The 57,160-nt window shown below is 71.4% G+C and carries 53 protein-coding genes, 1 tRNA gene and 1 pseudogene (2 of these 55 only partly in view); 21 read left to right on the forward strand and 34 right to left on the reverse strand.

Going from position 1 to position 57,160, the window contains the following annotated elements; genetic code table 11:
• Positions 1-1,583 carry the 3' portion of an acetyl/propionyl/methylcrotonyl-CoA carboxylase subunit alpha gene (locus ITJ68_RS14060; protein WP_194662044.1) on the forward strand. Its footprint begins 193 nt before the window's first position, so the window shows 1,583 of its 1,776 coding nt (coding positions 194-1,776); the start codon falls outside the window, past its left edge; the stop codon is at positions 1,581-1,583.
• A 78-nt stretch (positions 1,584-1,661) separates the two neighbouring features.
• Here ITJ68_RS14060 and ITJ68_RS14065 read toward each other — a convergent pair whose 3' ends face one another.
• The 13 genes from ITJ68_RS14065 to ITJ68_RS14125 all read right to left on the reverse strand — a co-directional run bounded on the left by ITJ68_RS14065 (position 1,662) and on the right by ITJ68_RS14125 (position 15,997).
• The gene (locus ITJ68_RS14065; RefSeq protein WP_194662045.1) at positions 1,662-2,627 is read right to left on the reverse strand and encodes a hypothetical protein; all 966 of its coding nucleotides are present in this window, start codon (positions 2,625-2,627) and stop codon (positions 1,662-1,664) included.
• A gap of 260 nt (positions 2,628-2,887) precedes the next feature.
• Positions 2,888-4,570 (reverse strand): phospho-sugar mutase, encoded by a 1,683-nt coding sequence (locus tag ITJ68_RS14070; RefSeq protein ID WP_194662047.1) that lies wholly within the window; start codon positions 4,568-4,570, stop codon positions 2,888-2,890.
• Positions 4,567-5,394, reverse strand: coding sequence for a purine-nucleoside phosphorylase (locus tag ITJ68_RS14075; protein WP_194662049.1), 828 nt, complete (start codon positions 5,392-5,394; stop codon positions 4,567-4,569). Before ITJ68_RS14075 ends, ITJ68_RS14070 begins: the two co-directional genes overlap by 4 nt.
• Positions 5,395-5,403: 9 nt before the next feature.
• On the reverse strand, positions 5,404-5,691 hold the full coding sequence (locus ITJ68_RS14080) for a PTS sugar transporter subunit IIB (RefSeq protein WP_194662051.1): 288 nt from the start codon (positions 5,689-5,691) through the stop codon (positions 5,404-5,406).
• A complete protein-coding gene (locus ITJ68_RS14085; protein ID WP_194662053.1) occupies positions 5,688-6,134 on the reverse strand; it encodes a PTS sugar transporter subunit IIA in 447 nt (148 codons plus the stop codon). Before ITJ68_RS14085 ends, ITJ68_RS14080 begins: the two co-directional genes overlap by 4 nt.
• 5 nt (positions 6,135-6,139) lie before the next feature.
• On the reverse strand, positions 6,140-7,255 hold the full coding sequence (locus tag ITJ68_RS14090) for an adenosine deaminase (RefSeq protein ID WP_194662055.1): 1,116 nt from the start codon (positions 7,253-7,255) through the stop codon (positions 6,140-6,142).
• Between the two features lie 80 nt (positions 7,256-7,335).
• A complete protein-coding gene (locus ITJ68_RS14095) occupies positions 7,336-8,625 on the reverse strand; it encodes a thymidine phosphorylase (protein WP_194662057.1) in 1,290 nt (429 codons plus the stop codon).
• 2 nt (positions 8,626-8,627) lie between these two features.
• Positions 8,628-9,155 (reverse strand): cytidine deaminase, encoded by a 528-nt coding sequence (locus ITJ68_RS14100; RefSeq protein WP_194662058.1) that lies wholly within the window; start codon positions 9,153-9,155, stop codon positions 8,628-8,630.
• A 160-nt stretch (positions 9,156-9,315) separates the two neighbouring features.
• The gene (locus ITJ68_RS14105) at positions 9,316-10,605 is read right to left on the reverse strand and encodes an ABC transporter permease (RefSeq protein ID WP_194662060.1); all 1,290 of its coding nucleotides are present in this window, start codon (positions 10,603-10,605) and stop codon (positions 9,316-9,318) included.
• Positions 10,602-12,011: an ABC transporter permease gene (locus tag ITJ68_RS14110; RefSeq protein WP_416354652.1), complete on the reverse strand. Its 1,410-nt coding sequence runs from the start codon at positions 12,009-12,011 to the stop codon at positions 10,602-10,604. The genes ITJ68_RS14105 and ITJ68_RS14110 overlap by 4 nt, the downstream gene beginning before the upstream one ends.
• Positions 12,008-13,528 (reverse strand): ABC transporter ATP-binding protein, encoded by a 1,521-nt coding sequence (locus tag ITJ68_RS14115; RefSeq protein WP_194662062.1) that lies wholly within the window; start codon positions 13,526-13,528, stop codon positions 12,008-12,010. Before ITJ68_RS14115 ends, ITJ68_RS14110 begins: the two co-directional genes overlap by 4 nt.
• An 85-nt stretch (positions 13,529-13,613) precedes the next feature.
• Entirely contained in the window at positions 13,614-14,687 is a 1,074-nt protein-coding gene (locus tag ITJ68_RS14120; RefSeq protein WP_194662063.1) for a BMP family lipoprotein, read from the reverse strand.
• A 197-nt stretch (positions 14,688-14,884) separates the two neighbouring features.
• Positions 14,885-15,997: a mannose-1-phosphate guanylyltransferase gene (locus ITJ68_RS14125; protein ID WP_194662065.1), complete on the reverse strand. Its 1,113-nt coding sequence runs from the start codon at positions 15,995-15,997 to the stop codon at positions 14,885-14,887.
• A gap of 139 nt (positions 15,998-16,136) precedes the next feature.
• On the opposite strand from ITJ68_RS14125, the gene ITJ68_RS14130 reads away from it, so the two are divergent.
• The 6 genes from ITJ68_RS14130 to ITJ68_RS14155 all read left to right on the forward strand — a co-directional run bounded on the left by ITJ68_RS14130 (position 16,137) and on the right by ITJ68_RS14155 (position 21,667).
• Positions 16,137-17,375, forward strand: a complete 1,239-nt coding sequence (locus ITJ68_RS14130; RefSeq protein WP_228505641.1) for a glycosyltransferase family 4 protein — start codon at positions 16,137-16,139, stop codon at positions 17,373-17,375.
• Positions 17,376-17,451: 76 nt separating this feature from the next.
• Positions 17,452-17,898, forward strand: coding sequence for a succinate dehydrogenase, cytochrome b556 subunit (gene sdhC, locus ITJ68_RS14135; protein ID WP_194630015.1), 447 nt, complete (start codon positions 17,452-17,454; stop codon positions 17,896-17,898).
• Between the two features lie 13 nt (positions 17,899-17,911).
• Positions 17,912-18,358 (forward strand): succinate dehydrogenase, hydrophobic membrane anchor protein, encoded by a 447-nt coding sequence (sdhD, locus tag ITJ68_RS14140; RefSeq protein WP_194662067.1) that lies wholly within the window; start codon positions 17,912-17,914, stop codon positions 18,356-18,358.
• A 50-nt stretch (positions 18,359-18,408) separates the two neighbouring features.
• The gene (gene sdhA / locus ITJ68_RS14145) at positions 18,409-20,202 is read left to right on the forward strand and encodes a succinate dehydrogenase flavoprotein subunit (protein ID WP_194662069.1); all 1,794 of its coding nucleotides are present in this window, start codon (positions 18,409-18,411) and stop codon (positions 20,200-20,202) included.
• Positions 20,202-20,972: a succinate dehydrogenase iron-sulfur subunit gene (locus ITJ68_RS14150; RefSeq protein WP_194662071.1), complete on the forward strand. Its 771-nt coding sequence runs from the start codon at positions 20,202-20,204 to the stop codon at positions 20,970-20,972. The genes sdhA and ITJ68_RS14150 overlap by 1 nt, the downstream gene beginning before the upstream one ends.
• Before the next feature lie 50 nt (positions 20,973-21,022).
• Entirely contained in the window at positions 21,023-21,667 is a 645-nt protein-coding gene (locus ITJ68_RS14155; RefSeq protein ID WP_194662072.1) for a TNT domain-containing protein, read from the forward strand.
• Positions 21,668-21,801: 134 nt separating this feature from the next.
• Here the strand turns inward: ITJ68_RS14155 and ITJ68_RS14160 are convergent, their stop codons facing one another.
• The 4 genes from ITJ68_RS14160 to ITJ68_RS14175 all read right to left on the reverse strand — a co-directional run bounded on the left by ITJ68_RS14160 (position 21,802) and on the right by ITJ68_RS14175 (position 25,394).
• Positions 21,802-22,434 (reverse strand): DUF805 domain-containing protein, encoded by a 633-nt coding sequence (locus ITJ68_RS14160; RefSeq protein ID WP_194662073.1) that lies wholly within the window; start codon positions 22,432-22,434, stop codon positions 21,802-21,804.
• Positions 22,431-22,994, reverse strand: coding sequence for a DUF805 domain-containing protein (locus tag ITJ68_RS14165; RefSeq protein WP_194662074.1), 564 nt, complete (start codon positions 22,992-22,994; stop codon positions 22,431-22,433). Before ITJ68_RS14165 ends, ITJ68_RS14160 begins: the two co-directional genes overlap by 4 nt.
• Before the next feature lie 70 nt (positions 22,995-23,064).
• Positions 23,065-23,997 (reverse strand): NADP-dependent oxidoreductase, encoded by a 933-nt coding sequence (locus ITJ68_RS14170; protein ID WP_194662075.1) that lies wholly within the window; start codon positions 23,995-23,997, stop codon positions 23,065-23,067.
• A gap of 86 nt (positions 23,998-24,083) precedes the next feature.
• Positions 24,084-25,394, reverse strand: a complete 1,311-nt coding sequence (locus ITJ68_RS14175; protein ID WP_194662076.1) for an ice-binding family protein — start codon at positions 25,392-25,394, stop codon at positions 24,084-24,086.
• 225 nt (positions 25,395-25,619) lie between these two features.
• On the opposite strand from ITJ68_RS14175, the gene ITJ68_RS14180 reads away from it, so the two are divergent.
• Positions 25,620-26,600 (forward strand): diacylglycerol/lipid kinase family protein, encoded by a 981-nt coding sequence (locus ITJ68_RS14180; RefSeq protein ID WP_194662077.1) that lies wholly within the window; start codon positions 25,620-25,622, stop codon positions 26,598-26,600.
• A 104-nt stretch (positions 26,601-26,704) separates the two neighbouring features.
• Here ITJ68_RS14180 and ITJ68_RS14185 read toward each other — a convergent pair whose 3' ends face one another.
• The 4 genes from ITJ68_RS14185 to ptsP all read right to left on the reverse strand — a co-directional run bounded on the left by ITJ68_RS14185 (position 26,705) and on the right by ptsP (position 31,749).
• Complete coding sequence (locus tag ITJ68_RS14185) at positions 26,705-27,856, reverse strand: mannitol-1-phosphate 5-dehydrogenase (RefSeq protein ID WP_194662078.1); 1,152 nt, start codon at positions 27,854-27,856, stop codon at positions 26,705-26,707.
• Positions 27,853-28,290, reverse strand: coding sequence for a PTS sugar transporter subunit IIA (locus ITJ68_RS14190; RefSeq protein WP_194662079.1), 438 nt, complete (start codon positions 28,288-28,290; stop codon positions 27,853-27,855). The genes ITJ68_RS14185 and ITJ68_RS14190 overlap by 4 nt, the downstream gene beginning before the upstream one ends.
• Before the next feature lie 155 nt (positions 28,291-28,445).
• Positions 28,446-30,002 (reverse strand): PTS mannitol transporter subunit IICB, encoded by a 1,557-nt coding sequence (locus ITJ68_RS14195; RefSeq protein WP_194629992.1) that lies wholly within the window; start codon positions 30,000-30,002, stop codon positions 28,446-28,448.
• Between the two features lie 91 nt (positions 30,003-30,093).
• On the reverse strand, positions 30,094-31,749 hold the full coding sequence (ptsP, locus tag ITJ68_RS14200) for a phosphoenolpyruvate--protein phosphotransferase (RefSeq protein ID WP_194662081.1): 1,656 nt from the start codon (positions 31,747-31,749) through the stop codon (positions 30,094-30,096).
• Between the two features lie 293 nt (positions 31,750-32,042).
• On the opposite strand from ptsP, the gene ITJ68_RS14205 reads away from it, so the two are divergent.
• From ITJ68_RS14205 to ITJ68_RS14250, 10 genes and pseudogenes are all read left to right on the forward strand, one after another.
• Positions 32,043-32,813: a DeoR/GlpR family DNA-binding transcription regulator gene (locus ITJ68_RS14205; protein ID WP_194662083.1), complete on the forward strand. Its 771-nt coding sequence runs from the start codon at positions 32,043-32,045 to the stop codon at positions 32,811-32,813.
• Positions 32,814-32,879: 66 nt separating this feature from the next.
• Positions 32,880-33,152 (forward strand): HPr family phosphocarrier protein, encoded by a 273-nt coding sequence (locus tag ITJ68_RS14210; protein ID WP_071270420.1) that lies wholly within the window; start codon positions 32,880-32,882, stop codon positions 33,150-33,152.
• A gap of 127 nt (positions 33,153-33,279) precedes the next feature.
• Positions 33,280-34,122, forward strand: coding sequence for an exodeoxyribonuclease III (locus ITJ68_RS14215; protein WP_194662086.1), 843 nt, complete (start codon positions 33,280-33,282; stop codon positions 34,120-34,122).
• A gap of 38 nt (positions 34,123-34,160) precedes the next feature.
• Positions 34,161-35,171 (forward strand): tryptophan--tRNA ligase, encoded by a 1,011-nt coding sequence (trpS, locus tag ITJ68_RS14220; RefSeq protein ID WP_194662088.1) that lies wholly within the window; start codon positions 34,161-34,163, stop codon positions 35,169-35,171.
• A complete protein-coding gene (locus ITJ68_RS14225) occupies positions 35,128-35,772 on the forward strand; it encodes a GNAT family N-acetyltransferase (RefSeq protein WP_194662091.1) in 645 nt (214 codons plus the stop codon). The genes trpS and ITJ68_RS14225 overlap by 44 nt, the downstream gene beginning before the upstream one ends.
• 72 nt (positions 35,773-35,844) lie before the next feature.
• Positions 35,845-36,900, forward strand: coding sequence for a bifunctional diaminohydroxyphosphoribosylaminopyrimidine deaminase/5-amino-6-(5-phosphoribosylamino)uracil reductase RibD (ribD, locus tag ITJ68_RS14230; RefSeq protein WP_194662485.1), 1,056 nt, complete (start codon positions 35,845-35,847; stop codon positions 36,898-36,900).
• Positions 36,901-36,929: 29 nt separating this feature from the next.
• A pseudogene (ribA, locus tag ITJ68_RS14235) lies at positions 36,930-37,553 on the forward strand (GTP cyclohydrolase II); the annotation flags it as partial.
• A gap of 184 nt (positions 37,554-37,737) precedes the next feature.
• The gene (locus tag ITJ68_RS14240; RefSeq protein WP_194662097.1) at positions 37,738-39,147 is read left to right on the forward strand and encodes an MFS transporter; all 1,410 of its coding nucleotides are present in this window, start codon (positions 37,738-37,740) and stop codon (positions 39,145-39,147) included.
• A gap of 155 nt (positions 39,148-39,302) precedes the next feature.
• Positions 39,303-39,518: a hypothetical protein gene (locus tag ITJ68_RS14245; RefSeq protein WP_194662099.1), complete on the forward strand. Its 216-nt coding sequence runs from the start codon at positions 39,303-39,305 to the stop codon at positions 39,516-39,518.
• A gap of 6 nt (positions 39,519-39,524) precedes the next feature.
• Entirely contained in the window at positions 39,525-41,381 is a 1,857-nt protein-coding gene (locus ITJ68_RS14250) for an ABC transporter ATP-binding protein (RefSeq protein WP_194662101.1), read from the forward strand.
• Positions 41,382-41,409: 28 nt separating this feature from the next.
• On the opposite strand, the gene ITJ68_RS14255 is transcribed toward ITJ68_RS14250, so the two are convergent.
• The 4 genes from ITJ68_RS14255 to ITJ68_RS14270 all read right to left on the reverse strand — a co-directional run bounded on the left by ITJ68_RS14255 (position 41,410) and on the right by ITJ68_RS14270 (position 46,121).
• On the reverse strand, positions 41,410-42,912 hold the full coding sequence (locus ITJ68_RS14255; RefSeq protein WP_194662104.1) for an NAD-dependent succinate-semialdehyde dehydrogenase: 1,503 nt from the start codon (positions 42,910-42,912) through the stop codon (positions 41,410-41,412).
• Positions 42,909-43,529 carry an isochorismatase family protein gene (locus ITJ68_RS14260; protein ID WP_194662106.1) on the reverse strand — a complete coding sequence of 207 codons (621 nt, stop codon included), beginning with the start codon at positions 43,527-43,529 and terminating at the stop codon, positions 42,909-42,911. Before ITJ68_RS14260 ends, ITJ68_RS14255 begins: the two co-directional genes overlap by 4 nt.
• A gap of 23 nt (positions 43,530-43,552) precedes the next feature.
• Positions 43,553-45,049, reverse strand: coding sequence for a D-alanyl-D-alanine carboxypeptidase/D-alanyl-D-alanine-endopeptidase (locus ITJ68_RS14265; protein ID WP_194662107.1), 1,497 nt, complete (start codon positions 45,047-45,049; stop codon positions 43,553-43,555).
• 73 nt (positions 45,050-45,122) lie between these two features.
• Positions 45,123-46,121 carry a Gfo/Idh/MocA family protein gene (locus ITJ68_RS14270; protein ID WP_194662109.1) on the reverse strand — a complete coding sequence of 333 codons (999 nt, stop codon included), beginning with the start codon at positions 46,119-46,121 and terminating at the stop codon, positions 45,123-45,125.
• Positions 46,122-46,272: 151 nt separating this feature from the next.
• Between ITJ68_RS14270 and ITJ68_RS14275 the strand changes: the two genes are divergently transcribed.
• Both ITJ68_RS14275 and ITJ68_RS14280 read left to right on the forward strand, forming a co-directional pair.
• Entirely contained in the window at positions 46,273-47,958 is a 1,686-nt protein-coding gene (locus ITJ68_RS14275; protein ID WP_194662111.1) for an HAD family acid phosphatase, read from the forward strand.
• Between the two features lie 212 nt (positions 47,959-48,170).
• Entirely contained in the window at positions 48,171-49,085 is a 915-nt protein-coding gene (locus ITJ68_RS14280; RefSeq protein WP_194662113.1) for a glycoside hydrolase family 16 protein, read from the forward strand.
• A gap of 186 nt (positions 49,086-49,271) precedes the next feature.
• Here ITJ68_RS14280 and ITJ68_RS14285 read toward each other — a convergent pair.
• The 9 genes from ITJ68_RS14285 to ITJ68_RS14325 all read right to left on the reverse strand — a co-directional run bounded on the left by ITJ68_RS14285 (position 49,272) and on the right by ITJ68_RS14325 (position 56,780).
• A tRNA-Thr gene (locus ITJ68_RS14285) sits at positions 49,272-49,344 on the reverse strand.
• A 122-nt stretch (positions 49,345-49,466) separates the two neighbouring features.
• Positions 49,467-50,609, reverse strand: coding sequence for a DNA polymerase III subunit delta' (locus ITJ68_RS14290; RefSeq protein WP_194662115.1), 1,143 nt, complete (start codon positions 50,607-50,609; stop codon positions 49,467-49,469).
• A gap of 67 nt (positions 50,610-50,676) precedes the next feature.
• Positions 50,677-51,309 carry a dTMP kinase gene (tmk, locus tag ITJ68_RS14295; RefSeq protein ID WP_194662117.1) on the reverse strand — a complete coding sequence of 211 codons (633 nt, stop codon included), beginning with the start codon at positions 51,307-51,309 and terminating at the stop codon, positions 50,677-50,679.
• Complete coding sequence (gene topA / locus ITJ68_RS14300) at positions 51,306-54,125, reverse strand: type I DNA topoisomerase (RefSeq protein ID WP_194662119.1); 2,820 nt, start codon at positions 54,123-54,125, stop codon at positions 51,306-51,308. Before topA ends, tmk begins: the two co-directional genes overlap by 4 nt.
• Before the next feature lie 143 nt (positions 54,126-54,268).
• Positions 54,269-54,634, reverse strand: a complete 366-nt coding sequence (locus ITJ68_RS19130; protein ID WP_268097684.1) for an Rv3654c family TadE-like protein — start codon at positions 54,632-54,634, stop codon at positions 54,269-54,271.
• A complete protein-coding gene (locus tag ITJ68_RS19625) occupies positions 54,600-54,932 on the reverse strand; it encodes a TadE family type IV pilus minor pilin (protein ID WP_194662123.1) in 333 nt (110 codons plus the stop codon). The genes ITJ68_RS19130 and ITJ68_RS19625 overlap by 35 nt, the downstream gene beginning before the upstream one ends.
• Positions 54,916-55,128 carry a DUF4244 domain-containing protein gene (locus ITJ68_RS14315; protein WP_194662125.1) on the reverse strand — a complete coding sequence of 71 codons (213 nt, stop codon included), beginning with the start codon at positions 55,126-55,128 and terminating at the stop codon, positions 54,916-54,918. Before ITJ68_RS14315 ends, ITJ68_RS19625 begins: the two co-directional genes overlap by 17 nt.
• A gap of 84 nt (positions 55,129-55,212) precedes the next feature.
• The gene (locus tag ITJ68_RS14320; protein ID WP_194662127.1) at positions 55,213-56,055 is read right to left on the reverse strand and encodes a type II secretion system F family protein; all 843 of its coding nucleotides are present in this window, start codon (positions 56,053-56,055) and stop codon (positions 55,213-55,215) included.
• Positions 56,052-56,780, reverse strand: coding sequence for a CpaF family protein (locus tag ITJ68_RS14325; RefSeq protein ID WP_416354653.1), 729 nt, complete (start codon positions 56,778-56,780; stop codon positions 56,052-56,054). The genes ITJ68_RS14320 and ITJ68_RS14325 overlap by 4 nt, the downstream gene beginning before the upstream one ends.
• Positions 56,781-56,854: 74 nt before the next feature.
• Here ITJ68_RS14325 and ITJ68_RS14330 point away from each other — a divergent pair, with 74 nt between their 5' ends.
• Positions 56,855-57,160: the beginning of a recombinase family protein gene (locus ITJ68_RS14330; protein WP_228505717.1), read on the forward strand. Its footprint extends 1,182 nt past the window's final position; only the first 306 of its 1,488 coding nucleotides appear in the window; the start codon lies at positions 56,855-56,857; its stop codon lies off the right edge, out of view.

Below are 57,160 nucleotides of genomic sequence, written 5' to 3' on the forward strand. Positions count from 1 at the left end.
TCGACAAGATCATGTCCGTCGCCCGACGGTCCGGCGCCGACGCCGTGCACCCGGGCTACGGCTTCCTCGCCGAGAACGCCGACTTCGCCCGCGCCGTCCTCGACGCCGGGCTGGTCTGGATCGGGCCGTCCCCCGAGTCCATCGAGCGCCTCGGCGACAAGGTCTCCGCGCGCCACGTGGCCGAGAAGGTCGGCGCGCCGCTCGCCCCCGGGACCATCGAGCCCGTGCAGGACGTCTCCGAGGTCGTCGCGTTCGCCGACGAGGTCGGGCTGCCCGTCGCGATCAAGGCCGCCTTCGGTGGTGGCGGTCGTGGGCTCAAGGTCGTGCGCGAACGTTCCCAGATCGAGGAGCTGTTCGAGTCGGCCACGCGCGAGGCCATCGCGGCCTTCGGGCGCGGCGAGTGCTTCGTCGAGAAGTACCTCGACAAGCCGCGGCACGTGGAGACCCAGTGCCTGGCCGACGCGCACGGCAACGTCGTCGTCGTGTCGACCCGCGACTGCTCGCTGCAGCGTCGGCACCAGAAGCTCGTCGAGGAAGCGCCCGCGCCGTACCTGACCGACGCGCAGCAGACCCTGCTCTACGAGTCGTCCAAGGCGATCCTCCGCGAGGTCGGCTACGTCGGCGCCGGCACCTGCGAGTTCCTCATCGGGGCCGACGGCACGGTGTCGTTCCTCGAGGTCAACACCCGCCTGCAGGTCGAGCACTGCGTGTCCGAAGAGGTCACCGGCATCGACCTGGTGCGCGAGCAGTTCCGCATCGCCGAGGGCGGCGTGCTCGACTACGCCGACCCGACGCCCCGTGGCCACTCGTTCGAGTTCCGCATCAACGGCGAGGACCCGGGCCGCAACTTCTTCCCGGCGCCCGGCCCCGTGCACGTGTTCAACGCGCCGTCCGGTCCCGGTGTCCGCGTCGACTCGGGCGTCGTGTCCGGCGACGTCGTGTCCGGCTCGTTCGACTCGATGCTCGCGAAGCTCATCGTCACCGGTGCCACCCGGGCCGAGGCCCTGGAGCGAGCACGTCGGGCACTCGCCGAGTTCGAGGTCGCCGGGCTGCCGACCGTGCTGCCCTTCCACCGCGCGGTCGTGTCGGACCCCGCATTCGCGACGGCCGACGACGAACCGTTCAGCATCTACACGCAGTGGATCGAGACCGACTTCGTCAACGACATCCCGCCGTGGAGCGGCTCCCCCGAGGAGCTGCCGACGCCCGGTGACCGCGACACCGTCGTGGTCGAGGTCCAGGGCAAGCGCATCGAGGTCACCATGCCCGCGATCGTCGGTGGCACCGCCGCGGCTGGTCGTCGTCCGGCAGGTCCGTCCGCTCCCCCTCGTCGTCGCTCCTCGGCGGTGAAGGGCGGGCGCGCCGCGTCGGGCTCGTCCGTCACCTCGCCGATGCAGGCCACCGTGGTGAAGCTCGCGGTCGCCGAGGGCGACACCGTGGTGAAGGGCGACCTGCTCGTCGTGCTCGAGGCGATGAAGATGGAACAGCCCGTGCAGGCCCACAAGGACGGCGTCGTCACGTCGCTCGACGCCCCCGTCGGCCAGACGATCTCGTCCGGTCACGTCCTGCTCGAGCTCGCGTAGCCCGGCGCTGGCGGCACGTCGGCGCCGCGGTTGCCCGGAGGATCCGCACAACACCGGTGTTCTGCATCCGCGCCGCGTTCATCCGCGGCTCGATTGCAAGACACCGGTGTCCTGCGTTCGGTTGGCTCGAGGGACCCCCGCTGCGTCGAGGCGCTGAGGGGCGGATCCGCCGTCGTCGACGTCGCGCCAGGTCAGGCGGACGACGGTCCTGACGCCGGGGACCGCCCGCAGCCGGTCCTCCCGGAGCTTCTCGTCGACGACGACCTGTTCCGGCGAACGCCCGCCGCGCAACGCCCGGTCGCGGTACTTCGCCAGCCCGTCGAACTCGACCACGACTCCGACCTCCGGGAACCAGAAGTCGACGCGGGCGACGAACCCGCCCTCGTCGTGGAACTCCTGCTGGAGCACCGGCTGTGGGAACCCGTCCTGCGCCATCCGGACGCGGGCCACGGACTCCCCCGGCGAACCGCTCGCGGCGTCGGCGAACTCGATGGCGAGGCGAGCGCGTGTGACAGCGCGGGGGCGAGGCGTCCGTGCGCGGAGTTCCGCGATCAGGACGTCCCGCTCGATCCCACGAGCCAGCACCGCGTCGAGCACGACGACGGCTGTCCGGAACGGCGCCCGGAGCGCAATGTCCACTGCGGTGACGGCGAGTGAGGTCACGGCATGACCGGCGATCACCACGGGGTCCAAGCGTCGTCCGGCAGCCCCGACCTTCTGCACGTGTGCCCTCCGGTGCCCGGTCCCGAGGTGCGGGTCGGAGACCACCACCACCTCGGGCAGCGATCCCACCCATGGCAGTCCGTGCAGGACGACGGCGGATTCGTGGGAGACGATCACGTGTGGCGCGACGCCGGGCAGCACTGCGTCGATCCGCGCTCGGTGGACTTCGTGGTCCGACGCCGACTCCGCTGCTTCGGCGAGCACGTACCGACCGGCGGTGAGTCGACGCAGCGCACCGCGTCGGGCTGCAGCGGAGAGCCGGCGGCGAGCGGAGGGGTCGGGGTCCGTCGAGGCGATGCTGAACACGGTGAGGTGCGTCATGCCGCTCACGATGTCGTTCCGTCGCTCCGGTCCGTCGAGCGACCCGGGTCAACTGGGGAGGAGCGGCCCGTGATCCCCGTTGTGGAGGACTACGCCACGCGCCGCCGGCCTCGCAAGACACCGGTGTTCGGCAGCCGAGCCGCGAACAACTGCGGCGCGACTGCTGAACACCGGTGTTTTGCGAGGCAGAACCGTGGCGCGCAGAACAGCGGCGGGCGGCGGGCGGGGCGGGCGTACTCCCGAGGCGGCGGCGCCGACCGCTACGAGACGCGGGGGCGGATCGCCTCGGCGAGGGCGTCGACGAGGGACTGGGCCTCGGCGGAGGTCGCAGCGACGGTGTCGATGTAGACCTTCACCTTGGGCTCGGTCCCGCTCGGGCGGACGATCACCCGTGCGTCGCCGCTGAGGTCGTAGCGCAGGATGTCCGACGGCGGGAAGCCCTGCACGCCGGCGGCGTAGTCCGTCGTCGCGAGGACGTCGAGCGGCCCGAGGGTGGTCGGCGGCGAGGACCGCAGCGCAGCCATGACCTCCCCGATGCGCGACAGGTCGTCCACGCGGGTGGCGACCTGCCCGGATGCGAAGGCCCCGAACTGGGCCGCGAAGGCATCGAGCTGGTCGGCGATGGTCGACCCGGACGCCGCGAGCTCCGTCGCGAGGTCGAGCAGCGACAGCGCCGCCGAGATGCCGTCCTTGTCGCGCACGACCTGCGGGTCCACGAGGTAGCCGAGCGCCTCTTCGTACCCGAACAGCAGGTCAGGCACGCGGGAGACCCACTTGAAGCCGGTCAGGGTGTCCCGGTGCTGCAGACCGTAGCGTGCGGCGACCCGTGCCAGCGCGGGCGACGACACGATCGACGCCGACAGGGTGCCGGTCTGACCGGCCTCGGCCGCACGTGCGGCAGCCCGCCAGCCGAGGAGCCACCCGACCTCGTTGCCGGAGAGCCGGCGGTAGGAGTCGCCGGACGGGATCGCCAGCGCCAGGCGGTCGGCGTCGGGGTCGTTCGCGATGACGAGGTCCGCGCCGACGGCGACACCGCGGGCGATCGCCAGGTCCATGGCGCCCGGCTCTTCGGGGTTCGGGAACGCCACCGTGGGGAACGCGCCGTCCGGGTCGATCTGTTCGGGGACGACCGCGGGCTCGGCGAACCCGGCGGCGGCGAACACGGCCTTCGCGGTCTGCCACCCGACGCCGTGCATGGCCGTGTAGACCACGGAGGGCTGCTCGGCGGCCGGGAGCGCCGGCGCGCCGACGGTCGCGGCCGTGGCGGCCACGTAGGCGTCGACCAGCGCGTCGTCGGCGACGGTGTGGTCGGTCTCGCGGGGCAGGTCACTGATCGAGCCCGCTGCGACGGCGTCGATCGCCGCGGCGATCTCGGCGTCGACCGGCGGGACGATCTGGGAGCCGGCGTCGTCGCCGCCCAGGTACACCTTGTAGCCGTTGTCCCGCGGCGGGTTGTGGCTCGCTGTGACCATGACCCCGGCGCCCACGTCGAGGTGCCGCACCGCGAACGCCAGCACGGGGGTCGGCAGGGCGGTGGGCAGCAGGGTGACGTCGAGCCCGAGGCCGCGCATGACCTCGGCCGAGTCACGGGCGAAGACGTCCGAGTTCACGCGGCCGTCGTAGCCGATGACGACGCTGCGCTGCCGACCGGTGTCGACGAGGAACCGGGCGAGCCCCGCTGCCGCCTGCGTGACGACCACACGGTTCATCCGCAGCGGACCCCACCCGAGTTCGGCGCGGAGCCCGGCGGTGCCGAACTGCAGGCGTCCGGCGAAGCGTTCCTTGAGCTGCGCGAGTGCCGCGGCGTCTCCGCTGGCAGCGGCCGTGACGACGGCGTCGAGCTCGGCGCGGGTCTCCGGGTCCCGGTCCTGCGCCAGCCAGGCACGCGCGACGTCGAGCGTGCCGGCGCTGCCCGAGGCGTCCACACCCGTGGACGGGCTCACAGTGCCGCCACCACCCGGGCGAGCAGGTCCGCGATCACGGGCTCGGCGATGCGCCCGGCCTCGAGCACCTCGGCGTGGGACAGCGGCGTCGTCTGGATGCCGGCGGCGAGGTTCGTGATGAGGGAGAACCCGAGGACCTCCATGCCGGTCTGCCGGGCCGCGATGGCCTCGAGCGCGGTGGACATGCCGACGATGTGCCCGCCGATCGCCTTGGCCATCTGGACCTCGGCCGGGGTCTCGTAGTGCGGGCCGCGGAACTGGGTGTAGACGCCCTCGTCGAGGGACGGGTCCACCTGCTTGGCGACCGCCCGCAGCCGTGCCGAGTACAGGTCGGTGAGGTCGATGAACGTGGCGCCTTCGAGCGGGCTGTCCGCCGTCAGGTTGATGTGGTCGCTGATGAGCACGGGCGTGCCGGGAGTCCAGGTCTCCTTGATGCCGCCGGCGCCGTTCGTGAGCACCATCGTCGTGGCACCGGTCGCCGCCGCGGTGCGCACGCTGTGCACGACCCGACGCACGCCGTGGCCTTCGTAGTAGTGGGTCCGCGCGCCGATCACGAGGGCGTGCCGGCCGTCCGCGAGGCGGATCGAGCGCACCGTCCCCGAGTGCCCGGGGACCGCGGACGCACTGAACCCGGGGACGTCCGACGCGGGGATCTCGGAGACGGTCTCGCCGATGAGGTCGGCGGCCTTGCCCCACCCGGACCCGAGCGTCAGGGCGATGTCGTGGCGGTCGATGCCGGACTGCTCGGCGATCACCGCCGCAGCGTCACGGGCGACGTCGAACGGGTCGACGGAGGGGTCGTTGAGCGGGTTCGTGCTGGCCATGGGGCAATGCTACGGGGCCGGTGACTCCCCCAGGGACCTCTCCACGGCCGCCGTGATCTCGCTCTGGTCGAAGTGGTTCCGGATGACGATGACCTCGGCGTAGGTCGTCCCGATGGCCTCGACGAACTCCTGCGACGTGAGGATCACGTTGGCGTCGTCGGAGACCTCGCGGACGGACGCGACGTCGGCGGCGACGACCTCGGCCGACAGCCCGAGCGTCGCCAGCGCCTTCTCGGCGTTCACCTTGAGGATGGCGCTGGAGCCGATCCCCGCGCCGCAGATGGTCACGATCTTCACGCCGACACTCCCATGATCTCCCGGACCTCGTCCGGCGTCCTCGCCGCGGCCAGACGCGAGGTCACCGTGGCGTCGTTGAACAGGTTCGCGATCGCACCGATCGACTCGAGGTGCGTCCCCACGCCCGCCACCGCGAGCCCGAGGACGACGTCGACGGGGTCGTTGTGCGGGTGGCCGAACGCCACGGGCTGCGCGAGCGTCACCACGGACAGCCCGTCCCGGAGGACCGAGTCCCCCGGACGGGCGTGCGCGAACGCCAGGCCCGGCGAGATGACGATGTACGGGCCGTGCTCCTCGACCATCGCGACCATGGCGTCCGTGTAGGCGTCGGTCGTGGCGCCGGACCGCACGAGGGCGCCGCCGGCCAACCGGAGCGCGTCACGCCACGACGGCGCGGACGCCCCGAGCACGACGGCGTCGTCGGACAGCGGCGGCAGGCCCATCGCGATCAGGCCTCCGCGTACCCGGCGGTGATGAGGGCGATGATCTCCTCGCGGTCCTCCAGCGGCAGGAACGAGCCGAGCGCCGCGTTGATCTGGAACGCGGCGAGGTCGTCGAGGTCGTAGCCGAAGGTGCCGGCCAGGAGCGCGAGCTCCTTCGTCAGCGTCGTGTTGCTCATCAGGCGGTTGTCGGTGTTCACCGTGACGCGGAACCCGAGCTGGTACAGCACGTCGAACGGGTGGTCGGCGAGGTCGTCGCCCCACGCCGCGATGGCGCCGGTCTGCAGGTTCGAGGACGGCGAGAGCTCGAGCGGGATCTCGCGGTCGCGCACCCACGACGCGATCTCGCCGAGGGAGGCGAGCGTGGAGCCGTCGCCGCCGTCGGAGAGCTGGACGTCCTCGAACAACCGCACCCCGTGTCCGAGGCGGAGCGCGCGACCGTCGACGAGCGCCGAACGGATCGACGCGAGCCCGTCGGCCTCGCCAGCGTGCACGGTGACGGGGAACAGCTCGGATGCCAGGTAGTCGAACGCCGCGCGGTGGTTCGACGCGGGGAAGCCCGCCTCGGCACCGGCGATGTCGAACCCGACGACGCCGTGGTCGCGGTGCCGGACGGCCAGCTCGGCGATCTCGAGGGACCGGTCCGCGTGGCGCATCGCGGTGACGAGCTGCCCGACGCGGATCGCTCCGCCGGCGGCGTCGACCGCTTCCTCGATGCCGGCCTGCACGGCCTCGACCGTCTCGTCGAGGCTCAGCCCACCCTGCAGGTGCTGCTCGGGTGCCCAGCGGACCTCGCCGTAGACGACGCCGTCGGCGATGAGGTCCTCGACGAAGTCACGGGCGACGCGCGTCAGGCCGTGCGCCGTCTGCATCACGCTCGTGGTCACGTCGAACGTCTTGAGGTACTCGACGAGCGAGCCGGAGTCGGCCTGGTCGGCGAACCACTGTCCGAGCTCGACCGGGTCCGTGGTCGGGAGCGTGACGCCCGCCGAGTCGGCGAGCTCGATGATCGTGGTGGGGCGGAGTCCGCCGTCGAGGTGGTCGTGCAGCGAGACCTTCGGCAGGTCGTTGATCACGGCACCCGCGTCGGGCAGTCGGTACGTGGGGGCGTCGTCGGCGCTCATGGAGCCAAGGCTATCCCCTGGCCGAACACGCGCCCAGCACGCACCGCCCGCGCGGACCGCCCAGCACGGACCGCCCAGCCCTAGCCCTGGATGCGCTCCCGCACGATCGGCCCGCGCGGCTCGGCCGACGCACCGATCGACCACGCACCCTCGAGCGACTCCAGCGCCCGCTCGAACCGCGACGGCTCGTCGGTGTGCAGCGTCCAGAGCGGCTGCCCCTCGGTCACGGTGTCGCCCGGCTTGGCGTGGAGCTCGATGCCGGCGCCGGCCTGCACCGGGTCCTGCGCGCGCGCACGACCCGCACCGAGCCTCCAGGCCGCGATGCCGAACGGCAGCGCGTCCTGGGTGGCGAGCACCCCGGAGGCGGGCGCCGTGACGACGTGCTGCTCGCGCGCGACCGGCAGCGCCGCGTCCGGGTCGCCGCCCTGCGCCGCGATCATCCGGCGCCAGGTGTCCATCGCACGCCCGTCCGCCAGCGCGGCGGCCGGGTCGGCGTCCGGCAGGCCGGCGAGCGTCAGCATCTCGGTCGCGAGCGCGACGGTCAGCGCGACGACGTCGGCCGGTCCCCCGCCCTCCAGGACCGCGACCGACTCGCGGACCTCGAGCGCGTTGCCGATGGTCAGCCCGAGCGGGACCTCCATGTCGGTCAACAGCGCCGAGGTGGCCACGCCGGCGTCGGTGCCGAGGTCGACCATGGTCTGCGCGAGTTCCCGCGAAGCCTCGTACGAGGGCATGAACGCCCCGGACCCGAACTTCACGTCGAGGACGAGCGCGCCCGTGCCCTCGGCGATCTTCTTCGACATGATGCTCGACGCGATGAGCGGGATGCACTCGACGGTGCCCGTGATGTCGCGGAGCGCGTAGAGCTTCTTGTCCGCGGGCGCCAGGCCGGAGCCCGCGGCGCAGATGACCGCGCCGACGTCGGAGAGCACCGACATCATGCGCTCGTTCGAGATGGACGCCTGCCACCCCGGGATCGACTCGAGCTTGTCGAGCGTGCCGCCGGTGTGGCCGAGCCCGCGCCCGGACAGCTGCGGCACGGCGACGCCGAACGACGCCACGAGGGGTGCCAGCGGCAACGTGATCTTGTCGCCGACCCCGCCGGTGGAGTGCTTGTCGACGGTGGTCTTGCCGAGCGAGCCGAACGACATCCGCTCGCCCGACGCGATCATCGCGAGCGTCAGGTCCTTGACCTCGCGGCGGTCCATCCCGTTCAGGAAGACCGCCATCGCGAACGCCGCCATCTGCGGGTCCTCGACGTAGCCACGGGTGTACGCGTCCACCAGCCAGTCGATCTCGGCGGTGCTCAGCGTGTCGCCGGAGCGCTTCGTGCGGATGAGGTCGACGGTGTCGAACGGCTCGACGGCCATGCTCAGTGCTCCTGCTGGTAGGTGACGAGGGTGCGCGGCCCGAACGCGTCGGGCAGCACCTCGTCGATGGTGCGGATGCCGGAGACGGTCTCGAGCAGCATGCCCTCGGCCGAGTGCTCGAACAGCAGCTGGCGGCAGCGCCCGCACGGCATGAGCGTCGCGCCGTCGCCGTCCACGCAGGTGAACGCGACGAGCTTGCCGCCACCGGTCATGTGCAGCTGCGACACGAGCGAGCACTCGGCGCAGAGCGTGACCCCGTACGAGGCGTTCTCGATGTTGCAGCCGGAGACGATCCGACCGTCGTCGGTGAGCGCGGCAGCCCCCACCGGGAACGACGAGTACGGCGCGTACGCCCGCCCCATGGCGGTCGTCGCGGCCTCCCGCAGGGCGGTCCAGTCCACGCCGACGCTCGCGTCGATCACGGTGTCCGGGTCGGACGGGAGGCTCGTGGCCGGGTCGGTCCAGGACGGCTCGCCGGTCGTCGGGTCGGTGGTGACCCCCTGGTCACCCGCAGCGTTGGTGTCGGTCATGTGCCGGGCCTCCTGTTCGGTGGTGGTTCGTGCTGGTGGTTCGTGGTGGTGGTTCGTGGTGGTGGTGGTGGTGTCTCGCTGCACGACACCGGTGTTGCGTGGACGAGCCGCGGACGTCCGCGGCGCGACCCCGCGACACCGGTGTCGTGCGAGCGCGGGGCTAGCTCTTGAAGTAGGGCTTGCCGGCGGCCGCCGGTCCCCGCGACTGGCCCACCAGGCCGGCCACCGCGAAGATCGTGACGACGTACGGCAGCATCAGCAGGAACTCGCTCGGCACCGGCGAGTTGATCGCCCCGAGCGTGTTCTGCAGGTTGGACGCGAAGCCGAACAGCAGCGCCGCGAGGGTGGCCCGCACCGGGTCCCAGCGTCCGAAGATGACCGCCGCCAGCGCGATGTAGCCGGCGCCGTCGGTCATGTCCTTCGTGAACGGTCCGACGGCGTCGAGCGTGAAGTACGCACCGCCGAGGCCGGCGATCGCGCCGGCGAGCGAGACGTTCCAGAACCGCGTGCCGGTCACGTTGATGCCGACGGTGTCCGCCGCTTCCGGGTGCTCGCCGACTGCGCGGAGGCGCAGGCCCCAGCGGGTCTTGAACAGCGCGAAGGTGACGACCGCGACGGCCACGTACGCCAGGTAGACGATGACGGTCTGCTCGAAGAAGACCGGACCGATCACCGGGATCTGGTGGAGCACGGGGATCTCGAAGCGCGGGAAGGTCACGCCGACGTTGAGGCGCTCCTCGTCCGGCGACAGCACCTGCGAGTACAGGAAGCCGGTCAGGCCGGAGATGAACGCGTTGATGACGACACCGACGATGACCTGGTCGACGAGGTACTTGATGCTGAACGCCGCGAGGACGAACGACACCAGCACGCCGGCGACGAGGGCACCGACCAGGCCGACCCACGCGGAGCCGGTCAGCGAGGCGATGAGCGCCGAGGTGAAGGCACCGGCGAGGAACTGGCCCTCGATCGCGATGTTCACGACGCCGACGCGCTCGGAGATGACGCCGCCGAGGGCACCGAACACGAGCGGGACGCTGAGACCGATCGCACCGACGAGCAGGCCGGGCAGCGGGATGGTCCTGCCCGCGGCGGCCCACGTCAGGAACCCGATCACGAACAGGACGGCGAAGACGCTCGTCAGCCAGAGGGGCACCGGGCGGGACCGCGAGACCAGGAGGAACGACGCGGCCGTGGCGAGGGCGAGCAGCACGACGACGACGACACCGGTCGCGACGGACGGCAGGCCGACGTCGGGCAGCTGGACGAAGTCGCCGGGGTTGGCGAGCCGGAACGTCGTCGTGCCGCTCCGGCTGACGACGAGGAACAGGACCACGGCGAGCACGGTGAACACCGCGAACGCGATCGGGGCCTTCCAGCTCCTGGTGGTCTCGACGGCTCGGTCGGCGACGGGGGCCGACGGGACCGCGGTGGGGCTGAGGGTGCTCACGCGGCGACCGCCTTCCGCTTGCTGGGCTGCTTGGTGCGTCGACGGGCGCCCGGCTGCGGGATCCGGAAGATCGCGCGGACGAGCGGCGGGGCCGCGATGAAGAGGACGATGAGGGCCTGGATGACGTCGACGATGTCGATCGGGATGCTGTTGGCGGCCTGCATGGCGTAGCCGCCGTTCTTCAGCACGCCGAACAGGATCGCCGCCCAGAAGGTGCCCCACGGCTTGGAGCGGCCGAGGAGCGCGACGGTGATCGCGTCGAAGCCGATGCCGGCGTCGATGCCCGAGGTGAACCCGGTCGTGACGGCGCCCTCCACCTGGTAGGCGCCGGCGATGCCGATGAGCCCGCCGGAGATCACCAGCACCCAGATGGTCAGGCGGGGCACGCTCATGCCGGCGACGCGAGCCGCACGCGGGTTCTCGCCGATGGTCCGGAAGCGGAAGCCGAGCGAGGACTTGTTGAGCAGCCACCACACGACGATCACCGCAGCGATCGCCACGAGGAAGCCGACGTTGATCCCGAAGCGCGGACCGAAGAGCCCGGGCAGCAGTGCGCTGTCCTTCGTCGCCGGGGAGATCGGGTTCGGGCTGCCGCCGGCCTGCAGGAGCCCGGGAGTCCGCAGGGCGAAGGCGAGCAGGTAGAGCGCGACGTAGTTCAACATGATCGTCAGGACGACCTCGTTGGCACCGGTCCTGGCCTTGATCAGCCCGACGATCCCGGCCCAGACGGCACCGCCGACGATGCCGGCGAGGATCGTGAGCGGGATGTGCACGGCGGCCGGCAGGTCGAAGGAGAACCCGACCCAGCCGGCGGTACCGGCGGCGATGAGGATCTGCCCCTGGCCGCCGATGTTGAACAGGCCGGCGCGGAACGCCACGGCGACGCCGAGTCCGGCGACGACGAGCGGCACGGCGTAGTCCACCGAGCGGGTGATCGGCGCGATGGCTGCGGCGGCCGTCGGGGCGCCGAAGTTGATGACCGAGCCCTGGAAGAGCGACGCGTAGGACCCGCCGACCGCCGAGCCGACCGCGCGCAGGGTGTCCATCGGGCGGGCGAAGAAGTACCCGGCGGCGGCCTGTACGTCCTTGTCGGTGAGGGCGATGAGGATGCCGCTCGCGACGAGTGCCAGGACCACCGCGAGCACGGTCGTCAGGACCGAGCCGTTCACGATGCTCTGCATGGCGTCGCTCCAGCGGCCTTCACGGCGCTCGCTGTCGGTGGCCGAGTCGGTCATCAGGTGCGGGGCGCCCGCGACGACGTCCTGCAGGCGGTCGTCGGAGACGGGGGTGCCGACGCTGCCGTCGGACGCCGGGGTGCCGACGCTGCCGTCGGTCGTGCCGTCGATGGGGGTGCTGCTGTCGGACGGCGGCGTGGTGCCCCCGTGCTGCGGCGTGGTGTCGCTCACGCGGCGAGCTCCGTTCCCGCGGGCAGTTCGCCCGCCATCATGAGTCCGAGGACGTCGCGCGGCGTGGTCGCCGGGACGATGCCGACGATCGCACCGCGGTACATCACGGCGATCCGGTCGGCGAGCGCGACGACCTCGTCGAGCTCGGTGGAGACGACGATCACCGGGACGCCGGTGTCGCGCGTCGCGACGATGCGCTTGTGCACGAACTCGATCGAACCGACGTCGATGCCACGGGTGGGCTGGGCGGCGACGAACAGGCGCAGGTCACGGCTGAGTTCGCGGGCCAGGACGATCTTCTGCTGGTTGCCGCCGGACAGCCGACCGGCCGCGGTGGTGCGACCGGGCGTCCGGATGTCGAACTCGGCGATCTTCTCGTCGGCGAAGGTGTCGCGCTCCGCGGCCCGGATCGTGCCGGCGCGGACGAACTCGACGGAGTCGGCGCGGTCGAGCATGAGGTTCTCCGCGATGGTGAACTCGCCGACCAGGCCGTCCTCCTTCCGGTCCTCCGGGACGAACCCGACGCCGGCGTCGAGGATCTGCTTGACGCTGCGCCCGGTGACCTCGCGGCCGTCGAGCACGATGTGGCCGGAGCGGACGGGCTCGAGGCCCATGATCGCCTCGGTGAGCTCGGTCTGCCCGTTGCCCTGCACACCCGCGATCGCCAGGACCTCGCCGCGACGGACGGTGAACGAGACGTCGTCGACGAGCACGATGCCGGACGGGTCGGTCACGGTGACGTGCTCGACGACCAGGGCGTCCTCGCCCGCGGTCGCCGGGGTCTTGTCGACGACGAGCGAGACGCTGCGGCCGACCATGAGCGCGGCGAGCTCGCCGTTGGACGCGGTGGGCGAGGCCTCGCCGACGACCTTGCCGAGCCGGATCACGGTGATGCGGTCCGCGACCTCGCGGACCTCGCGGAGCTTGTGGGTGATGAAGACGATGGCGGTGCCCGCCTCGCGGAGCTGGCGCATGATGCCCATCAGCTCGTCGGTCTCCTGCGGGGTGAGGACGGCCGTGGGCTCGTCGAACACCAGCACGGAGGCGTCGCGGGACAGCGCCTTGATGATCTCCACGCGCTGCTGCACGCCGACGGGCAGGTCCTCGACCCGCGCGTCGGGGTCGACGTCGAAGCCGAAGCGCTCGGAGATCTCGCGGACCCGCTTGCGTGCGCCGGCCAGGTCGAGGCGGCCGCCGAACGCCGTCTCCTCTTGTCCGAGCATCACGTTCTCGGCGACCGTGAACACCGGGACGAGCATGAAGTGCTGGTGCACCATGCCGATGCCCGCGCGCATCGCGTCGCCGGGGCCGTCGAACGCCTGGACGACGTCGTCCAGCAGGATCTCGCCCTCGTCGGCCTGGTACATGCCGTAGAGGACGTTCATCAGCGTCGACTTGCCGGCACCGTTCTCGCCGAGCAGGCAGTGGACCTCGCCGGGTTCGACGGTGATGGAGATGTGGTCGTTCGCCACCAGGGGGCCGAACCGCTTCGTGATGTCACGGAGTTCGAGCTTCATGTCGGGTCTTCACTGTTCCTGTCGCGGGTGGTGCGGAGCGCACGAATGCGGGCGGAGGAGTGATCCCCCGCCCGCACCGGTCGTGCTACTTGACGGTCGCCTTCGTGGCGACCTTGATCGAGCCGTCGATGATGCCGGATTTGATCGTGTCCAGCTCGCCCTGCAGGCCCTTGTCGACCTTCGACTCGTAGTCGTGGAAGGGGGCGATGCCGACGCCGTCGTTCTTCAGCGTGCCGACGTACGGGGTCTTCGAGAAGTCGCCCTTGGCGGCCTGCTCGACGACGTCCTTCGTCGCGGGCTTCATGCCCTTCTCCACCGAGGTGAAGGCGATGTCCTTGTAGCGGGGGTCGGCCTCGTAGAGGTCGCTGTCCGCACCGACCAGCACGGAGCCGTTGTCGGCGTCCTTGATGGCCTCTGCGGCGCTCTGGTAGATCGGGCCACCGACGGGCAGGATCACGTCGGCGTCCTGGTCGAGGAGCGACTGCGCGACCGACTTGGCCTGCGTGCCGGCCTCGAAGCCACCGGTGAAGGAGCCCTTCTGGCTGGACTCGTCCCAGCCGACGACCTTGACGTCCTTCTTCTTCTGCTCGTTGTAGTACTTGACGCCGTCCGCGAAGCCGTCCATGAAGATGGTGACGGTCGGGATCTGCATGCCACCGAAGGTGCCGACGGTGCCGGTCTTCGAGTAGGACGCCGCCGCGTAGCCGGCGAGGAACGCTGCCTGCGAGGTGTCGAACGTGATCGGCTTGACGTTCTTCGCGTCGATCGAGTTGTCGTCGATGATCGCGAAGTTCGTGTCGGGGTTCGCGGCCGCCTGCTTCTTCGTCGCCGCGGCGAGGTTGAAGCCGACGGTGACGACGAGGTTGCAGTTCTGGGTGACGAGCTGCTGGATGTTCGAGTCGTAGACGGTCGCGTCCTTCGACTCGGCCTTCTTGTACTGGGAGCCGAGGTCGGACGCCGCGTCCTTCATGCCCTCGAAGCCGAGCTGGTTGAACGACTTGTCGTCGAAGCCGCCGGCGTCGGAGACCATGCACGGCAGGAAGTCGGACTTCTTCGACGTCGCGGTGCTGGACGGGGCAGCCGAGCAACCGGCGAGCACGGCGACGGTGCCGACGAGCGCGAGACCGCTCAGGGCGATCTGACGGGTACGAGATGACACGGGTGGGTTCCTCCGGGGAGCTTGGCCCGGTCACTGCGCACCGGGCGATCGTGGCGACAGTACACGACCGCCTGGCCGGTACAGGACGCCCCGGGACCCCCCTGCGGATCGGTTACGGGATCGCGACCGCGCCGTAACGCGCCCGTAACGCGGACCCCCGATCCGCACCCCGATTCCGCAGATTTCGTGATGGAGCGCTACAGGACGTCGTCCCGGCCGCTGATCTTCAGTGCGTCCACCACACCCTTGACGCGCTGGGCGTTCGCGCTCGTCGTGACGAGGAGGGCGTCAGGGGTGTCCACGACGACGATGTCCTCGACGCCGATGAGCGAGATGAGGCGCTGGCTGTGCGAGACGACGATGCCGCTGGAGGAGTCCGCGAGGATCCTGGCGCCGTCGCCGAGGACGGCCAGGTGGTTCGCCAGGCCGCCGGACTGCAGCTTGGCGAGCGAGGCGAAGTCCCCGACGTCGTCCCAGTCGAAGTCCCCGGGGACCACGGCGAGGCGACCGGCGGCGGCCGCGGGTTCGGCGACCGAGTAGTCGATCGCGATCTTCTTCAGCTCGGGCCAGACGGCGTCCACGACGGCACCGCGCGACGAGGTGTCCCACGCGGCGGCGAGCTCCTCGATGCCGGCGAGCAGCTTCGGCTCGTTGCGACCGATCTCCTCGAGCAGCACGTCGGCGCGGGAGATGAACATGCCGGCGTTCCAGAGGTAGTTGCCGTCCTCCAGGTACGCCGAGGCGGTGTCCAGGTCGGGCTTCTCGACGAACGCGCTCACCGCGTGGGCCTGCGGGGCGGAGTCGATGCCGAGCGAGGCGCCGACGTGGATGTAGCCGAACCCGATCGCGGGCTCGGACGGCGTGATGCCGATCGTGGTGACGTACCCGGCGCGGGCGGCGGCCACCGCCTCGGCGACGGAGCGGCGGAAGCCCCTGGCGTCACCGATCACGTGGTCGGCGGCGAAGGAGCCGATGACGACGTCGGGCTCGCGGCGGTGCAGGATCGCCGCGGCGAGGCCGATGGCCGCCGTGGAGTCCTTCGGCTCGCTCTCGAGCACGACGTTGTGGTCCTGCACGCCCGGCAGCTGCGACTCGACCGCGACGCGGTGCGCCCGACCGGTGACCACCATGATCCGGGACTCACCGGCCAGCGGCGCGAGTCGGTCCCAGGTCTGGCGGAGGAGCGAGGTGCCCGACCCGGTCAGGTCGTGCAGGAACTTGGGGGCGTCGGCACGCGAGAGCGGCCACAGCCGGGAGCCGATGCCGCCGGCCGGGATGATCGCGTAGAAGTCGTCGAGGGGGTCTGCCACAGCCACAACCTATCGGTGTTCCCGAGAGGACCCTGGGGGCTTCCCGCACCGATCCCGCATCCGTTCACCACCTCCGCGCCCGCCGTTCACGTCGAGGCCCCCCGCCAGGACACGTGGCCCGCGCAGCATCGGAGTCGCCATGAACGCACGCAGCGTGGAGCGCGGCACGTCCCAACGGACCGTCGCCGTCGTGACCGAGAGCTTCCTGCCCACCCTCAACGGCGTGACCACCAGCGTCCTGGCGGTCCTCGACCACCTGGAGCGCCGTGGCCACCGCGCGGTCGTGATCGCGCCCGACACCCCTGGGCTCGCCCAGTTCCGGTCGCGGACCGAGATCGAGCGACACCGCTCCTTCGACGTCCACCGGGTCCCGGCGGTCGCCTACCGCCAGTTCCCGGTCGCCCTCCCCCACCCCGTCCTCGACACGATCCTCGCCGCCTCCGGCGCCGACGTCCTGCACGCCGCCAGTCCGTTCCTGCTCGGTGGGCGCGCGATCACGGCGGCCGGGAGGCTCGGCATCCCCTCCGTCGCCGTCTTCCAGACCGACGTGGCCGGGTTCGCCCGCCGCAACGGCCTGACCGCGACCGTCCCGTTGGTGCGGAAGATCCTCGGTCGCATCCACGCCGGGGCGTCGCTGACGCTCGCCCCGTCGAGCGCCACCGCCGCGATGCTCGAGGCCGAGGGGGTGCCCCGCGTCGCGCGGTGGGGTCGCGGCGTCGACACCGCCCTCTTCCACCCGGGTCGGCGCCGGAGCGCGCACGTGCGTGCGATGCGACGACGGATCGCCCCGCACGGCGAGACCATCGTCGGGTACGTGGGCCGGCTGGCACCGGAGAAGGAGGTCGAGCGGCTCGCGGACCTCGGCGGCGTCCCGGGCATCCGGATCGTGGTCGCAGGAGGCGGACCCTCCCGGCAGTTCCTGGAGCGACGGCTCCGCCACCTGGACGTGACGTTCACCGGGCCGCTCCGCGGTGAGGCGCTGGCCGACGCGTACGCGGCGCTCGACGTGTTCGTGCACACGGGCCCGGCCGAGACCTTCGGCCAGACCCTGCAGGAGGCCCACGCCGCCGGGCTCCCCGTCGTGGCGCCGGCGTCGGGCGGCCCGCTCGACCTCGTCGCCCCGGGGCTCGACGGCGAGCTGTACGACCCGGACGACGTGGACGGGCTCCGGGCGGCGGTCCTCGGCCTGCACCTCGACCGCTCCCGGGCCGAGCGGATGGGGTCGGCGGGACGGCTCCGGGTCGAGGGCACGACGTGGGAGGCGGTCGGCGACGAGCTGCTCGCGCACCACCAGACGGCGCGGCACATCGGTGTCCCGCCGAGCGTGAGCCGCGGCGTCCGGGCGGGGTGGAACGAGAAGGTCAGCGGTCGGTCGTAGGATGGGAGGTGTTCCACACGAACACGACGGCAACGGCGCGCCGATCGGTGCGCCTGTCCCAACGGAAGGCGAGCTCATGGCCGAGCAGACCACAGGTACAGCGACAGCTGAACCGCAGGTGACCATCGATGCGCCGCGCGCGCCGCGGAACTTCCAGGGGACGCTCTACCGCGGCAGCACCGGCATGTGGTCGTGGGTCCTGCACCGGATCACCGGTGTCGCGATCTACTTCTTCCTGCTGGTGCACATCCTCGACACCGCGCTCGTGCGCCTGTCACCAGAGGCCTACAACGCGGTCATCGGGACGTACAAGACCCCGATCATGAACCTCGGTGAGATCGGCCTCGTGATGGCCATCGTCTTCCACGCGTTCAACGGGCTGCGGATCATCCTGGTCGACTTCTGGTCCAAGGGGCCGAAGTACCAGCGCGCGATGTTCTGGATCGTCCTCGTCCTCTGGGCCGTGGCGATCGCGGGCTTCCTGCCGCGCCAGCTCATGAACCTCGTCGCCGACTTCAACTGATCAGGGGCCACCGATGACCACCGAGACCGTCGCTCCTCCTCGCAGTCCCGAGGCCGCCCGCCGCACCACCAACTGGGAGAAGTGGGGCTGGATCTACATGCGCGCCTCCGGCGTGCTCCTGGTCGTGCTGATCTTCGGCCACCTGTTCGTCAACATGGTCGCCGGCGAGGGCGTCAAGCAGATCGACTTCGCGTTCGTGGCCGGCAAGTGGGCCAACCCGTTCTGGCGGGTGTGGGACACCCTCATGCTGTGGCTCGCGCTGATCCACGGCTCGAACGGCATGCGCACCATCGTCAACGACTACGTGGCGAAGCCCGCCGTCCGGAAGACGCTGCTCGTCGCGATCCTGGTCGCGTGCGTGCTGCTCATCGTCCTCGGCACGCTCGTCTGCTGGACCTTCGACCCGTGCCCCGCCGGCGCCGCCGCCGCGGACCTGCCGTCGTTCTGCCCGGCCCAGTAGCCGCACGCGCGACCGTCCGCTCCAGCTCCGCTCTCGATCGAAAGACCCCTGTGCCCGACATCACCGTCCACCACCACCAGTTCGACATCGTCATCATCGGCGCAGGAGGCGCCGGCATGCGCGCCGCGATCGAGGCCGGCCCGAAGGCCAACACCGCCGTGATCTCGAAGCTCTACCCGACCCGCTCCCACACGGGTGCGGCGCAGGGCGGCATGGCGGCGGCGCTCGCCAACGTCGAGGAGGACTCCTGGGAGTGGCACACCTTCGACACGATCAAGGGCGGCGACTACCTGGTCGACCAGGACGCCGCCGAGATCCTCGCGAAGGAAGCCATCGACGCGGTGATCGACCTCGAGAACATGGGCCTGCCGTTCAACCGCACGCCCGAGGGCAAGATCGACCAGCGCCGCTTCGGTGGGCACACCCGCGACCACGGCAAGGCCCCGGTCCGCCGTGCGTGCTACGCCGCCGACCGCACCGGCCACATGATCCTGCAGACGCTGTTCCAGAACTGCGTCAAGCTCGGTGTGAACTTCTTCAACGAGTTCTACGCGCTCGACCTCATCATGGTCGACGTCGTCGGCGAGGACGGCGTCACCCGCAAGCAGCCGGCCGGCGTCGTCGCGTTCGAGCTCTCGACCGGTGAGCTGCACGTCTTCCACGCGAAGGCGATGATCTTCGCCACCGGCGGCTTCGGCAAGATGTACAAGACCACCTCGAACGCGCACACCCTGACCGGTGACGGCGTCGGCATCGTCTGGCGCACCGGCCTGCCGCTCGAGGACATGGAGTTCTTCCAGTTCCACCCGACCGGGCTCGCCGGCCTCGGCATCCTGCTGACCGAGGGTGCCCGCGGCGAGGGCGCGATCCTCCGCAACGCCTCGGGTGAGCGCTTCATGGAGCGCTACGCCCCCACGATCAAGGACCTCGCCCCACGCGACATCGTGGCCAGGTGCATGGTGCAGGAAGTCGCGGAAGGCCGTGGTGCCGGTCCGAACAAGGACTACGTGCTGCTCGACTGCACCCACCTCGGCGCCGAGGTCCTCGAGACCAAGCTCCCCGACATCACCGAGTTCGCCCGCACCTACCTCGGCGTGGACCCGGTCGTCGAGCCGGTGCCCGTGATGCCGACCGCGCACTACGCCATGGGCGGCATCCCGACGAACACGAACGCCGAGGTCCTCAGCGACAACGACACCGTCGTGCCCGGCATGTACGCCGCCGGCGAGTGCGCCTGCGTCTCGGTCCACGGGTCGAACCGCCTCGGCACGAACTCGCTCCTGGACATCAACGTCTTCGGCAAGCGCTCGGGCAACAACGCCGCCGAGTGGGTCCAGACGGCCGACTTCCTCCCCCTGCCCGAGGACCCCGCGGCGAACGTCCGCGGCATGCTCGAGCAGCTCCGGGCCTCCACCGGCACCGAGCGCGTCGCGGCGCTCCGCAAGGAGCTGCAGGAGGAGATGGACAAGAACGCGCAGGTGTTCCGCACCGACGACTCCCTGGCACGCGTCACCGAGACCATCCACACGCTGCGCAACCGCTTCATGCACGTCTCCGTGCAGGACAAGGGCAAGCGGTTCAACACCGAGCTGCTCGAGGCCGTCGAGCTCGGGTTCCTGCTCGACCTCGCCGAGGTCGTCGTCTACTCCGCCCGGAACCGCAAGGAGTCCCGCGGTGGGCACATGCGCGACGACTTCCCGAAGCGCGACGACGAGAACTACATGAAGCACACCATGGCCTACCTGACGGGCGACCCGCACTCGTCACTCGCCGACGACCACATCACGCTCGACTGGAAGCCCGTCGTCATGACGCGCTACGAGCCGATGGAGAGGAAGTACTGATGACCGACACCCTGGTCTCCGACGCACCCCGCACCGACGCGGCCACCGCCCCTCCCGGCTCCTTCCGGGTCACCGTCATCGTCCGGCGTTTCGACCCGGACGTCGACGACGAGCCGCGCTGGCAGGACTTCGACGTCATGATGCTGCCGACCGACCGCATCCTCGACGCCCTGCACCAGATCAAGTGGGAGCAGGACGGCTCGCTGACCTTCCGTCGCTCCTGCGCACACGGTGTGTGCGGGTCCGACGCGATGCGCATCAACGGCCGCAACCGCCTGGCGTGCAAGACCCTGATCAAGGACCTCGACGTCTCGAAGCCGATCTACGTCGAGGCCATCAAGGGCCTGCCGCTGGAGAAGGACCTCGTCGTCGACATGGAGCCCTTCTTCAAGTCGTTCCGCGACGTCCAGCCCTTCCTGCAGGCCTCGAAGGCCCCGGAGCCCGGCAAGGAGCGCGTGCAGTCGGTCGCCGACCGTGCCCGCTTCGACGACACCACGAAGTGCATCCTCTGCGCCGCGTGCACGTCGTCCTGCCCGGTGTTCTGGACCGACGGCCAGTACTTCGGCCCGGCCGCGATCGTGAACGCCCACCGGTTCATCTTCGACTCCCGTGACGACGCCGCCGACGTGCGCCTCGACATCCTCAACGACAAGGAAGGCGTCTGGCGCTGCCGCACGACCTTCAACTGCACCGACGCCTGCCCGCGCGGCATCCAGGTGACCAAGGCCATCTCGGAGGTCAAGCAGGCGATCATGCGGGGGCGGAGCTAGGTCCCCGTGGGACCAGCCCCGGCAGAGGTCAGCCCAGTAGGCTCCCGCTCATGACGTTCGCGGACACCCGCCCCATCCTCGACCAGCTCGGCTACACGATCCGCTACGTGCAGCTCCCCGGTGAGACCCTGCACGAGCCGCCGGTGGAGGGCGCCCTGCGCCTGGTCCCCGCCGACGGAGCGGACACCTTCGCGCTCGAGGTCGTCGACTACGGCACCGCGCGTCGTCTGGCGACGGCCCGTGGCGAGGACGACGCGGTCGAGATGCTCCGACGGTTCCTGAACCGTCCGTTCCCGCAGCCGCGCGACCTGCCCCGGCACGAACTCGACGGCCTCCGCGACCGTGCGGCCTCGACGTACCCGCAGCTCGCGCAGCAGGTCGGCCAGGCCGGCGAGCAGGGGCTGACGATCCAGATCCCGGCCGGTGTCCCCGTCGACCGCATCGGTGGCCCCGACGGCTACCTGCTCCACCCGCTCGACACCCCGCTGCCGGCGCGGTCGCTCCCGTCGCACGTCGTCCAGGCACCGGAGGTCCACCGCTACGTGGTCGACCGCCCGTTCCTGGTCACGGTCCGCTTCGTGCAGCCGTGGTTCGACCAGCCCGGCGGCGCGCTGCGCTTCCAGGTCGCCGACCAGTCGCTCACGGTGCGTGACCTCGTCGTCGACGGCTCACTGGTCCGCGTCCGCGCCGTCTGAGCCGGACGCCGTCCGAGCCGGGCGCCGTCTGAGCCGGACGCCGTCTGCTCGGACCGGGCGCACGGTCCGCACCACGACGAAGCCGCCGTTCCCCCGGGGAACGGCGGCTTCGTCGTGTCCCACCCGGTGTCGAGTCAGCCGCGCTCGGGCTGGTCGAACCGCTGCCCCTCGGGCCTCGACTCGAGCAGCATCAGCACCAGGAGCACGATCGGGCCGACGCCTGGGATGACCGAGAGGAACCAGAAGGGGCCGGCGAGGTTCGCGTCGTGCAGACGACGGACCTCGATGGCGATGTTCGGGATGATGGTCGCGAGGACCCACAGGCCCAGCAGTCCGATCGGGATCGCGATGAGCGGAGAGTTCGACGTCGCGTTCGCCTGCACGCCGGTCGCCGAGCTCGACGAGGTCGTGTCGCCCGTGGCGACGATGACCGCGAGCAGCACGGCGTAGAGGGCGATGTAGACGATCGCGTTCGCGAGCACCCACCACCAGAACTCGCTGCGGCTGGCGCGACCGTCGAACCGGGCGTACTTCTTGAAGAAGCGGTGGACGGCCTTCGGGAACGCGATGCCGTACCAGGGCGCCCACAGCGGCGGCTCGCCGGCGGGCCCGGTCGGCACCGGCGCACCGTACTGCGGCGTGTGCCCCGGCTGCTGGTCGTACTGCCCGGGCTGCTGCCACTGCTGGTCCTGGTCCTGGCGCTGGCCCTGGGGCTGCGCCGGGTTCCCCTGCGGCTGGTTCCACTGCGGCGTGCCGTCGGTGCTCATCGGGTGGCCTCCGGGCGGTCGAAGCGCTGCCCCGCGGGGTTCGACTGCATCGCACTGAGCACGATGAGGGCGATCCACCCGAGGACGGGGATGAAGACGAGCAGCCAGAACCAGCCGCTGAAGTTCGCGTCGTGCAGGCGGCGCATCTGGATCGCGATGCTCGGCAGCAGCGTCGCCAGGCCCCAGAGCCCGGACAGCGTGTTCTCGAACGGGCCGTTGCCGTACTGGTCCTGGTGGGTGCCGGCAGCGCCGTCGACCGCGCCACCGATCAGGCTGATGACGATCGAGATGACGACGCTCCACAGGACGACCCACCAGAACTCACTCCGGCTGGCACGACCGCTGAAGGCGACGTACTTCTTGAAGAAGCGTGCCAGGGCCTTGGGGAACGAGATGCCGTACCACGGCGCCCACAGCGGCGGCTCGCCACCCGGTCCGGAGGACGGCTGGCCGGACGGCGGTTGACCGAACGGGGGCTGCCCGCCCTGCGGCGGGCCGCCGTACTGGGGCCCTCCGGGCTGCTGCCCGTACGGGTTCTGCGGTGGGTACTGGTCGCTCACGGGTGCTCCCTGTTGGTCGGCTGGTACTCGTGAGAGTCAATCAGAACCGACCGGCACCGTGTGGCCCCCGTCAGGGGAGCAGGGCGAGCTTGCCGCCCGGGTGTCCGGACTCCAGCAGCTCGGCGGCCTCCCGCGCGTCCGCGAGGGGGAACGTCCGCGCCACCGGCACCTCGAGCTGCCCGGCTGCGGCGAGGTCGATGAGGCGCTGGCGCACCGAGTCCCGGAACGCCTTGCTCTCCGGCTGGGCACCGCCGACCGCGGCGAAGCCCTCCGCCGCCGCGCGTGCCTGTGCCGCGATGGTGACGATCCGGTCGCGGTCGGCGACCAGGGCCAGCGACACGTCGACCGCCTCGTCCGTCCCGACGCAGTCGATGGCCACGTCGACACCGTGCGGTGCGAGGTCCCGGACCCGAGCCTCCAGGCCGTCGCCGTAGGCGACCCACTCGCCGCCGTACCGGCGCACGGTGTCGGCACCACGCACCGAGGACGTGCCGATCACCCGTGTCCCGAGCAGGCGCAGCTGCTGCAGGACGCTGACACCGACCGCGCCGGAGGCGCCGTGGAGCAGGACCGTGTCCCGTCCGGAGGCTCGGGTCACGCGGATGACGTCGGCTGCGGTCGTGCCGGCCAGCAGCAGGTTCGCCGCCTGCGCATCGTCGAGCGACGCCGGCTTCGCGAAGACGTCGGCCGCCGGCACGGTGACGGACGACGTCCATCCGCCGGCGATCCGGAACGCCAGGACCTCGTCGCCGACCGCTCCCCCGCCGGATGCGATGGTCGTGTCGGGGCCGAGAGCACTGAGGACGCCGGCGACCTCGTAGCCGATCGCCATCGGGTACGCCGAGGGGTCTCCCGCGCGGGTGTGCTTCGTGTCGGCGGGGTTCATGCCGGCGGCCCGGACCGTGATCGTGACCTCACCCGGTCCCGGCGCGGGGACGTCGACGTCCACGAACGTCAGGACCTCGCTGCCACCGGCGCTGGGCGCCACCCACTGCTTCGTCATGGCTCGGACGCTACGCCGCCACGGCAGGAGGTCAACGGGAAGGACCCAGCCGCTCCACGCAGCCGGGTCCTTCCGTCACCAGGGCGTCAGCGCACGAGGCGTCGCAGCGCTGCCGTGCGGCGACGCTGACGGAGCACGAGCAGGAACGCACCGGCGGCCAGCATCGAGCCGGCGGCCATGATGCCGGGGACCGGGTCAGCGCCGGTGAAGGCGAGCTCGGACGGGCCGGAACCGCCGCCGGTCCCGCCGCCCGTGCCACCGACACCGACCGCGCCGGGCGTGGCCGAGGCTCCGGGTGTCGGCACGCCGACCGTCGGCACGGCGGTGGGGACGGTCGGTGTCGGCGTGGCGGTCGCCGTCGGCGTCGGGACGACCGCCGCGGGGGCCACGACCAGGTCGAAGGACTGGACCGCGTCCGGACCGGTGCCGTTGCCGACCGTGACCGTCACGGCGGTGGTGCCCGGCGTCGTGGGCGTGCCCGAGATCACGCCGGTGAGGCCGTTGATCGCCAGGCCGGCCGGCAGCGTGCCGTTCGCGGAGAACGTCGGACGGGGCAGCCCGGTCGCGGTCACGGTCGAGGAGTACGGCGTCCCGGCGGTTGCGCCGTCGGGGGTGCCGGAGGTGATCGTCGGTGCGACGCTCGGCTGCGGGGTGCCCGGCGTGGCGCAGCCGGTGGGCGCCGTGATGCGGTTCGTGTCGAGCGTCACGGCGGCGTTCCGGGCGAGCAGCCGACCGGCGATGGTCGCACCGGTGGTGGCGGCGACGGACTGGTCGGCCAGGACGGTGCCCTGGAACTGCGCGCGGGTGCCGATGGTCGCCGAGCTGCCGACCTGCCAGAACACGTTGCAGGCGTTCGCGCCGCCGGTGATCGTGATGCGGGACGCCGAGCCGATGGTCAGCGTCGATGCCGCCTGGAACACCCAGACCGAGTCGGCGGTGCCGGCCAGGGTCAGGGCGCCGTTGTTCGCCAGCGCCAGCTCCCCGCCCCGGTACACGCCGGGGGTCAGGCTGAGTCCGTTCAGCTCGCCGAGACCGGTCTGGTTCGGCGTGAGCGACGCGGCCACGTTGTACGCGGTCGTCGTGTCGATCTGCGCCTGGGTGGCGGGAGCGTCGGTCTGGTGCGTCTCACCGTTGACCGCGCCGTTCGGTGCGCCGCCGAACCCGGTGATCGAGGTGCCGGGTGACAGGCCGAGATCGCCGTTGACGACCGTGGGGCCGGTGTTCGTCACGGTGCTGGCGCCGAGGACACCGTAGGTCGAGGCCGTGCCCAGGTCGACCGGCCCGTCGATGACGGTGGCTGCAGCAGCGGAGGACGCCGACCCGAGGGCCAGGACCGCGGCGAGCCCGATCCCCGTCGTGACGATCGCGAACGGACGGATGGGATGCGTGCTGGCCATGACGGCCCCTGCCTGCGATCGGGGAGCACCGGCAGGCGTCGACGACCCCCACGTGCTTCCCGGTGAGCGGAGTCTCAGGCATCCCGGCCCGCGACCGGGGTACGGACGCCCAGGGATGACCCGTTCGGGGGGTGCTGCTGGGCGCGGATCGGCCAGGCAGTGCGCACGGCGTCCCGGGCGCAGACACAGGCGGTGTCCGGTGCGCGGTCCACTACAGTCGACGCGATGCCGCACGACGAGCCCACCCACGGTCCCGACCACCGCCTCGCCCTGGTCGTCAACCCCGTGAAGGTCGACGTCGGTCTGCTGCGGTCGACGGTCACGGCAGCCGAGTCCGGACACGGCTGGGCGTCGAGCGTCTGGTTCGAGACCGACGCCACCGACGACGGCCGCGGGGCCGCCCGTGCGGCCCGCGCGTCAGGAGCCGACGTCGTGCTGGTCGCCGGCGGGGACGGCACCCTGCGGATCGTCGCCGAGGAGCTCCGCGGGTCCGGCGTCCCCGTCGCCCTGCTGCCAGCAGGCACCGGCAACCTGTACGCGCGGAACCTCAGCATCCCGCTGAACGACGTGCGCGCAGCCGTCCGTGCGGCGTTCACCGGGACGGACCGGCGGGTCGACGTCGCGCTCGCGGAGCTGACCGACGTCGAGGGGACCGTTGCGCGCCACGCCTTCCTGGTGATGGCGGGCATCGGGCTGGACGCGGACATGGCGGCGAACACCAGTCCACGGCTCAAGAAGCGGTTCGGCTGGGTCGCGTACTCCGACCCGATCATCCGGTCGGTCATCGGGAACCGGCAGGTCGCGGTCCGCTACCGGCTGGACGACGCTCCCGCCAGGACCATGCGGGCGCACACCGTCATCGTCGGCAACTGCGGCTCGTTGACGGCCGGGGTGCTGCTCCTGCCGAACGCCCGGCCGGACGACGGCGTGCTCGACGCGGTCGCCTTCCAGCCGAAGCGCGCCATCGGCTGGAGCGGGGTCGGGTACGGGCTGTCCCTGAACCGGTTCTTCCACCGCACCCGGTTCGGCCGGCTGCTCGCCTGGCTCCTGCCCACGTCGAAGACGCTCCGGTACACGAGTGCGCGGTCCTTCGACCTCGAACTCGACGCGCCGGAGCAGCTGCAGCTCGACGGCGACCCGTTCGGCAGGGTCACCGCCGCACGCATCACGGTCGACCACGACGGCCTCACGCTCCGCGTCGCCTGAGGGCGGTTGCCGACAGCCGCACCGGCAGCCGCAGCGGCGACCCCGTGACGGACGGGAGGCCCGGTGCCAGCTGGCACCGGGCCTCCCGTCCGTTGGTGGCTGCGTCAGGAACGCGCGGCGTGCACCCGGTCGGTGAACGCGGCGTGCAGCGGGTGCTCCGCGTCCAGGCCCGTGATCTCGGACGCCACGTCGGCGTCCGCACGGTCGGAGGCGAGGAGCGCCTGCAGCTCGACGCTCTGCTCGTCGTCGGCGACGTCGAAGCGGAGCGCGGCACCCATGGCGTCGAGGAGCGCGACGGGCTCGGTGCCCTCCTCGGCCAGGGCGGCTGCCGGTGAGACGAACCGCTCGTCGCGGGACAGCTTGCGGAGCGGCTGGCGGCCCACGCGCGTGACGGTGTCGGGCAGGTGCGGGTTCTCGAAGCGCGCGATGATCGCGGCCACGTAGGCGCGGTGCACCTCGGGGTCGAGCTCGTGACGACGGACGAGCAGGTCGCTCGTCTCGCCGAGCACCGACTCGAGCGCGGAGCGCACGGCGGGGATCGCGATCGCCTCGGAGATCTTGTCCGCCCCGGCGAGGAAGCCGTGGTACGCGACGGTGGCGTGCCCGGTGTTCACCGTGAAGAGCTTCCGCTCGATGGACGCGGCGAGGCCGTCGACGTAGTGCGCGCCGGGGATCGCCGGCTCGGTGCCGTGGAACGGCGTCCGGTCGATGGCCCACTCGAAGTAGGTCTCGACGGTGACGTCGAGGCCGCCGCCCTCGGGCTGGGCCGGCACGATGCGGTCGACCGCGGTGTTCGCGAAGACGGCCTTGGCCAGGCTCGCGTCGCGGACGTCGGCGGGCAGGGCCTCGACGACGAACTCGCGGAGACGGTCGGTCGCGTTCAGGGCGTTCTCGCACGCCATCACGGCGATCGGGGCTGCGTCGGCGTCGCGCTGCTGCAGCGCGGCGGCGATCACCGGTGCGATGAACTTCAGGACGTTCGGCCCGACGGCACAGGTGACGATGTCCGCCGTGGCGATCTCCGCGACGACGGCCGGCTCGTCCTGGGCGCTGTTGAGCGCACGGAAGTTCGTGACCTCGTGGTCCTGGGCACCGGTGCCGACCTCGTGCACGGTGTACGAGTCAGCGGCGGCGAGGGCGTCGATGACCGGGGCGGCGACGTCGGCGAAGACGACCTCGTAGCCGGCCTCGTGCAGCAGGAGCCCGACGAAGCCGCGGCCGATGTTGCCGGCGCCGAAGTGGACGGCGGTGCTCACTCGTTGACCTCACCGAGGATCGCGAGGATCGCGGCGGTGTCCGGGGCGTCCGTCAGCTTCTGGACCTCGTCCTCGTCGGAGAAGACGATCGCGATCTTCGACAGGATGTCGAGGTGCTCGTTGTTGACGCCGGCGATGCCCACCACGAAGCGGACCTCGTTGCCGTCCCAGTCGATCGGCGCCGCGTAGCGGATGAACGACAGGGCCGAGGACTTGATGGCGTCCTTCGCGTCGTTCGTGCCGTGCGGGATGGCGAGGAAGTTGCCCATGTACGTCGAGACGCTCTTCTCGCGCTCGAGCATGGCCGGGTAGTAGTCGCCCGTGACCGCACCGGCGGCCTCGAGGATCTCGGCGGCCTCCTTCATCGCCTCCGACTTGGTCGGGGCGGTGTCCTCGGTGTGGATCCGGATCTGGCTCTCCTGCAGGACGGGCATCTGTGGTTCTCCTCGGTTCGTGGATGGACGCGTCGTGTTCGAGCGCTCCGTGGATGTGGAAGAGGGGGCGGTTGCCCGCCCCCTCTCCATCGTGCACTTGCTGACTGGTCGTGGACCGGCCGGTGGATCGGGCCGCTGGACGGACCCGGTCGGTGTTACTGGTTCTTCAGCTGGTCGACGACCTGGTCGTACTGGGGTGCGTTCATGAAGTTGCCGACCGACACGTGCTGCGCGTTCGGGTTCTTCTGCTTGGCGCGGGGGGTCAGTTCCTCCTGCGTGATGATGAGGTCCTCGTCGCCTGACAGGTTCGCGATGGCCTTGTTGACGACGGTGACGCCCTCGATGCCGGCCTTCTTGATCTTGTTGCGGAGGACGCTCGCACCCATGGCGCTCGAGCCCATGCCGGCGTCGCAGGCGAAGACGACGTTCTCGACGCGCGTCGCGGTGGCGGTGCCGGAACCGACACCACCGAAGGCGGCCTCGGTCTCCTCGTCGTTGCGGGGTGCGTTGTTGCCGAGCAGGCCCGAGGTCGCGGCGTTGACGTCGCGGCCCTTGTTCGCCTGGAGCTTGGCCATCGCGGCGCTCATGTCACCGGCGTTGCCGGCGGCGAGGTCGCGCTTGCGGGTGGCGATGAGGAAGAAGGACGCGACGGCGAAGGACACCGCGGCCGACAGGATCACCGAGAGGATGACGCCGAGGAAGCTGTTGCGCTCCGTGGCGCCGAGCACCGCGAAGATCGAGCCGGGCGACGCCGGGGCGACGAGGCCGGACTTGAAGGCGACGTTCGTGGCGACACCGGTCGCACCACCGAGGATGACGGCGATGAACAGGATCGGCTTCTGCAGCACGTACGGGAAGTAGATCTCGTGGATGCCACCGAAGAACTGGATGATGATCGCGCCGGGAGCGGTCGAGCGGGCGATGCCGACACCGAAGAAGGTGAAGGCGAGCAGGATGCCCAGGCCGGGGCCGGGGTTCGCCTCGAGCAGGAACAGGATGCTCTTGCCGGACTCCTGGACCTGCTGCGCGCCGAGCTGGTCGAGCACGCCGTGGTTGATCGCGTTGTTGAGGAAGAAGACCTTGGCGGGCTCGATGATGATGCTCGCGACGGGCAGCAGGGAGTGCTGCACGAGGAAGTTCACCGCGTCGCCGAGGCCCTCGGCGATGAGCTTGAACAGCGGGGCGAGCCAGAAGAAGCCGATCATCGCGAGACCGAAGCCGAGGATGCCGGCCGCGTAGTTGTTCACGAGCATCTCGAAGCCGGGCTTGATCTTGCCGTCCCAGATGCGGTCGACCTGCTTGATCAGGTAGGCGCCGAGCGGGCCACAGATCATCGCGCCGAGGATCATCGTCGTGCCGCTGGCACCGATGATGACGCCCATGGTCATGATCGACCCGACGACGGCGCCGCGGGTCTCGTAGACCATCCGGCCACCCTGGATCGCGATCGCGAGCGGGATGAGGTAGGTCAGGATCGGGCCGACGAGTCCGACGTTCGCCACGCCGTTCGTCTCACCGAAGCCGCCGAGGATGCCCACGGGCGTCCAGCCGGTCTCGATGAAGAAAGCGGTGATGATGCCCCACGCGATGAAGATCGCGATGTTGGGCATGACCATGCCGGAGAGGAACGTGCCGAACTTCTGAACGGCGACGCGTGCGCCACCCCGCGACTGGGCGGGGGCGTCTGGCGCTGCAACGGACGACGTTGTCATGTGCGGTGACTTTCTGTGTGGTGGTGCTGCTGCGTGGAGGGGACGGGTTGGTGCTGGGGGTGCTGGGTGCTGCGGGGTGGTGCTGGGTGGCTCAGGCGGCGTGCGCGGCCGCCGCGGCGGACTTCGCGGCCGCCGCCGTGGACGCGGCGAGTGCCGCCCGGGCCATCTCGCGGGCCTCGTCGAGGGTGTGCCTGCCGAGTTCGGCACGCACGTCGGCGAGGGCCGCGGGGGTCATGGAGAGGGTGGTGGCGCCGAGGCCGACGAGCACGACGGCGAGCAGCGGGTCGGCCGCCGCCTCACCGCAGATGCCGACGGCCTTGCCGGCGTCGGCACCGGCCGTGCCGAGCTGCGCGACGAGGCGCAGGACGGCGGGGTGCCAGGGGTCCTGGTAGTTCGCGACGGTGCCGAGCATGCGGTCGGCGGCCATCGTGTACTGGGTCAGGTCGTTCGTGCCGATGGACACGAAGTCGGCGGAGACGAAGACCTGCTCGGCCATCAGCGCGAGCGAGGGGACCTCGGCCATCACGCCGGCGGTGCGGATCCCGAGCTCGCGGGCCAGGTCGACGAAGTACTCGGTCTCCTCGGCGTCGGCGACCATCGGGGCCATCACCCAGAGGTCCGCCTCGGTCTCGGCGTCGGCCTGGGCGAGCGCGGTGAGCTGGTCGCGGAGCACCTCGGGGTGGTTCCGGAGCGCCCGGAGCCCGCGGCGGCCGAGCGCCGGGTTCTCCTCGTCCTTGTCGGTCAGGAACGGCAGCGGCTTGTCGGCACCGGCGTCGAGCGCCCGGACGACGACCTTCTTGCCCGGGAACGCGGCGAGGAGCTGGACGTACGAGGCCTTCTGCTCGTCGACCGTCGGCGCCTTCGGCGAGTCGAGGAAGAGGAACTCGGTGCGGAAGAGCCCCACGCCCTCCGCACCGAGAGCAACGGCGCCGGCGGCGTCGGCCGGGCTGCCGAGGTTGGCCAGCAGCGGCACGACGTGGCCGTCGGCGAGTGCCCCGGCGGTCAACGGAGCAGCGGCGGCGGCGAGGCGGTCGGCGATGCGCTGCTCGACGTCGGCGACGAGCTCGGCGGAGGGCTCGGTGACGACGGTGCCGGCTGCGGCGTCGACGACGACGACCTGCCCGTCGGTGAGGTCGTCCGCGCCGGTGACGCCGACGATGGCGGTGATGCCCTTGGCGCGGGCGAGGATCGCGGTGTGCGAGGTCGGGCCGCCGTCACGGGTGACGAGCGCGAGGACCTTCTCGAGGTCGAGGAGTGCGGTGTCGGCCGGGGCGAGGTCGCGGGCGACGAGCACGAAGGGGGTGTCCGACTCGGGGACGCCCGGGGCGTGCACCCCGCGGAGCTTGGCGACGATGCGCTGGGCGACGTCGTCGAGGTCGGCGGCACGCTCCCCCATGTAGCCGCCCATGCCGACGAGCAGGTCGCGGAACTGCGCGAAGGCCTCGTACACGGCGCGTTCGGCGTTCGTGCCGCCGTCGATGCGGGTGTGCACGTCGTCGAGGAGGGTGGGGTCCTGCGCCATCAGCGCCTGGGCCTCGAGCACGGCCTGGGCGTCGCCGCCGGCGAGCTGTCCGCGCTTGGTGAGGTCTTCGGCCACCGCGGCGAGCGCTGCGTGCACGGCCTGCTTGGCGTCGTCCGACGAGCCCTCGAGCGGTGCGGTCGACGGTTCGCCGAGCGGGTCCGCCATCCGGAGCACGGTGCCGTGGGCAACGCCTCGGCCGACGCCGGTTCCGAGCAGTTCGGACATTCGAGACTCCTTCATCTCACACGCGCTTGCGGTGGGGTGGTTCAGTTCGGTGCACAGCGACACGAACGGACCACGCCCGTGCGGCTTGGAGCACCATACCTCGATCCGCGTTGACAAACAAACACATCCGGGGATAAAAATGCACAAACAGATGCCCGTTTCGGTCTGACCTGCCCCCACGTCGGGCGTCGGTCGCCGCGCACGCATCCGTCCGTGTCCGTTCTGCTCCGAAGTGGTCAGTTCTGCTCCGAAGTCGTCAGACGGACGCCGTCACCACGAGACCCCGAGGTCCGATGTACGCACCAGAGCGCCACCAGCGCATCGTCGAGCAGGCCCGTGCCGCGGGCCGCGTCGACGTCAAGGACCTCGCCGAGCTCCTCGAGGTCACGCCGGAGACCATCCGGCGCGACCTCACCTCCCTCGAGCGCCGCGGACTCGTCCGGCGTGCCCACGGCGGTGCGATCCCCGTCGAGCGGATCACCCTGCACCCGGGCGTCGGCGACCGCGGCGGCATCAACCAGCCGGAGAAGATGGTGATCGCCGAAGCCGCGCTCGAGGAGCTGCCCGAGAACGGCTCGGTCATGATCGACGCCGGCACGTCGACGATCTGCCTCGCCGAGATGCTGCCGACCGACCGCGGGCTCACCGTCGTCACGCACTCGCTGCCGGTGGCGATGGCCGTCGCGAACCGCCCGGGCATCGACCTGCACCTGCTCGGCGGGAACATCCGCAGCGACTCGCTCGCCGGCGTCGGCACGTGGACGCACCAGCTCATCGGGATGGTCAGCGTGGACGTGGCCTTCATCAGCATCAACGGCATCACGCCCGAGCGCGGCCTGACCACGCACAACATGGCCGAGGCAGCCGTGAAGTCCGCGATGATCAAGGCCGCCAGACGGAGCATCCTGCTCGCCGACCACACGAAGTTCGGTCGCGAGGAGTTCGGCCGCGTCGCCCCGCTCGCCGCGATCGACACGATCATCACCGACCCCGCCGTCAACCTCGACCTGGTCCGCGAGGTCGAGGCCGCCGGCGCCGAGGTGTTCTGGCCCGGCCGGTCCTGACCGTCGGTCTCCCCCAACCACCGGCTCGCTAGCATGGGCCGACCATCCCGTCGAAGGAGTTCATCGATGTCCGAAGCCACCCGCACCGTCACCGTCGCCAGCGGATCCGGTCTGCACGCCCGCCCGGCGTCGCTGTTCGTCCAGAGCGTCACCGCGTCCGGGCACCAGGTCACGATCAACAAGGGCGAGAAGTCGGCCAACGCCGGCAGCATCCTCGGTCTGCTCGGCCTCGGGGTCGAGAACGGCGACGAGGTCACGCTGACCGTGACCGGCGACGACGCCGAGACCACGGCCGACAGCCTGGTCGAGTTCCTGAAGACGGACCACGACGCGGCCTGACCGCACTGGTCGCGGTGACCGCGACCTGCGTCGCCGACGGGAGGCCCGGTGCCAGCTGGCACCGGGCCTCCAGTGCGCGCGCACCCGCGTCCGCAGGCTGTCGGCCACCGCCGATAAGGTGTCCTGCATGACTCGCCTGCGCCTCGCATCCGTCAACGTGAACGGCGTGCGCGCCGCCTTCCGCAAGGGCATGGGCGACTGGCTGGCGACACGTGACGTGGACGTCCTCGCCCTGCAGGAGGTCCGTGCGTCGAGCGACGACCTGACCGCCCTGCTCGGCGACGAGTGGGACGTCGTCCACGACCCGGCCTCGGCGAAGGGCCGTGCGGGCGTCGCGATCGCCTCTCGGCACCGCGCGCACATCCACCGCGTCGAGCTGGGCCCCGCGGAGTTCGACTCCGCCGGTCGTTGGCTCGAGGCCGACTACGAGATCGACGGCACGATGGTCACCGTCGTGTCGACGTACGTCCACTCCGGAGAAGCGGACACCCCCAAGCAGGACGAGAAGTGGAAGTTCCTCGACGCCATGACCGAGCGGCTGCCACAGGTCCGCGCGCACAACCCGCTCGCCGTCGTCGTCGGTGACCTCAACGTCGGGCACGACCAGCGCGACATCAAGAACTGGAAGGGCAACGTCAAGCGTGCGGGCTTCCTGCCGCGGGAGCGTGCCTACTTCAGCCGGTTCTTCGGCACCGAGGGCGAACCCGTCGAGGGCGCTGACGGTTCCACGGGGCCCGGCCTCGGCTGGGTCGACGTCGGTCGCGAGCAGTCCGGCGACGTCGACGGCCCGTACACGTGGTGGTCCTGGCGCGGACAGGCCTTCGACAACGACTCCGGCTGGCGCATCGACTACCAGATGGCCACGCCCGAGCTCGCCGCGACGGTGCAGACGTACACGGTCGACCGCGCGAGCGCGTACGACCAGCGATGGTCCGACCACGCCCCCGTGGTCGTCGACTACGAGCTCTGACCCTGCTTCCCCCACCCCGAACCACAGGAACCACCACGATGACGAACCCCCGCATCTTCTCCGGCATCCAGCCGTCCGCCGGCTCGCTGCACCTCGGCAACTACATCGGCGCGCTCATGCAGTGGCGGGACCTGCAGGACGACCACGACGCGATCTTCTGCGTGGTCGACATGCACGCGATCACCTCGCCGCAGGACCCCGCCGCCCTGCGTGAGAACACCCGTCGCACCGCGGCGCAGTACATCGCCGCCGGCATCGACCCGGAGCGCTCGACGCTGTTCATCCAGTCGCACGTCCCCGCGCACGCCGAGCTGGCCTGGGTGCTCAACACGCTCACCGGGTTCGGCGAAGCGAGCCGGATGACCCAGTTCAAGGACAAGTCCGCGCGCCAGGGTGCCGAGGCCGCCTCCGTGGGGCTCTTCACCTACCCGGTCCTGATGGCCGCCGACATCCTGCTCTACGACGCCGAGGTGGTGCCCGTCGGGGACGACCAGCGCCAGCACGTCGAGCTCACCCGCGACCTCGCCGGACGCTTCAACTCCCGGTTCGGCGACACGTTCGTCGTGCCCGAGGCCCGGATCCTCGCCGACACCGCGCGCATCTACGACCTGCAGGACCCGACCAGCAAGATGAGCAAGTCCGCAGCCTCGGACTCGGGCCTGGTGCTGCTCCTCGACGAGCCGAAGCGCACCGCGAAGAAGATCCGGTCGGCGGTCACCGACACCGAGCGGGAGATCCGCGCGGACCGCACCGAGAAGCCCGGCGTGACGAACCTGCTGTCGGTCCTGTCGGCGTTCACCCGCACGCCGGTCGCCGAGCTCGAGGCCTCGTTCGCCGGCAAGGGCTACGGGGACCTCAAGGGCGAGGTGGCCGACGCCGTCGTCGCCGAACTCGAGCCGGTCCGCGCCCGCACGCTGGAGCTCCTCGACGACCCGGCCGAGCTCGACCGCCTGCTCGCGCTCGGCGCCGACCGTGCCGAGTCGATCGCGACCGAGACCCTCGCCCGTGTCTACGACCGCATCGGGTTCGTCCCGCGCGTGCGCCGCTGACGTGCTCCCCGTCACGCTCGCGTCCGACCGGGTCCGCCTGGACGTCCCGACCCGCTCCGACACCGTCGCGATCACCGAGGGCTGCCAGGACCCGGAGGTGGTGCGGTGGACGACCGTTCCCACGCCGTACCGCCCGCAGGACGCCGCCGCCTTCGTGGACGCGCTCGTCGGACCGGGGTGGGCGTCCGACCGCGAGTACACCTGGGCGATCCGTCGAACGGGCTCGATCTGGCTCGAGGGCGTGATCTCGTACCGCACGGCCCACCGTGACCTCGGCTTCTGGCTCGCACCCGGTGCCCGCGGGCAGGGGCTCGTGCACGACGCCGTCGCGCTGGTCGTCGACTGGGCCTTCGACCGTGGCGCGCCCGACGTGTACTGGGAGTGCTACGTCGGCAACGTGGCCTCGGCGAGTGTCGCCCGGCGTGCGGGCTTCGCGTACACGGGCACCGGCAGCGCGAACATCCCCGGCCGGGACGGCTCCCCCACGTCGGCGTGGAAGGGACTCCGTCGTGCCGACGGCACCCAGGCGTCCGACCTGCCGTGGCCGTCCGAGTCGTACGCTCCGGGTGATGCCCCAGGGGCCGTCCCGACGTCCCGGTAGTCTCGGCTCGTGAACAGCAGGTCAGTGTCGGAGGGACCCGACGGGTCCGTGTCGGAGACCGAGGTGCGGGCCATGCGCCGGGCGCTCGAGCTCGCCGCGCTCGGTCCCGCGCTCGGCGACCACGCCCGCGTCGGCGCCGTCGTGCTCGCCCCCGACGGCACCACCATCGCCGAGGGCCACCACCGTGGCGCCGGCACCGCGCACGCCGAGGTCGACGCCCTCTCACAGCTCACGCCGGAGCAGCAGCGCGGGGCGACGGTCGTCGTCACCCTCGAACCCTGCGACCACGTCGGTCGCACCGGCCCGTGCTCCGTCGCGCTCATCGAGGCCGACGTCGCCCGGGTCGTCTACGCCATCGACGACCCGGGGCCGGCGGTGCACGGCGGTGCCGACCGTCTCCGTGCCGCCGGGGTCGACGTGGTCTCCGGCGTCCTCGCCGACCAGGCGACCGCGTTCCTCGAGCGGTGGCTCACGTCGGTCCGTCTGGGTCGTCCGTGGGTGACCGTGAAGTGGGCGTCGAGTCTCGACGGCCGGGCCGCGGCAGCCGACGGGTCGAGCAGGTGGATCACCGGCGCCGCCGCGCGCCAGCACGTCCACGAGCAGCGCGCCGCCCACGACGCGATCCTCGTCGGCACCGGCACCGTCCTCGCCGACGACGCGTCCCTGACCGCCCGCGGTGACGCCGGCGAGCTCCTCGCCGACCAGCCGCTCGCGGTGGTGCTCGGCGACCGCGACGTCCCGGCCGACGCCGCCGTCCGCCGCCACCCGCGCGGGTTCCTGCAGCTCCCCGGACACGACCCGCACCGGGCGCTCCAGGCCCTCGCCGCCGAGGGCATCCGCACCGTCCTCGTCGAGGGCGGCCCCACCGTCGCGTCGGCGTTCATCGCCGCAGGACTCGTCGACGAGGTGCTGGCCTACGTCGCCCCCGTGCTGCTCGGCGGCCCCCGGGTCGCCCTCGGGGACATCGGCGTGGGAAGCATGCAGGAACGTCTGCGGTTGGACGTACTATCGACCACCAGCCTCGGCCCCGACCTGCTGGTGCGTGCACGACCGATCCCCGCGGCCACACAGCGGCAGCCCGGACAGCACGCAGACGACGGGGCCCGTACCGACCGGAGCACCACATGACCGACGCCCTGACATCCCCCACCCCGGGCAGTCCGGTCCGGTTCGAAGTCGCGACGAAGGTGCCGACGACCCACGGCACGTTCGAGATGCGCGCCTACCACGACCTGGTGACCGGAGCGGAGCACGTCGCGATCATCGGCGCGCTCCCGGACGGCTCCGCCCCGAAGGACGGCGCCCTGGTGCGCGTGCACTCCGAGTGCCTGACCGGCGAGGCCTTCGGCTCGCTGAAGTGCGAGTGCGGCCCCCAGCTCGACGCCGCGCTCGACACCATCGCGGCCGAGGGCGGCGTGGTCGTCTACCTCCGTGGGCACGAGGGCCGTGGCATCGGCCTGGTGAACAAGCTCAAGGCCTACCGCCTGCAGGAGGACGGCCTCGACACCCTCGACGCCAACCTCGCGCTCGGCCTGCCCGCCGACTCCCGCGCCTACGGCGGAGCCGCCGGCATCCTCACCGAGCTCGGGATCGGCCGCGTCCGGCTGCTGTCGAACAACCCGGAGAAGCGCCGGCAGCTCGAGGAGCACGGCATCACGGTCGACGGCCTCGTGCCGCTCGTCGTCGGCATCTCCGCGCAGAACGCCGGCTATCTCGACACCAAGCGCGACCGGATGGGCCACCAGCTCCCCGCGCACCTCGAGGCCGGCGCACACAACTGACCGCTCGCCCGTCGTGGGGCGGATTCGCAGGTCGGTGGTGGCGGACATAGACTGGTCCTTCCGTCACGAGCGGTCCACCACCTCCCGAGCGCACCCGTCGGTCACCGCCCACCACGCGGCCCACACGGTGTCCGCCGTTCGGCACAGCCGCGCCCGGTCCGGGCGCTCTGCACGGAGAACGACCATGCCCGCCACATCGGCTGCACCTTCCCCCGCCCAGAAGACGAACCCGCGGTCCCGGGTTGTCGTCGCGAGCCTCATCGGCACGTCGATCGAGTTCTACGACTTCTACGTCTACGCGACGGCCGCGGTCCTCGTCTTCCCGACGCTCTTCTTCCCGAACGAGGACCCGACCGCGTCGCAGCTGTCCTCGTTCGTGACCTTCGCGCTGGCGTTCTTCGCCCGCCCGGTCGGGTCGATCATCTTCGGCCACTTCGGTGACCGCATCGGCCGCAAGACCACCCTCGTCGCCTCGCTGCTCGTGATGGGCACGGCGACGTTCCTCATCGGCTGCCTGCCGACGTTCGACTCGATCGGCATCTGGGCGCCCGTGCTCCTCGCGGTGATGCGCTTCGCCCAGGGCGTCGGCCTCGGCGGCGAGTGGTCCGGCGCGGCACTGCTCGCGACGGAGAACGCCCCCGCCGGCAAGCGCGGTGTCTTCGGCTCGATGCCCCAGCTCGGCGCACCGATCGGGTTCCTGCTCGCCAACGGCCTGTTCATCGCGATCAACGCCGCGATGCCCGCCGGCGCCGACGGCACCCCCAACCCCGACTTCCAGGCGTGGGGCTGGCGCCTGCCGTTCCTGCTCTCCGCCGTGCTCGTGCTCGTCGGTCTGTACGTCCGCTTCCGCCTGGTCGAGTCGACCGTGTTCCGCGGCGTGCAGGAGTCCGGCACCGTCGCGAAGATCCCGCTGGGCCGCGTGTTCCGCACCTCGTGGAAGGCCGTCATCGTCGGCACCTTCGGCATGGTCGCCACGTACGTGCTCTTCTACTTCATGACCACGTTCACGCTGTCGTACGGCACCACCGGCGCCACCGCCTCGGCGCTCGTGCCGAAGGTCGGCCTCGGGTACTCCCGCGGGGAGTTCCTCACGCTGCTCATGATCGGCGTCGTGTTCTTCGGCATCTTCACCCCGATCGCCGGGATGCTCGCCGACCGGTTCGGACGTCGTCGCACGCTCATCCCGACGACCATCGGGATCGCGCTGTTCGGCCTGACGTTCCAGTTCTGGTTCGCGGCGTCGCACGGCCCGGTCACCGTCGTGACGTTCCTCATCGTCGGTCTCTCCCTGATGGGCCTGACGTTCGGGCCGATGGGGGCGCTGCTGCCGGAGCTGTTCCCCGCGAACGTCCGGTACACGGGCTCCGCGCTGGCCTACAACATCGCCTCGATCCTCGGTGCCTCGCTGGCGCCGACGATCGCCCTGGCGCTGTGGAAGCCGGACGGCAACATCTTCCTCGTCGGGCTCTACCTGACCATCGCGGCCGTGGTCACCCTCGTCGCGCTGCTGCTCGTCCGCGAGACCCGCGGCAGCGACTTCGGCGAGGCCGACGCGGCCCGCGCCGGCGTCACCTCCCCCGAGCGCACGCGGTAGTCGCGACCACCTGCGCGGACGGGAGGCCCGGTGCCAGCTGGCACCGGGCCTCCCGTCCGTCCGGTCGCAGGGCGTAGGGCGCAGGGCGCAGGGCGCAGGGCGCCAGTGTCAACCCAGGTTGACGGATGTCGGCGCGTCAATGTAGGTTGACAGGTATGGACCGGCCGACGATCACGCACCTCGCAGCGGGAGCATCAGGGGACGACCCCTTCTCCGCGCTCGCCAGCGTCCGCGACCTCCGCCGGGAACTCGACCGCACCGAGGAGCTCGCCGCCCGCCGCGCCCGCGTCGCCGGTGCCTCGTGGCAGGAGATCGCGACGCTCCTCGGCGTCAGTCGCCAGGCAGTGCACAAGAAGTACGGCAGAAACTAGGACACGATGAGCCTCCCCTTCGCCCGCCCGAAGACGACCGACGGCCCCCGTGCCACGTTCGGACGTCTGCTGTCCTACCTGTTCGAGAACAAGCCGGCGATGGTCGTCATCATCGTGCTGAGCATCCTCGGAGCGGGCGCGTCCCTGGCGCAGCCGCTGCTGGTGAACCAGGTGATCACCGCGGTGCAGCACGGCAACACGCTGAGCATGCTCGTGTGGCTGCTGGTCGGGCTCGTCATCGTGGCCGGACTGCTCAACGGCATCCAGCACTTCCTGCTGCAGCGCGCCGGTGAGGGCGTCGTGCTCTCCACCCGCCGCAAGCTCATCGCGCGCATCCTGAACCTGCCCATCTCCGAGTTCGACACGCGCCGCACGGGCGACCTCGTGTCCCGTGTCGGCAGCGACACCACGCTGCTGCGGGCCGTCCTGACCCAGGGCCTCATCGAGTCGATCGGCGGCTCGCTCACCTTCATCGGCGCGATCATCGCGATGGCGATCATCGACCCGCTGCTGCTGGGCATCACCCTCGCCATCGTCCTCGTCGCCATCGTCGTGGTCGGCGGTCTCAGCCGGCGCATCCGCGCCGCGTCGAAGCGTGCGCAGGAGAAGGTCGGCGACCTCACCGCAGCCGTCGAGCGCGGCATCGGCGCCGTGCGCACCATCCGCGCCGCCGGTGCCACGGAGCGTGAGGTCACCGAGGTCGACACCCACGCGACCGAGGCCTACCGCCGCGGCCTCGACATCGCGAAGATGTCGGCGTTCGTCGTCCCCGTCGCGAGCATCGTGATGCAGGTGGCATTCATCGCCGTCCTCGGCGTCGGCGGGGCCCAGGTCGCCGCGGGCACGATCACCATCGCCACGCTCATCACCTTCATCCTGCTGCTCTTCATGATGATCATGCCGCTCGGGCAGGCCATGGGGGCAGCGGTCGCCGTCGCCCAGGCGCTCGGCGCGCTCGGCCGGATCGAGGAGATCCTGCACCTGCCGACCGAGGACCAGGACGACGCCGCCGTCCGGCCCGCCGCAGCGGTCGCCACCGACGACGCCATCACCTTCGAACACGTGTCGTTCCGGTACGCCCGCTCCGCCGACGCGAGCGGTCCCGACGGCGCGGTCGCGTCCGGCGACCGTGCCGACCAGCCAGGAGGCCGTGGTCAAGTCGCCGGGGCGTCCGACGACGAGCAGGCGGTGCTGCACGACGTCTCCTTCCGCGTGCCGCGCGGATCGCGGGTCGCCCTCGTCGGACCCTCTGGCGCGGGCAAGTCCACGACCCTCGCCCTCATCGAGCGCTTCTACGACCCGACCGACGGCGTCATCCGCCTGGGTGGGATCGACGTCCGCGGGCTGGACCGCGACGAGCTCCGCGCACAGATCGGGTACGTCGAGCAGGACGCTCCCGTGCTCGCCGGCACCATCCGGGCCAACCTGCTGCTCGGGTCACCGACCGCGTCGGAGCAGGACTGCGTCCGCGTGCTCGAGGCCGTCAACCTCGGCGAGGTCCTGCACCGTGACGCCCGCGGGCTCGACGCCCAGGTCGGTGAGGACGGCGTGATGCTGTCCGGTGGTGAGCGCCAGCGCCTGGCGATCGCCCGTGCCCTGTTGGCCGCTCCCCCGATCCTGCTGCTCGACGAGTCGACGTCCTCGCTCGACGGCGTGAACGAGCAGAAGATGCGCCTGGCCATCGACGCCGTCGCCGAGGACCGCACCCTGCTCGTGATCGCACACCGGCTGTCCACCGTCGTGGACTCGGACGTCATCGTCGTGCTCGAGCACGGCCGGGTCGTGGGTGTCGGGACGCACTCGGAACTCGTCGAGTCGACCCCGCTGTACCGGGACCTGGCGAAGCACCAGCTCCTGGTCTAGCGGGGTCGATCGCCGCCGTCGGGGTCGACTAGCGCGCGAAGGGGTCTGGTGTCAGGACGTACACGGTCTCGAGGTACTCCTCGATGCCCTCGTGCGAGCCCTCGCGCCCGATCCCGGAGGCCTTGACGCCGCCGAAGGGGAACGCGGCGTTCGACACCACCCCGGTGTTCAGCCCGAGCATGCCCGTCTCCAGCCGCTCGGCCAACCGCTGCCCGCGGGCGAAGTCGGACGTGTAGGCGTAGGCGACGAGGCCGTACTCGGTGTCGTTCGCGAGCCGGATGCCCTCGTCCTCGGTGTGGAACCGCGTGATCGCCACGACCGGTCCGAAGATCTCGGTCGTCAGGATGTCGGATCCGGGCTGCACGTCGTCGAGGACGGTCGGCGCGTAGAACGTCCCCTGGCGGTCGACCCGCTCGCCGCCGGCGACGAGCCGGGCCCCGCGCTCCACGGCGTCGTCGACGAGCGCGGCGGCCTTGTCGACCGCACGGCCGTCGATGAGCGGCCCGATGGTGGTGCCGTCCTCCGAGCCACGGCCGATGCGGAGCGCCTCCACCTTCGCCGTGAGGGCCGCGAGGAACGCGTCGGCGATGCCGTCCTGCACGAAGAAGCGGTTGGCGGCCGTGCAGGCCTCACCGACGTTGCGGAACTTCGCCTGCATCGCGGACGTGACGGCGGTGTCGAGGTCGGCGTCGTCGAACACGAGCAGCGGGGCGTTGCCGCCGAGCTCCATGCTCGTGCGGAGGACGTTGTCGGCCGCCTGCTTGAGGAGCGCCGAGCCGACGGGCGTCGACCCGGTGAAGGTGAGCTTGCGCAGCCGGCGGTCGGCGATGATCGGCGCCGAGAGCTCCTTGGCGTCCGAGGACGTCACCACGTTGAGGACACCGTCCGGCAGCCCTGCCCGACGGAACAGCTCTGCGAGGAACAGCGTGGTCAGCGGCGTCAGGTCGGCCGGCTTGATGACGACCGTGCACCCGGCGGCGAGCGCCGGGGCGATCTTCCTGGTCGCCATCGCCAGCGGGAAGTTCCACGGCGTGATCGCGTAGACGGGGCCGACGGGGCGCTTCAGCACGATGCCGCGACCGGTGCCCTCGGGGTTGGTGCGGTAGTCACCGCCGATGCGGACGGCCTCCTCGGAGAACCAGCGGAGGAACTCGGCGCCGTAGACGACCTCGCCCCGGGACTCGGCGAGGGGCTTGCCCATCTCCAGGGTCATCAGCGCCGCGAGGTCGTCGGTGTGCTCGTGCACCAGGTCGAACGTCCGGCGGAGGACGTCGGAGCGTTCCCGGGGGGCGGTGGCGGCCCAGGCGTGCTGCGCGGCGACGGCGGCGTCGAGCGCGGCGATGCCGTCCTCGGGGGTGGCGTCGGCGACCTCGGCCAGGACGGCGCCCGTCGAGGGGTCCTGCACGGCGATGGTCCGTCCGCCGGTCGCGGGGCGCCAGCTGCCGCCGATGAGCAGGCCCGTGGGGACGTCCTCGACGCGGACGTGCTCGTCGGCGACGGTCGTGGTGGTGGTCGTGTCGTTCGTGGTCACAGCTGTGCTCCTCCGGGGTTCGCGAGCCCCTCGTCCATGTCGCTCCGGTCGACGTGGCCGCCGCCGGTGCGGATCTCGTCGAGTGCGGCGGCACTGCGGGTCGGGTCCACCCCGACCACCAGGTCCTCGAACACCACGACGTCGAGCCCGGCGCGCAGGCCGTCCTCGGCGGTGGCGCGCACGCAGTGGTCGGTGGCGATCCCGACGATGTCGATCTCGTGCACCTGGCGGTCGAACAGCACGTCGACGAGGTCCTGGCCGGACTCCGTCGTGCCCTCGAACGCCGAGTAGGCCGGTGCGCCCTGCCCCTTCATCACGTGGACGTCGATCGGCGCCGTGTCGAGGTCGGGGTGGTACTCGGCACCAGGCGTCCCGGCGACGCAGTGCACCGGCCAGGTCGTCTCGAAGTCGGGGGCGTCCGCGCGGGCGAAGTGGCCGCCGTTGTCCCCGTCCGCGTCGTGCCAGTCGCGGGAGCCGACGATGAGGTCGTACTCGTCAGCGTGTCGAGCGAGGAAGGCGGTGATGCGGGTGGCGAGGTCGTTGCCGCCGCCGACGCCGAGCGCACCGCCCTCGGTGAAGTCGTTCTGCATGTCCACCACGAGGAGAGCCCTGGTCATGGACCCATCCAACACCCGTCGGCTCAGGACCCCGTGAGGCGGTTCCCGCAGGAGTACGCGGCCGCGGTCACCGCGTCGAGTGCCGGGAGCGCCGAGGCCCGCGGGGAGCCGATCGCGTAGAAGGCGAAGGTCAGCTTGGTGCCGTCCGCGGCGTCGATGTACCCGCCGAGGGTGTTCGCGCTGTCGATCCAGCCGGTCTTCGCGTGCACGGCCCCGCGGGCGACGGCGTTCGCACCCGTGAAGCGGCTGGTGAGCGTGCCCGACTGGCCGGACACCGGCAGCACCTGGGCCAGCGTGCCGAGGCCCTTCGCACCGGCGGCGACCGGGACCATGAGGTGCGCCACGAACGCCGGGGACACCGCGTTCGCGGCGCTCTCCCCGGAACCGTCCTTGATCACGATGCCGGCTGGGTCGACCCCGTAGGTGGCGAGCGCCCGCTGGTACACGCCGGAGAGCGACGCGGCGGACCCACCGCCGCCGGACTCCCGCGAGGAGATCCTGGCGAGCATCTCGGCGAGGGTGTTGTCGGAGTTCGGGATCATCTGCCCGATGAGTGTGGACACCGGCTGCGAGGACACCGTCGCGATCGTGGTCTGGCTCGTCGTGGCCCGCTTGACCAGCTGTGCGTTCCCCGCACCGACGACGCCGGCGTTCGCGAGGGCAGTGCGGAACGCCGCACCGGCGCGTCCGACAGGGTCCTCGGAGCGGGGCGAGGTCGCTGCTCCGGGGTTCGCGCGGTCGCCGTCGACCATGAGTGCGGTCACCTTCGGCTGGTACCCGATGGTGCGCTCGCTCACGGGCCAGGTCGGGTCCCAGGCGTCGGCGTCGTCCCAGTAGGTGTCGTCCGTGACGATCGTGGAGACGGGGGTCGCGCCGAGGCGCGCCTTCACCTGCTGCGCGAGCTGCGCGAGCGTGGGGGCCCCCGGGTAGACCGTGGCGCCGCCCTGCGACAGGGTGGCGTCACCGTGGCCGACGATCGCGATCGTGCCGCTGCCCTCGTCGGTGACGGTGGTGGGGATCGTGTGGCCGCCGCCGAGGACCGCCAGTGCCGTCGCGGTCGTCAGGGTCTTCATGACGCTGCCGGTCTGAGCCGGGGTGTCACCGCTCCTGGAGAACAGTGTCTCCCCCGTCGTGGCGTTCATGACGAAGCCCTCGAAGGTGCCGAGCCCGGGCGCCGAGGCCGCACCCGCGATCGAGCAGGTCCGAGCGGGAGCCGCCGCCTGCGCCGGGGTCGGCGTCGGCGTCGCGGTCGGGGTGGCGCTCGGCGTCGACGTCGGTGTCGGTGTCGGCGTCGCCGAGGGCGTCCGGGTCGGCGTGGCGGAGGCCGTCGTGCGCCCCGAGGCCGAGGCCGCAGGGGTGGGTGCATCAGCCGACGCGATCGCGACGGCGCCGCCCGACCCGATCGCGACGACGGCGACCAGTCCACCCACCGCCCACGGCAGCGGCTTCCGCTTGATCGAGCCGCGGATCGCGGAGAGGCCGCCACGGAGGCGGTCGGGGAAGGACTGGTGCTCGGACATCGGAAGCGATCCTACGGAAGTGCGGGAGGAGCCTCCAGGCCGGGTTCGCCGACCTGTGGAGGACCGGGAGGCCCTAGCCGACGGTGGAGGAGGCGGAGTCGGCGGCGTAGCGGACGCCGACCTGTCGGCGGGCCTCGTCCATGGCGGCCATCACGACGACGGTCTCCTCGGGGTCCATCGCGCCGCCCTCGTGGTCGCCGGACGCGACCATCGCCTCGAAGGCGCGGACCTCGTGCGCGTACCCGGACAGTTCCTCGCGGCCGTCGAACTCCTCGACGACGGCGCCGTCCCGGTCGCGGAGCCGCCACGTCGTCGGGGTGTACCAGGTCGCGTCGACGTCGATCCGGCCGTCCTCGCCGATGATCGACGCCGTGTTGGGGCTCCGCACGTCCAGCGCGAAGTGCACGATGGACTGCGTCCCGCCCTCGTGGGTCATCACGATGCCCATCTGCGTGTCCACGCCCTGGTCGCTGAGGGTGCCGGCTGCGGCGACCGCGGTCGGCGCTCCTAGGACGTCGATCGCGAACGAGATCGGGTAGACGCCGAGGTCCAGGATCGCGCCGCCGCCGAGTGCGGGGTCGTTGAGCCGGTGCGTCGGGTCGTCCGGGAGCGCCTGGTGGTGGGTGGCCTCCACGAGTCGGGGGCGGCCGATGCGTCCCTCGGCGACGAGCTCGCGGATCATCGTCATCTGCGGCAGGAAGCGGGTCCACATCGCCTCCATCACGGCGACGTCGGCACGTCGTGCGGCGTCGACGACCGTGCGGGCCTCGTCGGCGGTGATGGTGAACGCCTTCTCGACGAGCACATGCTTGCCGGCGGCGATGGCCAGCAGGGCGTCCTGGGCGTGACGGGAGTGCGGCGTGGCCACGTAGACCGCGTCGACCTCGTCGTCCGCGACGAGGTCCTCGTAGCTGCCGTGCGCGTGTGGGATGCCGTGCTCGGCGGCGAAGGCGTCGGCGCTCTCCTGCGTCCGGCTGCCGACCGCGGTGAACACCACCCCCGCCGCGGTGCAGTCGCCCACGAAGGTCCGGGCGATGCCGCCCGTCCCGATGACTCCCCATCGAACCGTCATGTGCCATGTCTACCAGCAGGTCCTCCACACCTGTCGGTCTGTTCATGTCCCTCCACATGCAGCGGATTGCTCTGGACTGCACGGCCGATTGCCAGCTAGCGTGCTCGGGTGTCCCCCGGTCAGGGGTCGCCACCTCGAGATCAGGATCCCCATGCGCCGTTCCGCGTCCCCTTCCCGGTTCCTCGCCGTCGCCGCGGCGGCAGCAGCTGTCGTCGTCACGTCCACCGTCGTCGGCGCCGTCCCGGCGTCAGCGCACGGATGGGGCGCACCCGGCCACGGGCACGGCCACGGGAGCGACGCCGCACTCGCACCGCGGACCGCCTTCTCGATGGCGCCGGACGGGTCCGCCGGTGCGACGCAGGGCGGCGAGGGCATCCCCAACATCGACTCCGTCAAGAAGACCATCGCCACCTACTACGGCGACCCCGGCACGGGCATCGCCGACAAGGCGGACTCCCCCTACATCCGCGAGATGGCCGGCATCGTCGCCCGGCAGACGGCGCAGCTGCAGCGGATCCACGACCACGCGGTCCGCCGCGGCGAGAAGCCCGCGATCGTGCTCGACGCCGACGACACCACCCTGTGGACCTACGACATGGAGGTGGCGGACATGCACTTCGTGTTCGACCCCACCGAACAGGACGTCTGGGTGCAGGACCAGCGCTTCCCGGCCACCCCGTCGATGGTGGGCTTCGTGAACACCGCGTCGCGGATGGGCTTCACGGTCTTCGGGCTCACCGGCCGGAACGACGACCAGAAGGCGGCCACCGTCGCCAACCTCACCAAGGTCGGGTACCAGGGCTTCACCCCGGACACCTTCTTCACGAAGTGGACCGGCGTCGGCGCCTCCCAGCAGCCGTCGTACGTGCAGTGCGCGACCGCCAAGTGCACCACCGTCGAGTACAAGGCCCAGACCCGCAAGCACATCGAGCAGGACCTCGGGTACGACATCACGCTGAACGTCGGCGACCAGTGGAGCGACCTGCAGGGCGGGTACGCCGACCGCACCCTGAAGCTCCCCAACCCGACCTACTACCTGCCCTCGACGAACCTGCCGGGTGTCACCGAGCCCCGGCTCGCACCGCGGACCCGGTTCACGATGGCGCCGGACGGCTCCTCCGGTGCCACGCAGGGCGGTGAGGGCATCCCGAACATCGACTCGGTGAAGTCCACGATCGCGACCTACTACGGCGACCCGGGCACCGGCATCGCGAACAAGGACGACTCCCCCTACATCCGCGAGATGCGCTCGATCGTGGCCCGCCAGGCACCGGTCATCGCCGCCCAGTGCGCCGCCGGCCGGTACCAGCACCGCAACCCCGCCGTGGTCCTCGACGCGGACGACACCACGCTGTGGACCTACGACATGGAGGTCGCCGACATGCACTTCGTGTTCAACCCCGCCGAGCAGGACGTCTGGGTCCAGGACCAGCGCTTCCCGGCCACCCCGTCGATGACGTCCCTCGTCGCCGTCGCGCAGCGGTCCGGCTGCACCGTCATCGGACTGACCGGCCGCAACGACGACCAGAAGGCGGCCACGATCGCCAACCTGCAGCAGGTCGGCTTCCCGCAGTTCGCCGCCGAACGCCGTGGCACGCAGACGTACTACACGAAGTGGACCGGTGTCGGTGCCTCGCAGCAGCCGTCGTACGTGCAGTGCGCCACTGCCAAGTGCACGACGGTCGAGTACAAGTCGCAGACACGTGCGCACATCGAGTCGCGCAGCGGCGGGCACCACGACGTCGTGGCGAACATCGGCGACCAGTTCAGCGACCTGCTCGGGGGGTCGGCCGACCGGTCCGTCAAGCTGCCGAACCCCACGTACTACCTGCCGTGAGCAGCCACCCTGCGCAGATTGCCCCCCGGACTGGGGACGGCCATCACGTCGCACACTGTCATGTCAGCGGGAAGCCGCAAAGGGTGCGCTGACCTGCCTGCCGGACCAGACACCTCGGACGCGCGTCGTTAGCGTTGAGGCGTACTCGAAGGTGATGACGAGAACGATCTGGACCCTGGAGATCCCTGAGGCAGATGTTCCGCGGGGTTCCCATGATCAAGCGTGTGATGACAGTGGTGGTGGTGGCGGCGGGTGCGGCGGCGCTGGCCCTCGCGACCGTCGCCCCGGCCGGCTCCTCCGAGCCCGCCCCCGGGACGGCCGGCAGCTCGGTGCAGAGCGCCACTCCCTCCGCTCCCACGACGAAGCAGCCCTCGGCTGCGGGGTCTGCAGCGTCCGCGCCCGTCGACGAGTCGACCACGCCCGCCGTCCCGCCCGTCACCGCCGCGACGGCGGAACCAGGTCCGGCGGCGCCCCCGGCTGCTGCTGACGTGACGACGGTCCCCCCGGCTGGCACCACGTTCTCCGAGGGCTTCGACACGCCCGCGTCGGCAGGTGGTGCCTTCGCTGCCACCTACGCGAACGCCTGGCAGCCCTACCCCGACGCCACCGGAGGCAAGTACTGGTCGAGCCTGGTCGCGAGTGCCCACGACGGCGTGATGGACGTCGCCCTGGACGGTTCACACGGTGTCGCCGGCACGTTCGGGACCCCGACTGATGCCTGGTCGCACGTCGGAGGGACCTTCAGCATCCGCGCGAAGGCCAGCGGCGGCGCCGGCAACGGCGTGGCCGTGATGCTCTGGCCGACGTCGAACGTCCGGAGCGACGGCGAGCTGAACTACCCCGAGGGGCAGTTCGACGGGCGCCCGACGGTCTTCCACCACTCGATGGTCCCCGGACACGAGGACACGGCCAAGTCGATCGACACGCACGTCTCGTGGCACGGCTGGCACACCTACACGACCGACTGGGTCCCCGGGCAGTACGTCAAGTACTACCTCGACGGCGAGCTCATCGGCACGGTGACCCAGAACGTCCCCACGACGGCGCACCGCTACATGGTCCAGACCGGCAACTGGGGCCAGCCGGGGCACCTGCTCATCGACTGGGTCGCCACCACCACGAACTGACGCGGCGGCCCGGTGGAGTCGGGTGGACGCCAGCTGCCGCGCTCGCGCTCCTGACGGCCGCGTTCTGCACACCGCCGACCGCCGCGGTCACGTGAGGCGTGACGCGTGACGCGTGACGTGCCAGAACACAGAGAAGGCCCCGGTCTGACCTGCGCGTGAACGCGGTCTGACCGGGGCCTCCGAGGGAGCCGCCTGTCGGAATCGAACCGACGACCTATTCATTACGAGTGAATCGCTCTACCGACTGAGCTAAGGCGGCGGACGCTCCGGAACCGGAGCGGCACGGGTCACGACTATACAGGTTCAGACGGGTGAGCGCGAAACGAGCGCACCGCGCGCGTCGGCCGCGGTCCCCCTGCGTCCCACCGGAGGTCGCTGAGGTCAGCGCAGCGCGCGCACCAGGGTGACCAGGAGCGCTTCGAGTGCCAGCAACGCAGCGACGTTCGCGGCGATCCGCTGACGCGCCAGAGCGATCGCATCGAGGATCTCGAGCGCCGCCGCCGGCGGGACCGACTCCTGGGCACGGTCGAGCTCGGCCTGCATCGCGAGGTTCACCGGTTCGCCCGGCGCACCGAGTCCCATGAGCAGGAGGTCCCGGTAGAGCGAGGACACGTCGACCAGGATGCGGTCGAGGCCGTCGCGGAGGCTCCTGGTGGCCCGACGCTTCTGGTCCTCCTCCATGGCGCGGAGCTGCGACCGGAGCGCCGGCGGGACCGTGCCACCGGGTTCGACCCCGAGGGACCGGAGGGCGGCGTCACGCTCCTCTGCGTCGCGCTCGAGGGTGATGGACTTGGCGTCCTCGTCGGCGACGGCGAGGAGCTCAGCCGCGGCGGTGACGGCCTCCCCGACGCTCCGGATGCCGAGCACGGTCTGCAGGGTCCTGCGCCGACGCTCCCGGGCCTCTGGGCTGGTGGCGAGGCGCTGTGCCATGCCGATGTGGCTCTGGGCCTGCCGTGCCGCGTCGAGCGCGAGGGCGTGGTCGACACCCGTCCGGCTGACGAGCAGGTCGGCCACGGACTCGATGTCGGGGACCCGGAGCCGGACCGAACGGACGCGGGACCGGATGGTCGGGAGCAGGTCGGCCTCACTCGGCGCACACAGGATCCACACGGTGCGCTCCGGCGGTTCCTCGAGCGCCTTGAGCAGCAGGTTGGACGTGCGCTCCGTCATGCGGTCGGCGTCCTCGATGATGACGACACGCCACCGGCCCACGGACGGCGAGTAGTACGACGACGTGACGAGGTGCCGGATCTCGTCGATCGTGATGATCACCCGCTGCGTGGTCAGCACGGAGACGTCCGGGTGCGTGTGCGCCGTGATCTGTCGGAGGGTGTGGTCGTCGTCCGGGCCGGAGCCGACGAGGGCTGCGGCGAAGGCGGTCGCGACGTTGGACCTGCCGGACCCTGCGGGGCCGGTGATCAACCACGAGTGGGTCATCCCGCCGGTGCCGTCGGGCGACTCGGCCGCGTTGCGGAGCGCGGCGACCGCTTCGTCCTGGCCGGTCAGGCCGTCCCACACGCTCACGCGGACATCCTGGCAGCGACCACCGACGGGGCGCGCGTCCCGGCGGCAACGGCCGACGGCGCCGCGCTCAAGTGTCGATCCCGACGAGCGGTGCCAGCGCGCGGCGGATCGCCTGCTGGACGTCGTCCGCGGGCTGGGCGGCGTCCACCACGAGGAACCGGTCGGGCTCGGCGTCCGCCATGTCCAGGAAGGCCCGGCGGACGGTGTCGTGGAACGCAGCGGCTTCGGACTCGAGACGGTCGAAGGTGTCGCCACGAGCGGCAGCGACGCGGGCACGGCCCTCGGCGACGTCGAGGTCGAGCAGCACCGTCCGATCGGGCCGGAGGCCGTCGGCAGCCCACGCAGAGACGTCGCGGACGTGGTCGGCACCGAGACCACGGGCCACGCCCTGGTACGCGACGGAGGAGTCGATGTAGCGGTCCTGCAGCACGACGTCGCCCCGGGCGAGCGCCGGCCGCACCACGGTCTCGACGTGGTGCGCCCGGTCGGCTGCGTACAGCAGGGCCTCGGCGCGCGGGGCGATGTGCCCCCGCTCGTGCAGGACGATCTCCCGGATGCGGAGCCCGAGGTCGGTGCCCCCGGGTTCGCGGGTGCGCACGACCGTGCGGCCATGGGCCTCGAGCCACGCCGTCAGGAGTTCGACCTGCGTGGTCTTCCCCGCCCCGTCGCCGCCCTCGAGCGTGATGAAGCGGCCGGTCACTTCTTCTTGGCCGGAGCGCGTCGCGCGGGGGCCTTCTTCTTCACGGGGCCCTTCGCGCGCTTGTCGGCGAGCAGCTGGACGGCCCGTTCGAAGTCCACGGCCTCGACCTCTTCGCCGCGCGGGATCGTGGCGTTCGTCTCACCATCGGTGACGTACGGCCCGAAACGGCCGTCCTTCATCTTGATCGGCTTGCCGGACACCGGGTCCGCTTCGAACTCCTTGAGCGACGCACTCGCGGCGCGCTTGGCGCCGTACTTCGGCTGCGCGAAGATCTCGAGCGCGCCGGCCAGGTCGACGTCGAAGATGGCGTCCTCGCTCGGCAGCGTGCGGGTGTCCGTCCCCTTCTTCAGGTACGGGCCGTAGCGACCGTTCTGCGCGGTGATCTCGTCGCCGGACTCCGGGTCGGCGCCGACGGTCCTGGGCAGGGACAGCAGCTTCAGCGCCGTCTCGAGGTCCACGCTCTGCGGGTCCATCGACTTGAACAGCGACGCGGTGCGCTCCTTCGGAGCGGCAGCCTTCTTCGCGGGCTTCTTGGCCTTGGTCGCCGTGGCGGTCGTCCCGGCGGCGGCGGCCTTCTTCGCGGCGGCTGCGGTGGTCTTCTTCGCAGCAGCGGTGGTCGCGACGGGCTCCGGCTCGGCAGGGGTCTCGATGACCTCTCCCGTGGCGGGGTCCACCTGGGGCTCGGGCTCGGGCGTGCGCTCGGTCACGTACGGACCGAAGCGGCCGTCCTTCGCCAGGACCTCTTTCCCCGTCTCCGGGTTGATGCCGACCACGCGGTCGCTGACGACCGGGGCCTCGACGAGTTCGCGGGCCTTCTCGGCCGTGAGCTCGTCCGGGGCGAGGTCCTCGGGGACGTTGACGCGGCGGGGCTTCTCCGGGTCGTCGCTCGGGGTCTCGATGTACGGGCCGTACCGACCGATGCGGAGGGTCAGCCCGGGCGAGAGCTCGACGGAGTTGATCTCCCTGGCGTCGATCTCACCGAGGTTGTCGATGACCGTGCGGAGGCCGCGCTGGTCTCCGCCACCGAAGTAGAAGCCCTTGAGCCAGTCGACGCGGTCGGCCTCGCCGTTGGCGATCCGGTCGAGGTCGTTCTCCATCTCGGCCGTGAAGTCGTACTCCACGAGGTCGCCGAAGTAGTCCTCGAGCAGCCGGACCACGCTGAACGCGATCCAGTTCGGGACGAGCGAGGTGCCACGCGGGGTCACGTAGCCGCGGTCGACGATCGTCGAGATGATCGCGGCGTACGTGGACGGACGCCCGATGCCGAGCTCCTCCAGCGTCTTGACCAGGCTGGCCTCGGTGTAGCGGGGCGGGGCGGAGGTGTCGTGGCCCTTGGCCTCGACCTCGTCGACGCCGAGGTGGTCGCCCTCGGTCATCACCGGGAGCTTGGCGTCCGCGGCGTTCGCCGATGCGTCGTGGCGCTCTTCGTCGCGGCCTTCTTCGTAGGCGTTGAGGAAGCCGCGGAACGTGATGACGGTGCCGGACGCGGTGAACTCGACGTCCGTGCCCGTCGCCGTGGACGCGAGGCCCTCGACGGACTCCGTGGAGGTGATCCCGAGGACCACGGACGCGGTGGAGCCCTTGGCGTCGGCCATCTGCGACGCGACGGTGCGCTTCCAGATGAGGTCGTAGAGCTTCCAGTCGTTGCCGCGGAGGACCTTCTCCATCTGCGACGGCGTGCGGAACACGTCACCGGCGGGACGGATGGCCTCGTGGGCTTCCTGGGCGTTCTTGCTCTTGCCGGCGTAGCTGCGCGGCTTGTCCGGGATGGTGTCCCCGCCGTAGAGCTCGGCGGCCTGCTTGCGGGCGGCGGCGACGGCCTGCTGCGAGAGCGACGCGGAGTCGGTTCGCATGTAGGTGATGTGGCCGTTCTCGTACAGCGACTGGGCGACGCTCATCGTCTGGCGCGCGGAGAAGCGGAGCTTGCGCGCGGCCTCCTGCTGCAGGGTCGACGTGGTGAAGGGCGCGGCCGGTCGTCGCGTGTAGGGCTTGGAGTCGACGCTGCGCACGACGGCGTCCCCGGCACGCTCGAGCACGGCGGTCAGGGCGGTGGCGGAGGCCTCGTCGAGCCGCACGGCGTCGGAGGTGGTGACACCGCGGTCGTCGAAGTCACGGCCGGAGGCGACACGCGTGCCGTGGATCCGGGCGAGCTTGGCCGTGAACGCGCTGTCGCCGGCCTTCTCGAATCGAGCGGTCAGGTCCCAGTAGTTCGCCGAGACGAAGGCGAGTCGCTCGCGCTCCCGGTCGACGACGAGTCGGGTGGCAGCGGACTGCACGCGGCCGGCGGACAGGCCGGGGCCGACCTTGCGCCACAGCACCGGCGAGACCTCGAAGCCGTAGAGACGGTCGAGGATGCGGCGGGTCTCCTGGGCGTCGACCAAGGCGGTGTCGAGTTCGCGGGTGGCTTCCTGAGCCCGCTGGATGGCTTCCTTGGTGATCTCGTGGAAGACCATGCGCTTGACGGGCACCTTGGGCTTCAGGACCTGCAGGAGGTGCCACGCGATGGCCTCGCCCTCGCGGTCCTCATCTGTTGCGAGGTAGAGCTCGTCGGCGTCCTTCAGAGCGCGCTTGAGGTCGGCGACCGTCTTCTTCTTGGCGTCGGAGACCACGTAGTACGGCTCGAACCCGTTGTCGACGTCGACCGAGAACTTGCCGATCGACCCCTTCTTGAGCTCCGGGGGCAGGTTCTTGGGCTCGATGAGGTCACGGATGTGTCCGACTGACGCCTGGACTTCGTATCCGTCACCGAGGTATTGCGCGATCGTCTTCGCCTTCGCGGGGCTCTCGACGATCACGAGCTTCTTCGTGCCTGGCACGTGACTCCTTGATCGATGGTGCTGTCGGCCCTGGGACGCGGACGCGCCCGGGTCGACCGGGACATCGATGACCGGCGGGCCGACAGGCACACCATACACACAGTGACGGGGATGCCCGCCGGGTCGATGTCCGGGCCGTGTCGTCATCTGTCGACGGGCGGAGGACCGGCGAGCGCGGCGGCTTCCACCGTGAACGGACCGGCACGCAGGCCCACCCGGATCCGGACGACGGCGTCGGCGACGTCGCACGAGGAGACCCGCGCCCCGTTGCCGCGCGCGGTCCGGTCCGCGGCTGCGCACGGTGCGCCGGGGACCAGCCCGACAGCTGCCGCTGCCCCGGCCACGGCGGCGGCGTCTGCGGCCCCCTGGGACCGCACGACCGCGACCCGTGTCCCCGCGGCGGCGAGGAGCACCGTGGCCAGGAACACCGTCGTGGTGACGACGCCGACCATGACGACCGTCGCGGAACCGCGGTCAGCGGCCGCCGTCCGCCGCGCAGCCCGTCGCACCGAGCGTGAGGGAGGAGAAGGGCCCGCTGCCCGTGCGCTCGACGGTGACGCAGACCAGTCCGTCGTGCCGGGCGACGTGGCTGTCGGATCCACCGGCGAGACGCCCCAGGGCAGCCCGGGCACCGTCGGCGTCGTCCCGGCCCCAGGCCCGGGCGGCCGTGGCGGCAGCGACCTGCAGACGACCCTGCGCGTCGACGAGCACGACCCCGCCGATCGCCAGGGACACGACCACGGCCACGACGGGCAACGCGACGGCGAACTCGACCGTGACGGCACCGCGGTCACAGGGAGAGCGCACCGCGGACCAGGTCGGTGAGGATCGCCTGGACCTCGCCGGAGCGCATCACCGCCACGAGGACGCCGGCGAAGGCCACCGCGGCGAGGATCACGACGGCGTACTCGGCGGTGGCGGACCCGCGGTCGTCGTCGAGTGCAGGAGGACGGTGGACGTCGGAGCGGCGAACGGGCTGGGCGTCCGGGGTGTGGGTGGTCATGGTGGGTTCCCTTCTCTTCTGGTGGGACCAGCCTGGCGACCGGGCACGACCGACGACCCGGCCCAGGACGCACCCGTGGACAAGTCATCCGATCCCCGGGACGGTGGAGGACAGGATGCCGACCACCACGGGGACCACCCCCACGAGCACGAACGCCGGCAGCACACACGTCCCGAGCGGCAGCACGAGCCGGACGCCGAGCCGTTCCGCAGCGGCCAGGGCTTCCGCGGCGACGTCGTCGCGCACGTCGTCAGCGGCGGCCCGGAGCAGCGCCGCGGCCGGCACCCCGGCCCGACGGGCCAGGTCGAGCGTCTCCCCCAGCCGCGCTGCCTCGACGGGCCGCGACGGTCGCTGGCCGAGGGCCGTGCGGACGGCCGACGCGGCACTCGTCCAGGAGCCTCCCCCGGCGAGCGCCACCGCCCATGCGTCGAGGAGCACCCCCGGGATCCCGCTCTCCGGGGTCGCGGCGCGGATCATCCGCGCGGTCCAGGCACGACCGACGCCGACCAGGAGCAGCGCGGACGTGCCACAGACCCACCCCACGGGCGAGCCCAGGAGCACCGCCGCGGTGTCGATCCCCCACAGGGAGCCGAGCACGACACCGAGCACCGGCAGCGCGAGCACGACGTTCGCACTGGTCCGTGGTCCGGCGAGCGCGACCTGGACGGCACGGTCGCCGGACGCCGCGCGCCGCAGGGCTCCTGCCAGCGCGCGGAGCGTGGGTGCGACGGGTGCCCCCGTGCGCTCGGCGACGGCGAGGACGGCGTGGACGTCGTCCCACGCGGGAGCGCCGCTGCCCTGCTCGGCGTCGAACGCCGCCAGGGTCATCGCCCGGGGCGCCGGGATCCCGGCCGCGACCAACGTCGCCACCTGGTCGAGCGCCCGGGCAGCACGGACCGGGTCGAACGCCGGAGCCGGCCGGCTCACCGACGCTCGGCGACCAGGACCGGACGTCGACGGCCATGGGGCTCCGTCCCGGCCCCCGGTGCGACGGCCAGGCGACCGGCGGAGTCGACCCCGAGCCTCCCGACAGCGGCCAACCGCCGTGATCCCCGTGAACGCTCCAGGTGCAGCACGAGGTCGAACGCGCTCACGGCCTGCCGTGCGAGCGCGTCGGGGGCGAGCCCTGCCAGCGCGCCGAGGGCTTCCAGCCGCGCGGGCACGTCGGCGATCCCGTTCGCGTGCACGGTCCCGGCGCCGCCGTCGTGCCCGGTGTTGAGCGCCGACATCAGCTCCCGCACCTCGGCACCGCGGCACTCGCCGACGACGATCCGGTCCGGCCGCATCCGCAGGGCCTCGCGGACGAGCCGGTCGAGCCCGAGCGCTCCCGCGCCCTCTGCGTTCGCCTGCCGGGCCTCGAGCCCCACCACGTGCGGGTGGTCGACGCGGAGCTCGGCGACGTCCTCGACCGTGACGATGCGTTCGTCGTGCGGGACGAGCGCGAGCATGGCCGCCAGCAGCGTCGTCTTCCCGCTGCCGGTGGCGCCGGAGACCAGGACGTTCCGCCGCCGCGCGACCGCGTCCTCGACGAGTCGTCGCGGCACCCGGGCGAACACGCCGCTGTGCGTCAGGGAGTCGATCGTCGGCGGTGCGCCGCGCGGGAGACGGATGGACAGGGTCGTCCCGCGCACCGCCACGGGTGCGAGGACCACGTGGACACGGATGCCGTCGCCGTGGCGGACGTCCGCGATCGGGGTGGACTCGTCAAAACCGTAAAATTGACACTATGGAAGAACGTCAGACGGCCGGGAGCGCCCAGAAGGCCCTCCCGGCCGCAATCTACGCCCGGATCAGCCGCGACAAGGCCGGAGCAGGGCTCGGTGTGGACCGCCAGGAGGCGGACTGCCGGGCTCTCGCGGAACGACTCGGTTGGGACGTGGTGGCGGTCTTCGTTGACAACGACATCAGCGCGTATGACCGCCGCAAGGTGCGCCCGGAGTACCGCGCGATGCTGGAAGCGGTGAGGACCGGACAGATCCGAGGTGTGGTGGCCTGGCACCCCGACCGGCTGCATCGTCGGGCAGCCGAACTC

Origin of the sequence: Curtobacterium sp. VKM Ac-1395, from assembly GCF_015350975.1 — a bacterium.
Classification (GTDB): domain Bacteria; phylum Actinomycetota; class Actinomycetes; order Actinomycetales; family Microbacteriaceae; genus Curtobacterium.

Coding starts and splice junctions, on each gene's coding strand:
- ITJ68_RS14240 (WP_194662097.1), top strand. CDS start 37,738: ATGCCCGCCACATCGGCTGCACCTTCCCCCGCCCAGAAGACGAACCCG.
- ITJ68_RS14275 (WP_194662111.1), top strand. CDS start 46,273: ATGCGCCGTTCCGCGTCCCCTTCCCGGTTCCTCGCCGTCGCCGCGGCG.
- ITJ68_RS14090 (WP_194662055.1), bottom strand. CDS start 7,255: ATGAGCGCCGACGACGCCCCCACGTACCGACTGCCCGACGCGGGTGCC.
- ITJ68_RS14265 (WP_194662107.1), bottom strand. CDS start 45,049: ATGTCCGAGCACCAGTCCTTCCCCGACCGCCTCCGTGGCGGCCTCTCC.
- ITJ68_RS14175 (WP_194662076.1), bottom strand. CDS start 25,394: ATGGCCAGCACGCATCCCATCCGTCCGTTCGCGATCGTCACGACGGGG.
- ITJ68_RS14160 (WP_194662073.1), bottom strand. CDS start 22,434: ATGAGCACCGACGGCACGCCGCAGTGGAACCAGCCGCAGGGGAACCCG.
- ITJ68_RS14170 (WP_194662075.1), bottom strand. CDS start 23,997: ATGACGAAGCAGTGGGTGGCGCCCAGCGCCGGTGGCAGCGAGGTCCTG.
- trpS (WP_194662088.1), top strand. CDS start 34,161: ATGACGAACCCCCGCATCTTCTCCGGCATCCAGCCGTCCGCCGGCTCG.
- ITJ68_RS14195 (WP_194629992.1), bottom strand. CDS start 30,002: ATGACAACGTCGTCCGTTGCAGCGCCAGACGCCCCCGCCCAGTCGCGG.
- ITJ68_RS14130 (WP_228505641.1), top strand. CDS start 16,137: ATGAACGCACGCAGCGTGGAGCGCGGCACGTCCCAACGGACCGTCGCC.
- ITJ68_RS14150 (WP_194662071.1), top strand. CDS start 20,202: ATGACCGACACCCTGGTCTCCGACGCACCCCGCACCGACGCGGCCACC.
- sdhD (WP_194662067.1), top strand. CDS start 17,912: ATGACCACCGAGACCGTCGCTCCTCCTCGCAGTCCCGAGGCCGCCCGC.
- ITJ68_RS14215 (WP_194662086.1), top strand. CDS start 33,280: ATGACTCGCCTGCGCCTCGCATCCGTCAACGTGAACGGCGTGCGCGCC.
- ITJ68_RS14065 (WP_194662045.1), bottom strand. CDS start 2,627: ATGACGCACCTCACCGTGTTCAGCATCGCCTCGACGGACCCCGACCCC.
- ITJ68_RS14095 (WP_194662057.1), bottom strand. CDS start 8,625: ATGGCCGTCGAGCCGTTCGACACCGTCGACCTCATCCGCACGAAGCGC.
- ITJ68_RS14075 (WP_194662049.1), bottom strand. CDS start 5,394: ATGGCCAGCACGAACCCGCTCAACGACCCCTCCGTCGACCCGTTCGAC.
- ITJ68_RS14315 (WP_194662125.1), bottom strand. CDS start 55,128: ATGACCACCCACACCCCGGACGCCCAGCCCGTTCGCCGCTCCGACGTC.
- ITJ68_RS14280 (WP_194662113.1), top strand. CDS start 48,171: ATGATCAAGCGTGTGATGACAGTGGTGGTGGTGGCGGCGGGTGCGGCG.
- sdhC (WP_194630015.1), top strand. CDS start 17,452: ATGGCCGAGCAGACCACAGGTACAGCGACAGCTGAACCGCAGGTGACC.
- ITJ68_RS14260 (WP_194662106.1), bottom strand. CDS start 43,529: ATGACCAGGGCTCTCCTCGTGGTGGACATGCAGAACGACTTCACCGAG.
- ITJ68_RS14190 (WP_194662079.1), bottom strand. CDS start 28,290: ATGCCCGTCCTGCAGGAGAGCCAGATCCGGATCCACACCGAGGACACC.
- ITJ68_RS14100 (WP_194662058.1), bottom strand. CDS start 9,155: ATGACCGACACCAACGCTGCGGGTGACCAGGGGGTCACCACCGACCCG.
- ITJ68_RS14115 (WP_194662062.1), bottom strand. CDS start 13,528: ATGAAGCTCGAACTCCGTGACATCACGAAGCGGTTCGGCCCCCTGGTG.
- ITJ68_RS14180 (WP_194662077.1), top strand. CDS start 25,620: ATGCCGCACGACGAGCCCACCCACGGTCCCGACCACCGCCTCGCCCTG.
- ITJ68_RS14210 (WP_071270420.1), top strand. CDS start 32,880: ATGTCCGAAGCCACCCGCACCGTCACCGTCGCCAGCGGATCCGGTCTG.
- ITJ68_RS14245 (WP_194662099.1), top strand. CDS start 39,303: ATGGACCGGCCGACGATCACGCACCTCGCAGCGGGAGCATCAGGGGAC.
- ribD (WP_194662485.1), top strand. CDS start 35,845: ATGCGCCGGGCGCTCGAGCTCGCCGCGCTCGGTCCCGCGCTCGGCGAC.
- ITJ68_RS14155 (WP_194662072.1), top strand. CDS start 21,023: ATGACGTTCGCGGACACCCGCCCCATCCTCGACCAGCTCGGCTACACG.
- ITJ68_RS14270 (WP_194662109.1), bottom strand. CDS start 46,121: ATGACGGTTCGATGGGGAGTCATCGGGACGGGCGGCATCGCCCGGACC.
- ITJ68_RS14205 (WP_194662083.1), top strand. CDS start 32,043: ATGTACGCACCAGAGCGCCACCAGCGCATCGTCGAGCAGGCCCGTGCC.
- ptsP (WP_194662081.1), bottom strand. CDS start 31,749: ATGTCCGAACTGCTCGGAACCGGCGTCGGCCGAGGCGTTGCCCACGGC.
- ITJ68_RS14250 (WP_194662101.1), top strand. CDS start 39,525: ATGAGCCTCCCCTTCGCCCGCCCGAAGACGACCGACGGCCCCCGTGCC.
- ITJ68_RS14085 (WP_194662053.1), bottom strand. CDS start 6,134: ATGGGCCTGCCGCCGCTGTCCGACGACGCCGTCGTGCTCGGGGCGTCC.